Source organism: Erwinia sp. LJJL01, assembly GCF_047300805.2.
GTDB classification, from domain to species: domain Bacteria; phylum Pseudomonadota; class Gammaproteobacteria; order Enterobacterales; family Enterobacteriaceae; genus Erwinia; species Erwinia aphidicola.
Map to the genome: position 1 here is coordinate 2,924,683 of NZ_CP178576.1, position 55,424 is coordinate 2,980,106.

The window sequence follows — 55,424 nt, forward strand, 5'->3', positions numbered from 1 at the left end:
TTTCTGCCCGCATCATCCCGAAGCAATAGTAGAAGAGTTACGCCAGTCCTGTGACTGCCGTAAACCAGAGCCGGGAATGTTGCTCACTGCTCAGCAGGAGCTGAACATTGATATGGCTTCTTCTTATATGGTTGGCGACAAGATTGAAGACATGCTGGCGGCAAAAGCTGCTGGAGTGGGTAAAAAAGTATTAGTGCGTAGCGGTAAGCCCGTCACTGCTGAAGGCGAAGCCGCAGCCGATTGGGTGCTAAATAGCCTGAAAGAGCTGCCGGCACGTATCAAACAGGGCTAAAAAGCAGCGTTTCGCGTGAACTTTCAGCAGGCAGTAAAAAAGTTAAGATTACTGCTTGCGTTCCCGAAGCGCCTGTCTATAATGCGCAACCACTGAGACGGCACAACGGCTTACAGGCCAGCGGCTCAGGAGGTTCAGGAAGTATCTGAACCGCCGGAAAAACTTCTCAAAAAGAAGTTGACTCCGAAGGAGGAAAGCGTAATATACGCCACCTCGCGACAGGAAGCCTCGGCACTGCTCGCAACGCTCTTTAACAATTTATCAGACAATCTGTGTGGGCACTCGCAGGATTGATATCAACGTCTCCGGACGTAAAAAATATCAAGCCTCACGAGTGAACACATAATGAAATTCATTATGACGTTTTACAGATGAGCACCGCTGAACTTGTTTCAGCAAATCGAACTTTTAATTGAAGAGTTTGATCATGGCTCAGATTGAACGCTGGCGGCAGGCCTAACACATGCAAGTCGAACGGTAGCACAGAGAGCTTGCTCTTGGGTGACGAGTGGCGGACGGGTGAGTAATGTCTGGGAAACTGCCCGATGGAGGGGGGTAACTACTGGAAACGGTAGCTAATACCGCATAACGTCTTCGGACCAAAGTGGGGGACCTTCGGGCCTCACACCATCGGATGTGCCCAGATGGGATTAGCTAGTAGGTGGGGTAACGGCTCACCTAGGCGACGATCCCTAGCTGGTCTGAGAGGATGACCAGCCACACTGGAACTGAGACACGGTCCAGACTCCTACGGGAGGCAGCAGTGGGGAATATTGCACAATGGGCGCAAGCCTGATGCAGCCATGCCGCGTGTATGAAGAAGGCCTTCGGGTTGTAAAGTACTTTCAGTGGGGAGGAAGGCGAAGAGGTTAATAACCTTTTCGATTGACGTTACCCGCAGAAGAAGCACCGGCTAACTCCGTGCCAGCAGCCGCGGTAATACGGAGGGTGCAAGCGTTAATCGGAATTACTGGGCGTAAAGCGCACGCAGGCGGTCTGTCAAGTCGGATGTGAAATCCCCGGGCTCAACCTGGGAACTGCATTCGAAACTGGCAGGCTAGAGTCTTGTAGAGGGGGGTAGAATTCCAGGTGTAGCGGTGAAATGCGTAGAGATCTGGAGGAATACCGGTGGCGAAGGCGGCCCCCTGGACAAAGACTGACGCTCAGGTGCGAAAGCGTGGGGAGCAAACAGGATTAGATACCCTGGTAGTCCACGCCGTAAACGATGTCGACTTGGAGGTTGTGCCCTTGAGGCGTGGCTTCCGGAGCTAACGCGTTAAGTCGACCGCCTGGGGAGTACGGCCGCAAGGTTAAAACTCAAATGAATTGACGGGGGCCCGCACAAGCGGTGGAGCATGTGGTTTAATTCGATGCAACGCGAAGAACCTTACCTGGCCTTGACATCCACGGAATTCGGCAGAGATGCCTTAGTGCCTTCGGGAACCGTGAGACAGGTGCTGCATGGCTGTCGTCAGCTCGTGTTGTGAAATGTTGGGTTAAGTCCCGCAACGAGCGCAACCCTTATCCTTTGTTGCCAGCGAGTAATGTCGGGAACTCAAAGGAGACTGCCGGTGATAAACCGGAGGAAGGTGGGGATGACGTCAAGTCATCATGGCCCTTACGGCCAGGGCTACACACGTGCTACAATGGCGCATACAAAGAGAAGCGACCTCGCGAGAGCAAGCGGACCTCATAAAGTGCGTCGTAGTCCGGATCGGAGTCTGCAACTCGACTCCGTGAAGTCGGAATCGCTAGTAATCGTAGATCAGAATGCTACGGTGAATACGTTCCCGGGCCTTGTACACACCGCCCGTCACACCATGGGAGTGGGTTGCAAAAGAAGTAGGTAGCTTAACCTTCGGGAGGGCGCTTACCACTTTGTGATTCATGACTGGGGTGAAGTCGTAACAAGGTAACCGTAGGGGAACCTGCGGTTGGATCACCTCCTTACCTGAAGATACCTTCCCGCGTAGTGCTCACACAGATTGTCTGATGAACGTAACGAGCAAAATGTAGTATCAGAGTCCCCATCGTCTAGAGGCCCAGGACACTGCCCTTTCACGGCTGTAACAGGGGTTCGAATCCCCTTGGGGACGCCATACCGGTAACGAAGTGAAAGTCGTTATCACCGTATCTCAAAACTGACTTTTTGGAGTCACGTTTGAGATATTTGCTCTTTAACAATCCGGAACAAGCTGAAAATTGAAACGACGCGTCGTATTCATTCTCCGTAATAAGAATGAAATCAACGATGCGTTCGAGTCTCTCAAATGCTCACGACAGCAATGTGTTCCTTCGGGACGCTTGTGGGTTGTGAGGTTAAGCGACTAAGCGTACACGGTGGATGCCTAGGCAGTCAGAGGCGATGAAGGGCGTGCTAATCTGCGATAAGCGTCGGTAAGGTGATATGAACCGCAATAACCGACGATACCCGAATGGGGAAACCCAGTGTGATACGTCACACTATCATGTCATGAATACATAGTGGCATGAGGCGAACCGGGGGAACTGAAACATCTAAGTACCCCGAGGAAAAGAAATCAACCGAGATTCCCCCAGTAGCGGCGAGCGAACGGGGAACAGCCCAGAACCTGAATCAGCTTGTGCATTAGTGGAAGCGTCTGGAAAGTCGCAGGGTACAGGGTGATACTCCCGTACACAAAAATGCACTCGCTGTGAGTTCGATGAGTAGGGCGGGACACGTGACATCCTGTCTGAATATGGGGGGACCATCCTCCAAGGCTAAATACTCCTGACTGACCGATAGTGAACCAGTACCGTGAGGGAAAGGCGAAAAGAACCCCGGCGAGGGGAGTGAAACAGAACCTGAAACCGTGTACGTACAAGCAGTGGGAGCACCTTCGTGGTGTGACTGCGTACCTTTTGTATAATGGGTCAGCGACTTATATTCTGTAGCAAGGTTAACCGTATAGGGGAGCCGCAGGGAAACCGAGTCTTAACTGGGCGTTAAGTTGCAGGGTATAGACCCGAAACCCGGTGATCTAGCCATGGGCAGGTTGAAGGTTGGGTAACACTAACTGGAGGACCGAACCGACTAATGTTGAAAAATTAGCGGATGACTTGTGGCTGGGGGTGAAAGGCCAATCAAACCGGGAGATAGCTGGTTCTCCCCGAAAGCTATTTAGGTAGCGCCTCGTGAACTCATCTTCGGGGGTAGAGCACTGTTTCGGCTAGGGGGCCATCCCGGCTTACCAACCCGATGCAAACTGCGAATACCGAAGAATGTTATCACGGGAGACACACGGCGGGTGCTAACGTCCGTCGTGAAGAGGGAAACAACCCAGACCGCCAGCTAAGGTCCCAAAGTCATGGTTAAGTGGGAAACGATGTGGGAAGGCACAGACAGCCAGGATGTTGGCTTAGAAGCAGCCATCATTTAAAGAAAGCGTAATAGCTCACTGGTCGAGTCGGCCTGCGCGGAAGATGTAACGGGGCTAAACCATGCACCGAAGCTGCGGCAGCGGCGCGTAAGCGTTGTTGGGTAGGGGAGCGTTCTGTAAGCCGTTGAAGGTGTGCTGTGAGGCATGCTGGAGGTATCAGAAGTGCGAATGCTGACATAAGTAACGATAAAGCGGGTGAAAAGCCCGCTCGCCGGAAGACCAAGGGTTCCTGTCCAACGTTAATCGGGGCAGGGTGAGTCGACCCCTAAGGCGAGGCCGAAAGGCGTAGTCGATGGGAAACGGGTTAATATTCCCGTACTCGGTGTTACTGCGAAGGGGGGACGGAGAAGGCTATGTTGGCCGGGCGACGGTTGTCCCGGTTTAAGCGTGTAGGCTTGAGTTCCAGGCAAATCCGGAACTCTTTAAGGCTGAGGCGTGACGACGAGGCACTACGGTGCTGAAGTAACAAATGCCCTGCTTCCAGGAAAAGCCTCTAAGCATCAGGTAACATCGAATCGTACCCCAAACCGACACAGGTGGTCAGGTAGAGAATACCAAGGCGCTTGAGAGAACTCGGGTGAAGGAACTAGGCAAAATGGTGCCGTAACTTCGGGAGAAGGCACGCTGTCGGTAGGTGAACCCCCTCGCGGGTGGAGCCGAAGGCAGTCGAAGATACCAGCTGGCTGCAACTGTTTATTAAAAACACAGCACTGTGCAAACACGAAAGTGGACGTATACGGTGTGACGCCTGCCCGGTGCCGGAAGGTTAATTGATGGGGTTATCGCGCTGCGAGAAGCTCTTGATCGAAGCCCCGGTAAACGGCGGCCGTAACTATAACGGTCCTAAGGTAGCGAAATTCCTTGTCGGGTAAGTTCCGACCTGCACGAATGGCGTAATGATGGCCAGGCTGTCTCCACCCGAGACTCAGTGAAATTGAACTCGCTGTGAAGATGCAGTGTACCCGCGGCAAGACGGAAAGACCCCGTGAACCTTTACTACAGCTTGACACTGAACATTGAGCCTTGATGTGTAGGATAGGTGGGAGGCTTTGAAGCGTGGACGCCAGTCTGCGTGGAGCCAACCTTGAAATACCACCCTTTAACGTTTGATGTTCTAACCTGGCGCCGTGATCCGGCGTGGGGACAGTGTCTGGTGGGTAGTTTGACTGGGGCGGTCTCCTCCTAAAGAGTAACGGAGGAGCACGAAGGTTAGCTAATCACGGTCGGACATCGTGAGGTTAGTGCAATGGCATAAGCTAGCTTGACTGCGAGAGTGACGGCTCGAGCAGGTGCGAAAGCAGGTCATAGTGATCCGGTGGTTCTGAATGGAAGGGCCATCGCTCAACGGATAAAAGGTACTCCGGGGATAACAGGCTGATACCGCCCAAGAGTTCATATCGACGGCGGTGTTTGGCACCTCGATGTCGGCTCATCACATCCTGGGGCTGAAGTAGGTCCCAAGGGTACGGCTGTTCGCCGTTTAAAGTGGTACGCGAGCTGGGTTTAGAACGTCGTGAGACAGTTCGGTCCCTATCTGCCGTGGGCGCTGGAGAATTGAGAGGGGTTGCTCCTAGTACGAGAGGACCGGAGTGAACGCACCACTGGTGTTCGGGTTGTCATGCCAATGGCATTGCCCGGTAGCTAAGTGCGGAAAAGATAAGCGCTGAAAGCATCTAAGCGCGAAACTTGCCTCGAGATGAATTCTCCCTGACTCCTTGAGAGTCCTGAAGGGACGTTGAAGACTACGACGTTGATAGGCCGGGTGTGTAAGCGCAGCGATGCGTTGAGCTAACCGGTACTAATGACCCGTGAGGCTTAACCTTACAACGCCAGAAGCGTTCTGGTGTGCGTTATGAGAGACGCAAAAGAGATTTTCAGCCTGTTACCGGAATTAAGTCCGAAGTATTTTGCGCTGAGGCAAGGCGGCAAGCGAAGGAAAGGAGGGAGCATACTGAAGTATGTGACTGACTTTGCGAGCGCGGCCAACGCAGCATCAGCACAAAAGACACAGGACAGAGCACAAAGAATTTGCCTGGCGGCTTTAGCGCGGTGGTCCCACCTGACCCCATGCCGAACTCAGAAGTGAAACGCCGTAGCGCCGATGGTAGTGTGGGGCCTCCCCATGCGAGAGTAGGGAACTGCCAGGCATCAATTTAAGACCCGTTTTCGGGTCGTGACCTTACCCCTGACAAGGTAAGGGCGAAACACCTGAAGTCAGACGCCGTTCTGAATTCAGTACAGAATCGGTGGAGCGGTAGTTCAGTTGGTTAGAATACCTGCCTGTCACGCAGGGGGTCGCGGGTTCGAGCCCCGTCCGTTCCGCCACTAAAACATGAAGCCCTGACTCATACGAGTCAGGGCTTTTTTGTATTTGAGTTCTTATTTGCATTTCCTTACGCACAATCCCGTCTGAATTACCCTCCTCCGATTGAAAGTACGCAGTAAAGTCCCTATAACTGATAGATGGTAAGCTCATTCAGCAGTAATAAGTACAGGCGGTAACGTGCGGAAAAAAACATATGCCATGAGATACGTAGCAGGGCAGCCAGCGGAGCAAATATTTCCGCCAGGGGCAATGCTGCATGTCGGCCAGGCATTGCCGCCCGGTGCCCCGCTAACGACCGAATCCACCCTGAAGGTACTGGTGTGGAATATCTTCAAGCAGCAGCGCGCCGAGTGGCTGTCGGTATTACAAAACTTTGGCAAAGATGCGCATCTGGTTCTACTGCAGGAGGCACAAACGACGCCTGAGCTGGTGCGTTTCGCCACCACCAATTACCTGGCGGCCGACCAGGTTCCCGCTTTTGTTCTGCCCCAGCATCCTTCTGGCGTCATGACGCTGGCTTCAGCTCATCCGGTCTATTGCTGCCCGCTGCGCGAGCGTGAACCGCTGCTGCGCCTCTCCAAGTCAGCGCTGGTCACCGCTTACCCCTTGCCGGGTGGGCAAATGCTGATGGTGGTCAATATACACGCGGTGAACTTCAGTCTGGGTATTGATGTTTACAGTAAGCAGCTAGGGCCGATCGGTGAGCAGATCTTTCACCATCAGGGCCCGGTGATCATGGCCGGCGATTTTAACGCCTGGAGTCGTCAACGCATCAATGCCCTGTATCGTTTTTCACGCGAAATGGGGCTGCGTGAGGTACGTTTCACCGACGATCACCGTCGCAAAGCCTTTGGGCGTCCGCTGGATTTCGTTTTTTATCGCGGAATGGGAGTGGCAGAAGCTTCTGTACTGGTCACCCGCGCCTCAGATCACAACCCACTGCTGGTAGAATTTAACGCTCATCCGCCATCGCTGGCATAACAGGGAAGCTTCTCGTAATGGCAACAAAACATCATGACAACGTTGATAAACAGTTCGGCGAGCAGGCTAATGCCTACCTGACCAGCGCGGTACATGCCAGCGGTCGGGATTTAGTGCGGCTGGCAGAGCGGCTGTTTGGTGCCTCAGACGCGAAAGTACTGGATATGGGCTGCGGAGCAGGGCATGCGAGCTTTGTTGCCGCTCAGCATGTCAAAGAGGTCATTGCCTACGATCTATCGGAAAAGATGCTGGCGGTAGTGCGCGAGAGTGCGGATGAGCGCGGGTATCACCACCTCAGCACGCAGCAGGGCTATGCCGAGAGCCTGCCATTTGCCGATGCCGCGTTTGATATTGTCATCAGCCGCTACTCCGCACACCACTGGCATGATGTTGGCAGTGCGCTGCGGGAGGTGTGTCGTGTGCTCAAACCCGGCGGCAGAGTGATTTTTATGGACGTCAGCGCACCGGGCAATCCGGTGCTCGATATCTGGTTACAGACGGTAGAGGCGCTACGTGATACCTCGCACGTGCGCGATTACAGCCCTGGGGAGTGGCTGACGCTAATGACCGAAGCCGGGCTGGCCGTGCAGGCTCTCTCGCAGGATAAGTTGGAGCTGGAGTTTAGCAGTTGGACAGCGCGTATGCGCACCCCTGAAGTAATGGTGCAGGCGATAAGGGCTTATCAGCAGGCAGCACCTGACGACGTCCAGAACTACTACGCTCTCAGGCCGGATGGCAGTTTCAGCACCGATATCATCTTTATCGAGGCCCTGCGGCCATAAAAAAAGCCCGTTTGGAGACGGGCTTTTTATTGGGTCTGGTATCGGACTAACTGTCAGGTGTCGCACTATTATCCACAAACAGCGTCAGCTTATCGCCGGGCTGGATGTTCTTAGCACTGTTACTGGCGACGCTATTCCAGCGCACCACATCTTTGATGTTTACGCCGTGACGTTTTGCGATACTGGCCAGAGAATCACCCTTACGTACCTGATAGGTGATGCTGTCGCCGTTATCTGCCAGTCTGTTACTGCTGCTTACGCTCAGCGTCTGCCCCGGTTTGATGCTGGCACCGCGCAAATTGTTTGCCCGCTGCAGATCTTTTACCGGAACGCCAAGACGCTTGGCAATGCCGGACAGCGTGTCACCGTTGCGCACCTTATAGGAGCCGGATGAAACGCTGTTGTTCGCAAGTGAAGTCGGCTGCACCGCTGCGATATCACCGGTCGCCAGTGAGTTACGAAGCTTAGCCACGTTGGACTTCGGTACCATAATGTAGTGAGGACCATTAGGGGCCGTTTTTCCACGCGTGTAGCCGGAGTTAAACGTCTTCATCTTGCTTAGCGACATGCCAGCCATTTCGGCTGCCTGCGTCAATTCAATCTGCTGACCCACTTCAACGCGTGCCAGAGCACGAGATTCGTTGGGAGCGGGCAGACGTATGCCATATCGCTTACTGTTCTTGAGCAGTTGCCCCAGAGCCAGCATTTTTGGCACATAGACCGTCGTTTCTTTTGGCAGCGCTAAAGACCAGAAATCCGTAGGTCGTCCACGGGCTTTATTGGCTTTCATCGCTTTCAGCACGCGTCCTTCACCGCTGTTGTAGGCCGCAACCGTCAGTAACCAGTCACCGTCAAACATACCGTTAAGGCGCTGCATCATATCCAGGGCAACTTTGGTCGATGCCACAACATCGCGTCGTCCGTCATACCACTGGGTCTGCTTAAGACCATAATTTTTACCCGTTTGCGGCACAATCTGCCAGATGCCAGCGGCATTCGCAGATGATGTTGCATGAGGGTCAAAAGCGCTCTCCACTATGGGTAGTAGTACCAGTTCCATCGGCATTTTGCGTTGCTTAATTTGCTCGACAATCCAGTACATATACGGCTCTGCCCGTAATGTTACATCGTGGAGATAGCTCTTGTTCTTCAGGTATTTCTGTTTTTGTTCGCGTATCCGGTAATTATCCGGAACCTTCATCTTCAGCTCGTCGCTAATGAAATTCCACAGATCTTTGTCCTGCGCAAGCGATGTTCCATCATCCTGCCAGCGCGGCGACAACATACTATCTGAGTACTGTCCATTTTCACCTTGACCTGCCGAAGACAAACTCTGTGCATGCTGTTCAGGGATGTTAGCATCATGCCTTGATGCCTGGCACCCTACCAGCAAGACCGAGGCGAGTAATATCGCTTTAGCCTTCATGTGTGTGTCATTGGTTCCGCTTAAAAGACGAGCAATAATACGTGGTAGGTCCCCTCAGCACAACCTAAATTATCAAAAACGGTCTTTCTTCTCGCGTAGAGCCGCAAATACCTGCCACTCATGTTGCGGAGTTGTTTCTAATCCAATAGTGCGTTGTAATTCAACATGTTGCGTTCTTAAAAAAAGATTAATTTTTCGCTCAAAACCCAGTTTTGTAGGCAAACTTACCCCATTTTTTGCGCGTAACTCCTTAATTTCTCGATAGTAGCGGCTTATCTCCGCATCTTGCGGGAAAATGGCCTGCGCAAAGGTTAAATTCGATAACGTATATTCATGGGCGCAACAAACCAGAGTGTCAGCTGGCAGCTGATTAAGCTTTTGAAATGACTGAAACATCTGTTCAGCAGTGCCTTCAAACAGTCTCCCGCAGCCGGCGGAAAAGAGTGTGTCTCCGCAGAAAAGGTAAGGGAAGCTGAAATATGAGATATGTCCTAAAGTGTGGCCCGGCGTAGCATAAATGGTGAAGTTACAGCCTAAAACATCGACGCTATCACCCTCGTTGACGATCGCATTTGCCCCTTTATCTCGGGTTTCTTCCGGCCCATAAACCGTCAGGTCGGGGTAATGAGCCAGCAGCTCCGGCACACCGCCAACGTGATCGTGATGATGGTGCGTAAGCAATATCGCCACCGGCTGCCAGCGGTTTTTTGCCAGGGCACGCAGCACCGGAGCGGCCTCGCCAGGGTCGACAATCAGACAGCGGCCTGCCGCGTCGTTTAACGTCCAGATGTAGTTATCCTGAAGGGCTGGAATGCTGGTAAGATTCATATGATCGCTCCCGTATGCTCGCAATGGAAAGAAGATGGTAAAGCATGAAGCCCGCTAAAACACGTCATATTCGCCATGTGCCAGAGTCATGGTCGCAAATCCCCTGCGGTGAGTATTATCGCGATGCGCTGTCGCATCAGCTGCGCCCCAGCCTGGCTAAATTATATGGTTTTCATCTGCTGAAGGTAGGCAGTCTGAGCGCGGAAATCGATACTGAAAGCTGTGCGATTTCGCATCAGGTTAACGTTGGGTTGAGCGGGGATAATCTGCAGGTTCACGCCGACCCACTAAGCCTGCCCTTTGAGTCTAAATCGGTTGATGCCTGCCTGCTGGCCCATACGCTGGCATGGAGCAGCGATCCGCACCGCGTGTTGCGTGAGGTGGACAGGGTGTTGATCGACGACGGCTGGATGATCATCAGCGGCTTCAATATTTTCAGCGCCCTGGGAGTCGGCAAGCTCATCCCCGGCCTGCACCGTAAGGTGCCGTGGAATAGCCGGATGTTCACCCAGATGCGCCTGATGGACTGGCTGAGCCTGCTGAACTATGAGGTGATACACCGCTCGCGCTTCCAGGTACTGCCGTGGAACCGCCAGGGGGGGAAAGTAATTAGCACCCACCTGCCCGCGCTCGGCTGTTTAAACCTGATCGTCGCGCGTAAGCGTACCTTCCCACTGACCATGAACCCGGCGAAAAAGAGTGCCAGCAAGCGCCAGCTGCACGCCGTGGGTGCTACCAGCCAGTACCGGGAAGGGCGCAGAGGCTGAATGGCATAACGGGACGCCTTCTATCCCGTTCATTCCTTTTGCGTTACGCGCCGGCCTGATAACCCACATCATCAAATGTCGGATTGCCGGCAGCCGCGCGCGCCAGCTCATCGCAGCGCTCGTTTTCTACGTGGCCGGCATGCCCCTTAACCCACTTCCAGTGGATCTCGTGCGTGCTGAGCGCGCTGTCCAGCCGTTGCCATAAATCGACATTTTTAACCGGCTTCTTATCGGCAGTCTTCCAGCCGCGCTTCTTCCAGTTGTGGATCCAGCTGGTGATCCCCTGGCGCACATACTGGCTGTCGGTACTCAGCGTGACGTTACACGGCTGAGTCAGTGCTTCCAGCGCCACAATCGCCGCCATCATCTCCATGCGATTATTGGTGGTGAGATGGAAACCCGCACTGAATGTTTTTTCATGCGAGCCGTAGCGCATAATCGCGCCATAACCGCCGGGGCCTGGATTACCGAGGCACGAACCATCGGTGAAAATTTCTACCTGCTTAAGCATCTCTGGTAGACTCTCCGTAGAAAAACGCCAAGTCTGACATAAACGGGTCCTATGAGCACAGTAAATACAACGCGTCAGATCGTACTCGATACCGAAACCACCGGTATGAACATGATCGGCGTCCATTATGAAGGGCACCGCATCATTGAGATTGGTGCGGTAGAGGTGATCAACCGCCGCCTGACCGGCAACAACTTCCACGTTTACCTCAAGCCCGACCGCCTGGTGGACCCGGAAGCGTTCGGCGTTCACGGTATCGCCGACGAGTTTCTGCTGGATAAACCCACCTTCGCTGACATTGCCGACGACTTCCTTGCCTATATAAAGGGGGCGGAGTTAGTCATCCATAACGCCTCGTTCGATATCGGCTTTATGGATTACGAATTCTCCAAGCTGCAGCGCGGCATTCCGAAGACCGAAACCTTCTGCCAGATCACCGACAGCCTGGCGATGGCGCGCAAGATGTTCCCCGGCAAGCGTAACAGCCTTGATGCCATCTGCTCACGCTATGAGATAGACAACAGCAAGCGCGTCCTGCACGGCGCACTGCTTGACTCCGAAATTCTTGCAGAAGTCTTCCTGATCATGACCGGCGGGCAAACCTCGCTGGCCTTCTCGATGGAAGGGGATCGTGAAGAGCAGAGCGACGGTGAAACCATCTACCGCATCGAACGCCCCGCCTCCGGGCTGCGGGTAGTGCGCGCCAGTGAAGCCGAAGTGGCGGCACACGAGGCGCGTCTTGACCTGGTGCAGAAAAAGGGTGGCAGCTGCTTATGGCGCCCTCAGGAAGAGGCTGACGAGGTATAACGCTTTAAATTTGCATAATAAAACCGCGTGATGGTGAAAAACGCAGCAGTTGATATTAATCCACAGAAAAAGCGTTGACGAACATCTGACTGCCCCGTAATATCCGCCTCGTTCCCGACGGGGAACATCGGTGGAGCGGTAGTTCAGTTGGTTAGAATACCTGCCTGTCACGCAGGGGGTCGCGGGTTCGAGCCCCGTCCGTTCCGCCAAACATTCAGAGAAAGGCCGACTCATAAGAGTCGGCCTTTTTCGTTTCTACGCTGCACTACTCTTTCTGCATCGCCACTTTGGCGTTATAGCCTTTCGCCACGGTCGCCGCCAGGTCACCGCGTGCAATCCAGCGATAGCTCCCGGCACCCAGCGCCACACCGATAAACCAGCTAAAGTTCGCCACGGCATGCAGCGAAGGGATAAAGCTAATCACCAGCCCAATCGCCACCGACGGCAGCAGAGCAGCAATCGCTTTCGGGTTAAAGCCGCCCTTGTACCAGTAAATCCCCTTCGGCGTATCATCAAACAGGTCATCAACCGAAATCTGGCTGCGCTTAATCAGGTAGAAATCCGCCAGCAGAATCCCGAACAGCGGCCCGATAAACGCGCCCAGCACGTCCAGCGTATAGTGGATCAGCTCCGGTGACTGGAACAGATTCCACGGCGTCAGCAGTACCGATCCGACTGCCGCAATCATCCCGCCGGTGCGGAAGCTGATTTTCTGCGGAGAACAGTTAGAGAAGTCGAACGCCGGGGAAACGAAGTTCGCCACAATATTAATACCGATGGTCGCGATGATCATCGTCAGCAGCCCAATTGCCACGGCCAGATCGTTACCCACCATGCTGACGGTTTCAATCGGGTCAGTAATCATGCGGCCAAACAGCGACTGCGTGCCGGAGACAATCACCACGGTAACGATCGAAAACAGCAGGAAGTTGAACGGCAGGCCCCAGCGGTTGCCACGGCGGATCTCGCTCAGGCTTTTACCGTAGCGCGAGAAGTCACCAAAATTAAGCAGCGGGCCGGAGAAGTAAGAGACCACAAGCGCAGTGGCGGTGATCATCTGCCAGGCTTGCTCCCCGCCGGTCAGCGATTTACTCGCCAGCGTCAGAGAGATACCGCTGAAACCCGTTTTGTATACAATCCATCCCGCCAGCGCCACCATCACCACGTACACCGCCGGACCGGCGATATCGATGAAGCGCTTGATGGCGTTCATTCCATGCCAGAACACCATCGCCTGCAGGAACCACATAATCCCGAAGCAAATCCAGCCCAGCTGCGACAGGCCCAGCCACGAAGATTGTGTCAGGGTGCTCAGCGCCGGCCAGAACTTAAGGGAGACCAGCATCAGCGCATTCGCCGCCAGGTAGGTCTGAATACCGTACCAGGCAAAAGCGATCAGACCGCGGATCACCGCCGGGATATTAGCGCCAAAGACGCCAAACGCCTGGCGGCAGATCACCGCATAAGGCACGCCAGCCATCTGACTCGGTTTCGCCACCAGATTGGCGCACAGCTGCACAATGCAGATACCGGCCAGCAGGCAAAGCAGAACCTGCCAGCTGGCGAGCCCGAGCGTAAAGAAGCTGGCCGCCACCACATAACCGCCCATGCTGTGTACATCGGACATCCAGAAAGAAAAGATGTTGTACCAGCTCCAGTTCTGGTCTCGCGTCGGCGCCAGATCCTCATTGCACAGCCTTGGGCTGTAGTTGGCATTGGCTTCAGCAGCTGCTGCCTGGGAAGACACTTCACTATTTGGCATGAAACCTGCTCCTCTGAATACAGTTATCAATAAACCGGGTTGCAGGAGACATTGCAGGATCCAGGCCAGATTGTAATTTCGTGTATACAAAAGTTGTGATTCCTGTGTACGCTTCTTGACAGAAATGATGTTGACCGGAGTAGGGGATGAAGAGTGAAAGCGGGCTGAAAACGGCCTCCGACCTGGGTGACAGGGACGAACCCATCTATCAGGCGCTGATGACCGCCATCGTTGAACATCAGTTACCACCGGGGAGCAAATTACCTGAAGAGGCGCTCTCCGAAGTCTTTGGCGTTAGCCGGACCGGCATCCGCAAAGTGCTGCAACGCCTCGCCGCAGTGCAAATGATCACGCTAACGCCCAAACGTGGTGCACAGGTTGCCACGCCAACGGTGGAAGAGGCGCAGGATATCTTCCGCACCCGCAGCCTGATTGAGTGCGCCAATCTGCCTGCCGTGCTGGCGCACTGCCAGGCACCGCATCTGGCAGCGCTGGAAAAGCTCAATCGCCAGGAGCAGCAGGCGCATGAGGATCATGACGGTGCCGCCGCCATCCGCCTCTCTGCCGCCTTCCATATTCAGCTTCAGGCTATCTCCGGCAATCAGGTACTGACCGAAATGGTGACGCGCCTGACTCAACGCTCTTCGCTGGTGGTCGCTGCCTGGGGCGCACCGTGGCAACAGGGCTGCCGTTGTGACGATCACGATCGGCTGGTCGAGCTGCTGCGCGAGAAATCCCTTACCCGCCTGACTGACTCACTACGGCAACATTTCGATCATATTGTCGCCAGTCTGCGCTTTGAACGCAGTGGCGAGACACTGCCGGACTTTGCCCGGCTCTTCGCCGCCACAGGAGCACGATCATGAACAAGCAGGTCATCCAGGTCATCAACCCCAACACCAGCCAGGCGATGACGGAAACTATCGGCGCGGCTGCGCGTGCGGTTGCAGGCGCCAATACTGAGATCCTCGCGGTCTGCCCGACGCAGGGCGTGCCCTCTATCGAAGGTCATTTTGATGAGGCCATTGCGGCGATTGGCGTACTGGAGCAGGTGAAAGCCGGGCGTGAGCAGGGCGTTAGCGGCCATGTTATCGCCTGTTTTGGCGATCCGGGGCTGCTGGCCGCGCGCGAGCTGGCGCAGGGGCCGGTGGTGGGCATTGCCGAGGCGGCGATGCATATGGCTACGCTGGTGGCGACGCGCTTTTCGGTTGTCACCACACTGCCGCGCACGCTGGTCATTGCCCGTCATCTGCTGCAGCAGTACGGTTTTGAGCATCACTGCGCGGCGCTGCACGCTATCGATCTGCCGGTGCTGTCGCTGGAAGATGGTAGCGGTATCGCCCAGGAGAAAGTACGCCAGCGCTGTATACAGGCGAAGCGCGAAGATGGCAGCGGGGCGATTGTGCTGGGCTGCGGCGGCATGGCCGATCTGGCGCAGACGCTGACGCGTGAGCTGGGGATCCCGGTGATCGACGGCGTAACAGCCGCGGTCAAAATGGTCGAGTCGCTGCTGGCGCTAGGGTTAAACACCAGCAAACACGGCGATCTTGATTACCCGATACGAAAAAATCTGTCGGGCCAGTTTGAGCGCCTAAACTAAGGCAATACCTTTCCGCGACCAGGGAGTCAAACCATGAGTGATGTACCGGAAAAGAAAGAATACAGCTTTAATAAAAACTATCCGCGTGACCTGCGCGGTTACGCCGGGAATCCTCCCCATGCCGCCTGGCCTGGCAAGGCGAAGATCGCGGTGCAGTTCGTCCTCAATTATGAAGAGGGCGCGGAAAACAACGTTCTGCACGGTGACGCCGGTTCCGAACAGTTCCTGTCCGATATTATTGGCGCAGCCAGCTATCCTGAGCGCCATATGTCGATGGACTCGCTGTATGAGTACGGTTCGCGTGCCGGTTTCTGGCGCATTCATAACGAGTTCCAGAAGCGCGGTCTGCCGCTGACGGTGTTTGGCGTGGCAATGGCGCTGGCGCGCCACCCGGAGATAGTCGCAGCGATTAAAGCCGCCGATTATGACGTGGTCAGCCACGGCTGGCGCTGGATCCACTATCAGAGCATGGATGCTAAAACCGAACGTCAGCATATGCAGCAGGCGCTGGATACCCTGACCGACCTGTTCGGCAAAACGCCGACCGGCTGGTACACCGGGCGCGACAGCCCGAACACGCGGCGTCTGGTGGTTGAGCAGGGCGGGCTGACCTACGACAGTGACTATTACGGTGACGATCTGCCGTTCTGGACCCAGGTCACCTGCCAGGATGGCACCGTGAAGCCGCATCTGGTGATCCCGTACACGCTGGAGACTAACGATATGCGCTTCGCCACGCCGCAGGGCTTTAATACCGCCGAGCAGTTTTATACTTACCTGCGCGACAGCTTTGACGTGCTGTATGAAGAGGGCGACAGCGCGCCGAAGATGTTGTCGATTGGCATGCACTGCCGCCTGCTGGGGCGCCCCGGCCGCTTCCGCGCCCTGCAGCGCTTCCTCGATCATATCCAGCAGCACGACAGAGTGTGGATCTGCACCCGTCAGCAGATTGCCGAGCACTGGGTGGCAAAACACCCGGCACCGGAAATTTAATCGATTGCGGGCGAGGTTCTCCTCGCCCTTTCAGATCGCATAATTTATAGATTGGCTGAATTACTAATTCAAAAAGTGCGGATATTTGCCGTCGGCGCTTAATTATCTAAATATTGAGCATATAGTTACTGCGGGATGCAGTTTTCATTTTTATATAAGGATGGACTATATGAATCAGAAAGAAGTTAATACCAAAATAGATAAAATCATTACTCCGCTCATTCGCTTTTGGGAGGGGAGTAACGAGCCTTGGATGGTCAAAAGTAATGTGTCGCAGTTCGTTTACAGTAATAAACGACTGCAAGGTTTTCTCGGGCTTCCAAAGGGCTTTAACATGGAAGGTCTTTACGATCGTGAGCTACCCTTGGCGATCCATGAATTTGAACCTGAGTTTCAGGCCCACGATCGTAAAGTAGAAAGTGTCAAGGATCGCGTAACATCTGTAGAAGTGCATCATTTTGACCAGCTAGATTATCTACAACCCTGGTACTCTGAAAAATTCCCCATTTTAGATGAGGATGGGACACCATTAGGCGTCATAGTACACTGTCGCCCGGTTGAATCGATATTCATCACTCGTCTGGCGAAAATTAAAATGCCCACCTCGCTGATGTTTACCCCTCCTGACGAACTATTTACCGATAAAGAGTGGGAGGTTATTTTCTACACCTGTCAGTCGTTTACACCAAAAATGATCGAAGCTGCGATTGGTGTTTCTAATCGCACGGTGGAAGATACTCTGTGTCGTATCTATAAAAAATCTGGCGTGGGTAATAAACGAGGCCTGATTGATTACTGCATTGAGCACGGCTTTAATAATTTTATTCCGCAAAGTATTTTCCAAAGCAGCGGTTCAATTATGCCATTTGAATAACCTTTGACCTCCGAACTCTGCATTCCAAAAGAAAGGATAATTGATATGAATATCAAAGAAAAGGATTCAGCAATAGAGCGAGTTATTAAGCCTTTCATCTCTTTTTGGGGCCGTGAGCCTGCTGCAATCAGTCCTCTCTCCTTGCACCCAAAGCCTCAGCGTCGCGATTTGAAAACCCACAGCGAGCACAATGTTAGCAGGGGGATGAGCTAGGCCTGAGGTAAGCCGGACGTCACGCGGCAGGGATGACGCGTGCCGAGGCGCGCAGGGAGTCTCTTTTGCCGTTCCGGCGTGCTCAGACCGGTTTGCGGACGTTTAGCGAGGGAAATAATTCATGGGGGCACTCATGAGTGTCTCCTCGCCCTTTTAGATCGCATTATTTAGAAATTGGCTGAATTACTAATTCAAAAAGTGCGGATATCTGCTGTCGGCTCTTAATTATCGCGATATTGAGCATATAGTTATTGCGGGATGCAGTTTTTCATTTTTATAGAAGGATGAACTATATGAATCAGAAAGAAGTTAATGCCAAAATCGATAAAATTATTGCTCCACTTATTCGCTTTTGGGAGGGAAGTAAAGAGCCTTGGATAGTAAGAAATAATCAGTCCCAATTTGTTTATACAAATATCCGTTTGCGTAAATTTATAGGCGTGCCGGAAAGTTTCGATATGGAGGGCCGTTATGATGGCGAGCTTCCTTTAGCGATGCATGAGTTTGAACCAGAATTTCAGGCACACGATCGCAAAGTTGAATATGAAAAAGACCGTGTTACTTCTATTGAAGTGCATAAGTTCGATGATTTAGATTATCTTCAACCATGGTACTGCGAAAAACTCCCAATTTTGGATGAAGATGGCACACCTTTAGGCGTCATCGCACACTGTCGCCCAGTTGAGTCTGTTTTCATTACGCGCCTGGCGAAAATAAAAATTCCTACTTCGTTGATGTTCACTCCACCCACTGAACTGTTCACCGACAAAGAGTGGGAGATCATTTTCTACACCTGTCAGTCGTTTACACCAAAAATGATCGAAGCTGCGATTGGTGTTTCCAACCGTACGGTGGAAGATACTCTGTGTCGTATCTATAAAAAATCTGGCGTGGGCAATAAACGAGGCCTGATTGATTACTGCATTGAGCACGGCTTTAATAATTTTATTCCGCAAAGTATTTTCCAAAGCAGCGGTTCAATTATGCCGTTTGAATAACGCTAAGCCTCCGATCTCTGCATTCCAAAAAAAGGTAATTGATATGAATATCAAGGAAAAGGATTCGGCAATAGAGCGAATTATTAAGCCTTTCATCTCTTTTTGGGAAGGAAGTAATGAACCCTGGTGGGTGAAGAACAGTAAGTCTCAGTTTGTTTATGCGAATAAGAGGATGCGAGATTTCATCGGTTTACCAGCAGGGTATGATTTACTGGGCCGTTATGATGGTGAATTACCCGTCCCTGTCAGTGAATTTGAAAAACCTTTTCAGGCTCACGATCGCATGGTTGAGAAAGTCAAAGATAGAGTGACTTCTATAGGCATCCAACGTTTTGATGGTCACGATTACCTGCAAGCCTGGTATACGGAGAAAGTTCCATTAATGGATGAGGTTGGCAATGTTCTGGGGGTAATCCCTCACTGTCGTCCAGTTGAAGCCATATTTATTACTCGTCTGGCAAAGATAAAGGTCCCAACCTCCCTGGTTTTCACCCCACCTACAGAACTGTTCACCGATAAGGAGTGGGAGATTATTTTCTACACCTGTCAGTCATTTACACCGAAAATGATCGAAGCCGCTATTGGCGTTCCCAACCGTACGGTGGAGGATATCTTATGTCGTATTTATAAAAAATCTGGTGTTGGTAATAAACGAGGCCTGATTGATTACTGTATTGAGCACGGCTTTAATAATTTTATTCCGCAAAGTATTTTCCAAAGCAGTGATTCAATTATGCCATTTGAACAATAGCCTTCTCAAAAGGGGGAGCAAATCACGCTTCCCCATCATATCTTTTCTGCATTTTCACCTTCGCCTTGCGGCGCATCTCATAACGCGTGGGCCAGATCACTTCAGGCTTGATACCCAGCGTCAGCGCAATAATTTTCTCTCCTTTTGGCCACGGTCGCGTTAGGGCATTCGCCAGCGTGCCGCCCGCCAGACCGTATGCACGGGACAGCGAGGCAATAGAGTAGCCTTTAAGACGTATAGCGCATTTTATCTCTTCGCGATGCCAGTCTTCATTAAGCGGTTTTGCTCTGGCAGCGAGGCTGGGGCGGGTGGTGGTCATGTGTCTCTCCTTTTCACATCGTTGGAAAGGGAGTTTTATCATCAGCAGGGGGACGTTGCCACCGTGTAAAGTACGGATCGTAAGGGGCCGTGAGCGGCCCCTGAAAAACGCAATTTAGCTCATCAGGCTGACCTGGGCTGCAACAATCCGCCAGCCGCAGGGTAACCTGACCCAGGTCTGCTGCTGGCGACCTATTCGTTCGCTGCCTTCACGGGTAAACTCGGTGCTGCAGACCGCAAAGTCCTCGCCGTAGCTGGTTATTACGGTGTTCTGTAGCTGGCGGTCTAAGCCGGCAGACGGGCGTGATGCGCGGAACTCTCTGATGGCATCAATACCGTACAGATTCTCCCCGGCCCCCAGGCGCACCGTACGCTCGTCATGCCAGAACAGTTCATCCAGTACCGCAACATTGTTGCTGATTAACGCCTCTTCATAGCGGTAAAACGCGGCGGTGACCTCGGCAAGAATGCCCGGGCGATCGATATATTCACTTTTCATGTTATGACTCCATGCTGGCAGGCGCGGCCTGCGCAATGCCCATCTGCTCAAGCACGCGTGCAGCTCGCAGGCAGGCTTCCTCTTTAAAGGGGGCTGCGATCAACTGTAATCCGATTGGCAGCCCCGAGGAAGTGCGCAGTGGTACGGTGGTGACGGGCAGGCCCAGGAATGAGATCGGCTGCGTCAGCATCCCCATGCTGGCGCGCACCGGCAGATCGCTGCCGTTAATGCGCATGGTTTCCTGACCAATCAGCGTAGCGCTGGTCGGCGTGGCCGGGGCGATCAGCACATCGACCTCGGCAAAGCGTGCCAGCACCTGCTGCTGGAAATGACGGCGGAAGCGCTGGGCCTGCACATACCATGCGGAGGGGATCATCGCCCCGGCCAGCAGGCGCTCGCGCGACAGCGGCTCGAAGCGCTCTGGCGAATGGCGCAGTGCGGGCAGGTAGTGATTGCCGCCCTCGGACGCCGTAATAATAAAAGCCGCCGCGCGCGCCAGTTCGGCTTCCGGCAGCACTATCTCATCATTGACGTTGAGCGCTTTCGCCGCCTGAGCCACCGCCAGCCGTGCATCGTCGTCACACCACTGCTGGAAATAGCCGCCCAGCACGCCGCAGCGCAAGCCTTCCATCCCGCGCTCCAGCAGCGGGGCGACTGGCTGCATGGCTTTCTCCGCCTGGAAACTGTCCTGCGCATCACGCCCCTGAAGCGCATCGTAGACCTGCGTCAGGTCGCTGACGCGGCGCGCAAAGGGGCCGATATGGTCGAGGCTGGCAACAAAAGGATGGCTGCCGCTGCGCGACAGGCGGCCAAAGGTCGGTTTCAGGCCGAAGATGCCGCACAGCGAAGCGGGCACGCGAATCGACCCATTGGTATCGGTGCCGAGAGAAAAGTGGACCACTCCGGCAGCGACGGCGGCGGCAGAACCGCCGGAAGAGCCTCCGGCAATGCGCGTCAGATCGTGCGGGTTATGGGTTGCCCCGTAGTGGCTGTTTTCGGTGGTAAAACCATAGGCGTAAGCATCCATATTGAGCATACCGGAAAGCAGGCCACCGCTGGCGGCCAGCTTGTGGACCGCCCAGGCATCCTGACGCGCCGCCGTGCGGTTGCTGAACAGGCTGGCTCCCGCCAGGGTGCTGTGACCGGCCACGTCGAACAGATTTTTCACGGCATAGGGTACGGCAGCCAGCGCGGGCAGCGGCTGGCCTTCACGCTTCAGACGATCGAGGCGGTCAGCCTCCTGTAACATGCGCTCCTGAGTGACGTGGGTCCAGGCGTTCAGCGCGGGATTATGGCGCTCAATATTTGCCAGCGTCTGGCTGGCGATATCGCGCGCGCTCAGCTCACCCGCCGCCAGCGCGCGTTTCAGTTCTGCAATCGATAAGGACGCCAGATTCATGCTTTATATACCCCCGCCACTTCAAGGCGATCGTCGAGCGGGAACGCCATCAGCGGCGCCGCCATCGCGGCAATGCGGCTAAACTGAGTCAGCAGTTCGGCGCGGCGAGTCTCGTCCAGCTCCAGCGCCAGCACCTGCTCCATCTGTGCCACGTAGGCTGCCCAGTCGGGTGTGTCTTGTTTCATGATCTCTCCCCTGTCTCTTTAAATTTTCAACTCGGTTAAAACCCGGCCGCGCTGCCGTTGCTGCGTGGGTCGAAGGCGCCTTCCAGCATGCCGTTGATGTGGCGCACAATCGCTCCGGCATGGCCGACGGCCTCGCTGAAATCCGCTAACATCTCCACCTCATGCCCCAGCTCGCGCAGCGTGGCAACGATCTCTGCGCTGAAGCGCCCCTCCAGCTTTAACGAATCCGATGCCTGGCCCCAGGTCCGGCCCAGCAGCCAGCGCGGAGCACCGATAGCCTGTTGCAGCGCCATCCCCTGAATCACATGGCGGGTAAAAATCGCCGCCTGAGTTTGCGGCTGGCCGTCCCCGCCCATCGAGCCATACACCATGGTGCGGCCATCCGTCAGGCGCGCCGCCGCCGGATTCAGGGTATGGAAAGGCTGTTTGCCCGGTACCAGCGCCAGCAGATGCTCAGGATCGAGGCTGAAAGAGGCACCGCGGTTCTGCCAGGTGATGCCGGTACCCGGGATCACCACGCCGCTACCGAATTCATGGTAGATGCTCTGAATAAAGCTCACCGCCAGCCCGCTGCTGTCCATCACCCCCATCCACACCGTGTCGCCCGGGCCTTTGCCGGTGCCCCACGGCGCGGCGCGATCCACATCGACGCATGCAGCCAGCTGCTGCAATCGAGCGCTGTCGAGCAGCGCCTGCATCTCTTCCCGCATATGCAGCGGGTCGGTGATGTGCTGGTCGCGCAGGCCAAAGGCCAGCTTAGTGGCTTCGACAATGCGGTGAATGGTTTGCGCTTCGTCAGCATCTGCCATTGCCAGATGGTCGGTAATGCCGAGGATCGCCAGCGAAACCAGGCCCTGAGTGGGCGGCGGCATATTGAATACGTCGCCGTACTGATGGCGGATGCGCAGCGCCCTGCGGCGTTTTGCCTGCTGGCGGTTGAGATCTTCCAGCGTTACCGGCATGCCAAGGCGTGACATCTCGCTGGCAATCTGGCGCGCCAGCGGACCGCGATAGAAGCTCTCCAGCCCGGCTTCTGCCAGGTGGATTAAGGTCGCCGCCAGTTCAGGCTGGGTGAAGCGGCTACCGGGGCGGGGCACTTCGCCATCGGGCAGAAAGGTCGCGGCAAAGCCGGGCTGATTAGCCAGCTCGGCATGTTTACTGGCGGTGGCCGCCGCCTGGGATTCCGTCACTGGAATTCCGTCAGCAGCATAGCGGATGGCATCGGCCAGCAGGCGCGGCAGCGGGCGCTGCTGGCCGCCCAGCTCTTTGGATACCGCCAGCGCTTCCTGCCAGCCGCTGACAGTTCCCGCTACGGTAAGTGCCGATTCAGGACCGCGATGCGGGATGGTGGCGTGGCCGTGGTAGAAATCGATTGAGGCCAGCGAACCGGCGGCACCGCTGGCGTCAATGGCGATCGGCTCGCCGTTTGGCGGCAGGATCAACCAAAAACCATCACCGCCCAAACCGTTCATATGCGGGTAGACCACGGCGATAGTGGCAGCCGCAGCAACCATCGCTTCAATGGCATTGCCGCCTTCGCGTAATACACCCAGTGCGCTTTCTGATGCCAGGTGGTGAGGGGTGACCGCCATACCCAGCGGCGCGATATTGCTTTGATTCATTCCATTCTCGTCGTCCAGATTACTGATAGCTTAATATAAGCAATAGCCGTTCCAGTTTGCCGGATGATGGACGCAGGGAATTGAAAAACTGTCGGTCAGCACCGGTTTTAACAATAAATGTTTAGTGCGCCGCGCTACAGACGGGCACGTTATTTGTATATCATCCAGACCGTGAAACAAAAGTTACAGGGCAGAAGCCATGAAGCAGCTTGATGAACGCCTGCGCAGCCATTACGCACAGCTGTCGCCGCAGGAACAGCGTATCGCCGATTTTGCCTTTGACCATTTCGACGATCTGATCAGCTATAACAGCGCGGAGCTGGCGCGCCTGAGTGGGGTCTCGAAGGCTACGGTCAGCCGCCTGTTTAAGCGCTTGGGCTATGAAAAATATAAGGATATGCGCGACGAGCTGCGTACCCTGCGCCAGAGTGGGATGCCGCTGACCGACAACCGCGATGCAGTGCAGGGCAACACGCTGCTGGCGCGCCACTACAAGCAGGAGATGGCCAACCTCACCCAGTGGGTTAACGCTATCGATACCGGGCAGTTGGGAGAGGTGGTGCAGGCGTTGTCCAACAGTAAACGCATTTTTATCATTGGCTTACGTAACGCGTATCCGGTGGCGTTGCACCTGCGACAGCAGCTGCTTCAGGCCCGCGCTCAGGTGCACTTACTGCCGCAGCCGGGCCAGACGCTTGCCGAGGAGCTGGTGGATCTCACGCCCGACGATCTGGTGGTGGTGATGGCTTTCCGCCGCCGTCCGCGCATCATCCGCCCGCTGCTGCAGCAGCTGCAGCAGAGCGGCATCCCAACGCTGGCGCTGTGCGAGCCGCAGGCGCAGGGCGTCATTGCTCTGGCGCGCTGGCAGCTCTGCGCCCCGCTCGACAGCGTTTCGGCGTTTGACAGCTACGCCGCGGCCAACAGCCTGATCAACCTGCTGGCGAATGCGGTGCTGCATGAACTGTTAAGCGATGGCCGCCAGCGCATTCATCAGATCGCCGACCTCTACAGCCAGCTGGATGAACTGGAACAGCGCTAATGGGGCACTGTTTTGGTGCTTTGCATGATTTTGGGGCGCGCCATCGCGCCCCATTTTATTCCCCATCTCCTGCCTCTGCCCACCTGTTAATCCGCCGTGTCTTCCGTGTTTTTGTTGGCTAATTGCAGGCGAATAAACGCTTTTCCCTCTCCGCTTATCGCTTAAGACCAAAAATTTATGCAGTGTGCCGCGCGCTGGCACATTAGTTGCAAATAAATTCTTTAAGAATCTTTCGTTTCATGATGTATTAACCGGGGAAGTGAAGATGAAAAAAGGTTTACTCGCATTACTGGCTGGCGCCGTGCTGTTCACTCAGACCACCGTGGCGCATGCCGACCAGCTGCAGGATATTGAAAAGCGCGGCGTTATTCGTATCGCCGTGCCGCAGGACTTCCCACCGTTTGGTTCGGTCGGTACCGATTTACAGCCGCAGGGCTACGACATTGATATGGCGAAGTATCTGGCGAAGCAGATGAAACTTAAGTTGCAGCTGGTGCCGGTCACCAGCGCTAACCGCGTTCCCTATCTGCAAACGAATAAGGTGGATTTGGTCATCTCCAGCCTTGGTAAAAACCCGGAGCGCGAGAAAGTGATCGACTTCAGCCGCGCCTATGCGCCGTTCTTCCTGGGCGTATTTGGCCCGAAAGATGGCACGTTGAAAGATGCCGCCGAGCTGAGCGGCAAATCCATCGGTGTGACGCGTGGCGCGGTGGAAGATATGGTGCTGACCGGTATTGCGCCGAAAGACGCTGAGGTGAAGCGTTATGAAGATAACAACACCACGCTCTCCGCTTATCTGTCAGGGCAGGTGCAGTACGTGGCGACCGGTAACCTGGTGGTGGCCGCGATTTCCCGCCAGAACGCCGACAAAGCGCCGGTGGCAAAATTTATGCTGAAAGACTCACCGTGCTTTATTGGCATGAAGAAAGAAGAACCGGCCCTGAAGGCCAAAGTTGATGCGCTGATCGAGCAGGCGATTCAGGACAAAACTCTGAACGGCCTCTCTGAACAGTGGTTGAAAGCACCGCTGCCGGCTGACCTCGGCGCGTAAGGGCAGACTGATGATGGGGCAACTGAATTTTCCTGCACTGTGGCCCTACTGGCCGGAACTGATTTCCGGCCTGTGGGTGACTATCCAGCTTACGGTAATGGCAACGGTAGGCGGCGTGACGCTGGGGATCTTTGGCGCTGCGCTGCGCAGCGGCAAACCGACGGTGCTCAACCGCATTTGGGGTGTCTACGTTGAGCTGATCCGCAACACGCCGTTTGTGGTGCAGCTATTTTTTATCGTGTTTGGCTTGCCCAATCTCGGCCTGAAACTGACGGCGGGCGAAGCCGCACTGCTGGCGATGCTGATTAACCTTGGCGCTTACAGTACGGAAATTATCCGCGCCGGCATTCAGGTGACGCCGAAAGGCCAGTGGGAAGCGGGGCGCGTGCTTGGCCTGAGCCGCACGCAGACCTTTATCCGCATCGTGCTGCCGCCGTCGTTGAAACGCATTTATCCGGCGCTGGTTAGTCAGTGCATTATCGTGATGCTCGGTTCGTCGGTGGTGTCGCAGGTCTCTTATGAAGAGCTGACCTTCGCCGCCAACCTGATCCAGTCGCGCACCTTTTTGAGTTTTGAAGTCTACCTGGTGACCACGCTGATGTATCTGGCGCTGTCGATTGCCATGCGTCAGCTGCTGCTGGCAGCGGGACGGAAATGGTTTGGGGAGCAGCCATAAATGAACACCTTTACCGACTGGGACATTCTGCGCAACCTGCTGCTGGCGGCGCGCTGGACTATCGCGCTGTCATTAACCGCCTTTTTCGGCGGCACGCTGGTGGCGCTGCCGCTGGTGCTGGTGCGCCTCGGCGGGCGCGTCTGGCCTAACCGTTTCATCCGTGGCTATATTGAGCTGTTCCAGGGCACGCCGCTGCTGATGCAGCTGTTCCTCGCCTTTTTCGGCGTGGCGCTGTTCGGCATCGATGTGTCGCCGTGGACCGCCGCCTCGCTGGCCCTGACCTTTTACACCAGCGCCTTTTTGGTGGATATCTGGCACGGCAGCATCAAAGCGCTGCCAAAGGGGCAGTGGGAAGCCAGCCGCTGCCTGGGGTTAAGCTTCGGTCAGACGCTGCTGCGCGTGGTGCTGCCGCAGGCGCTGCGCATCGGGCTGGCCCCGACCGTGGGCTTTGCCGTGCAGGTGGTGAAAGGCACCGCGCTGGCTTCGATAATCGGCTTTATCGAACTGACCAAGGCGGGCACCATTCTGAATAACGTCACCTATCAACCGTTTAAAGTCTTCGGGCTGGTAGCGCTGGGCTACTTCCTGATGTGTTATCCGCTGTCGCGCTACAGCCAGTATCTGGAGAAGAAATTCAATGCCGCTCATCACCATTAATCAGGTGCAAAAATATTATGGCGACAACCACGTACTGAAAGGCGTGGATCTCGACATCGAAATGGGTGAAGTGATCTCGATTATCGGCCGCAGCGGCTCGGGGAAAAGTACCCTGCTGCGCTGCGTCAACGGTCTGGAAGGCTATCAGGAAGGCAGCATCAAACTCGGCGGCATGACCATCACCGACCGCGATTCCCAGGCGCGTGACATCAGCCGCTCAATCGGCATGGTGTTCCAGAACTTCAATCTGTTCCCGCATATGACCGCGCTGGAAAACGTGATGCTGGCGCCGCGCCGGGTACTGAAAAAAAGCGAAGCCGAGTGCCGCCTGCTGGCTACCCAGATGCTGGAAAAAGTCGGCCTCGCTGACCGTGTCGATTACTACCCGGCCAACCTTTCCGGCGGCCAGCAGCAGCGCGTGGCGATTGCCCGCGCGCTGGCGATGTCGCCGAAAGTGCTGTTATGTGATGAAATCACCTCGGCGCTCGACCCGGAGCTGGTGGGTGAGGTGCTGAAAGTGCTGGAGCAGCTGGCACAAGAGGGCATGACGCTGATTCTGGTGACGCACGAAATGAACTTTGCCCGTGAAGTGGGTGACCGCGTGGTGTTTATGCACCAGGGGCGCGTCTGGGAGCAGGGCGACAGCAAAACGGTGTTCTCCAACCCGCAAACTAATGAACTTAAACAATTTATCTCCTCGGTGCGCGGTCTTTAGGCTACTTTGTTTGCCATTTTGCACCTGGGCAGTGCTCAGAATCCTCACGTACTACGTGTACGCTCCGGTTCTTGCGCGCTGTCCGTGTGCAAACTGCCTGCACCAGTAACGCCCAAAGCGTTATCTACATATAGGAATCGATGATGGATTTATCTAAATTTAGCCAGATCAACCCGCCGCAGCGCCTGCTGATGGGGCCGGGACCGATTAACGCCGACCCGCGCGTGCTGCGCGCCATGTCCAGCCAGCTGCTGGGCCAGTACGATCCGGCGATGACGCAGTATATGAACGAAGTGATGGCGCTGTACCGTGGCGTGTTCCGCAGCGAAAACCGCTGGACGATGCTGATCGACGGTACCTCGCGCGCCGGGATTGAAGCAATCCTGCTGTCGGCGATCCGCCCTGGCGATAAGGTGCTGGTGCCGGTGTTTGGCCGCTTTGGCCACCTGCTGTGTGAGATCGCCCGCCGCTGCCGTGCGGAAGTGCACACCATTGAAGTGCCGTGGGGCGAAGTGTTCACCCCGGACCAGATTGAAGATGCGATCAAAAAAGTGCAGCCGCGCCTGCTGCTGACGGTCCAGGGCGATACCTCCACCACCATGCTGCAGCCGCTGGAAGAGTTGGGCGCCATCTGTAAAAAATATGGCGTGCTGTTCTACACCGATGCCACCGCCTCGCTGGCCGGTAACGCGCTGGAAACCGATGCCTGGGGGCTGGATGCCGTCTCTGCCGGGATGCAGAAATGCCTTTGCGGGCCGTCCGGCACCTCGCCCATTACCCTTAGCCCGGCGATGGAAGAAGCGATCCGCAAGCGCAAATGCGTGGAAGAGGGGATCCGCACCGACGCCCATCAGGACGGCGTTGACGAGATGATCTACTCCAACTATTTCGATCTCGGCATGATCATGGATTACTGGGGGCCGGAGCGCCTGAACCATCACACCGAAGCCACTTCTGCGCTGTTTGGCGCGCGCGAGTGCGCCCGCCTGATCCTCGAAGAGGGGCTGGATAACGGCATCGCCCGCCACAAGCTGCACGGTGACGCGCTGTTAAAAGGTATTCAGGGCATGGGGCTGGAAACCTTCGGCAACCTGCAGCACAAGATGAATAATGTGCTCGGCGTGATGATCCCGCAGGGCGTCAACGGCGACCAGGTGCGCAAGCTGATGCTGGAAGATTTCGGTATTGAGATCGGCACCTCATTTGGCCCGCTGATTGGCAAAGTGTGGCGCATCGGCACCATGGGCTATAACGCCCGTAAAGACTGCGTGATGCAGACCCTGAGCGCGCTGGAATCGGTGCTGACCCACCTTGGTTTCCGTACTCCCCAGGGCGCTGCCATGCAGGCCGCCTGGGATCACTACAGCGGGAGCCGCTAATGAACGCCTGCCTGATGAATGCCCCGGCGGCAGCGATTGCCGCCGAGCGCGTTATGTCCCGCTGCGATGCGCTGGCTGAAATCAGTGAAACCCCGGAATACCTCACCCGCGTCTATCTGTCGCCGGAGCATCTGCGCGCCAACGCGCTGGTCGGCAAGTGGATGAAGGCAGCGGGCATGCAGGTGTGGCAGGACAGCGTCGGCAATATCTGCGGCCGCTATGAAGGGCAGGAGACGGGCGCTAAAGCGCTGCTGCTCGGCTCACACCTGGATACCGTGCGCAATGCCGGGCGCTACGACGGCATGCTCGGCGTGCTGACGGCGATTGAGACCGTGCAGTATCTGCACGATCGCGGTGAGCGCCTGCCGTTAGCCATTGAGATTATCGGCTTCGCCGACGAAGAGGGCACGCGCTTCGGCATCACCCTGCTCGGCAGCCGTGGCCTGACCGGGACCTGGCCGGAAAGCTGGGTTACGCATCCGGACGGTAACAGCATTACCGTCGGCCAGGCGATGCGCGATATCGGCCTCAATCCCGATCGCATCTGGCAGGCCGCGCGCGACGCGGAAGATTTCGTCGCCTATCTCGAACTGCATATCGAGCAGGGGCCATGTCTTGAGCAAGAGCAGCTGGCGCTGGGGGTGGTGACGGCGATTAACGGCGCACGCCGCCTTAACTGCCGCTTTACCGGCGAAGCCGGGCACGCCGGGACGGTGCCGATGAGCCATCGCAAAGATGCGCTGGCCGCTGCAGCCGAATGGATGGTGTTTATCGAACAGTGCCCGCCGCAGCACAACCCGCAGCTGGTGGCGACGGTCGGCACACTGCAGTGCCATCCGGGGGCGGTGAACGTCATTCCCGGTGAGGTGGCGCTGACGCTTGATGTGCGCGGCCCGGAAGACCAGGCGCTGAGTGAGCTGCTCTCCGAGCTGCTTACCCAGGGTGAAGCCATTGCCCTGCGCCGTGGCCTGAGCTTCAGTGCCGAAGAGTATTACCAGATCCCGGCAACGCGCTGTGATGATGCTTTGCAGGCCGCGTTAACCCAGGCGGTCAACAGCGTGCAGGGGCGCAGCCTGTCACTGCCGAGCGGTGCAGGTCACGATGCCATCGCCATCGCCGAGCGCTGGCCGGTGGGCATGCTCTTTGTGCGCTGCGACCGTGGCATCAGTCATCATCCGGCAGAGTCGGTGACCACGCAAGATGTGGCGCAGGCGGTGCAGGCCTATGTACAGGCGGTGAATGCGCTGGCCTGTAGCCAGTCAGCGTAGGGTCGAGGCGTGCCGCGACCGCCATAACGGAGGCGAATGATGAAGTTAACAGAGTTCAACCAGGCCAGCGCCGCCGCTGCCCGGCACAGTATTGCACACTGCGTGGCGCTGCCAGACTGGTCCGCCGCGCTGGTGAATGGGCGGCCGTACTCGTCGCTTGATGAGCTGCTGGCCGGGGGCGAGCTGCTGGCGCAGGAGTGGGATGGCGCCGCACTCAATCAGGCGCTCTCAGCGCACCCGCGCATCGGCGAGCGTGCGGCAGGCGGCGGGAAAGAAGCCGCGATGTCCGGCAGCGAGCAGAGCCAGGTCAACAGCGCGGATGCCCGGCTGGCAGAGGCATTACGCGCGGGGAATGCGGCCTATGAACAGCGCTTTGGCCGGGTGTTCCTGATCCGTGCCAAAGGGCGCAGCGGTGAGCAGATCCTCGCCGAGCTGCAGCGCCGCCTGAACAACAATGCAGAGCAGGAGGAGCGCGAAGCCCTTGCCCAGCTGAGTGAAATTACCCTTTTACGACTGCAGGAGGCGTTTCAGTGAGCACCATTACCACACATATCCTGGATACCGCGCTGGGCAAACCGGCGGCAGGGGTGACCATCGCCCTTGAACAGCAGGGCAGCGAAGGCTGGCAGCCGCTGGCCAGTGGCGTCACCAATGGTGATGGCCGCCTCAGCGACCTGACTCCGCAGCCGCTGGCGCCGGGCCACTACCGCCTGACGGCAGAGATTGGTGACTATTTTGCCGCCGGCGGGCGTGAAACCCTGTACGTCAATGCGCAGATCAATTTCGTGATTGCCGCCACCGGCAGCCATTACCACTTACCCTTTGTGATCACCCCGTGGTCGTGGTCCACCTACCGCGGTAGTTAAATCCCGGGCGAGGCAAGCCATCGCCCCTACAACGTCTGTCAGGACGTGTTTTTCGTAGGGGGCAGGCATGCCTGACCCGTCTTACAGCAAATACAAAAGGCACTATTATGAGCGTCAGGCCAGAAGATACGCGTTATCCGGCAGGCAAGGCTTTTGCCTGGGGTTTACAACATGTTCTCACCATGTACGGCGGCATTATTGCGCCGCCGCTGATTATCGGCGCCGCTGCCGGGCTGAACGCCGCACAGCTGGGCGTGCTGGTGACGGCTGCACTGTTCGTCAGCGGCTGCGCCACGCTGCTGCAGGCGCTGGGCGTGCCGGGCTTCGGTTCGCGCCTGCCGCTGGTACAGGGGGTCTCCTTTGCCGGTGTGGCGACGATGGTGACGCTGGTGACCGGTGGCGGTGGGCTGCCGGTGGTGTTTGGCGCGGTGATCGCCTCCTCGCTGATCGGCCTGCTCATCGCCCCGCTGTTTGCTCACATCATCCGCTTCTTCCCCCCGGTGGTGACCGGGACCGTCATTACGGCGATCGGCCTGTCGCTGATGCCGGTGGCGGCCCGCTGGGCGATGGGCGGAAATCCGCAGAGCGCAGGCTGGGGTTCGACCAACAATATCGGGCTGGCGGCGGTGACGCTGGTCATGGTGCTGCTGCTTAACCGCGTCGGCAATGCGGCGGTTAAACGGCTGGCGGTGCTGCTGGCCATGGCGGCAGGCACCGGCATTGCGCTGTTTACCGGCCAGGCCGATTTCAGTCGGGTGGCGCAGGGCGACTGGCTGGCGCTGCCGGGAATACTCAGCTTCGGCATGCCGGTGTTTGACCTGGCGGCGATAGTGTCGATGACGCTGATTGTGCTGGTGCTGCTAACGGAAACCACGGCGGGGCTGATCGCCATTGGCGAGATTGTCGGCACGGATGTGGACGGCAAGCGCATCGCTCGCGGCCTGCGTGCCGATATGCTGACCAGCGCGCTGGCACCGCTGTTCAACTCCTTCCCGCAGAGTGCCTTTGCGCAAAATATCGGGCTGGTGGCAATGACCGGGGTGAAAAGTCGCTTTGTCGTTGCGGCGGGCGGGGTGATCCTGGTGCTGCTCGGCTTCTTTCCGCTGCTGGGTAGGGTGGTGGCGGCGATACCGCTGCCGGTGCTGGGTGGGGCAGGCGTGGTGCTGTTTGGTACCGTGGCGGCCAGCGGGATTCGTACGCTGGCGAAGGTGGACTACAAGGACAATATGAACCTGGTGATTGTTGCCACCTCGATTGCCTTTGGCATGATCCCGATTGTGATGCCGTCGTTCTACGACCAGTTCCCCGGCTGGGTACGTACCCTTTTCCATTCAGGCATCAGCGCCGCATGCCTGGTATCGGTCACATTGAACCTGCTGTTTAACCGGGTGGTACTGGAACGACCGGAAAAAACGGTCGTCCCCTATAAAACCTGAACTAGAAACTAAAGCTGTCCGCATCGCGCCATGCCGGGAACGTCTCACGGTATTCGCGCACCTTCTCCAGCGACAGATCGGCATCGAGCCGCGCTGGCTGATGCGGTTCACCGGCAGCGAGTATCTCACCCAGCGGGCTGATAATCCGGCTGTCCCCGCTGTACTGATGACCGTTGCCGTCCGTGCCGACGCGGTTACAGCCGGCAACATACGCCTGATTCTCAATCGCCCGCGCCTGCAACAGCGCCTGCCAGTGCAGCGCGCGCGGTGCCGGCCAGTTAGCGACGTAGAGCGCCAGGTCATAATCGTTCTGATTACGCGAGAAGACCGGGAAGCGCAGGTCGTAACACACCTGTGGCAGAATGCGCCAGCCGCGCCACTCGATAACTTCACGCCGCTCGCCCGCCAGGTAGTGCTGGTGCTCGCCCGCCATGCGGAACAGATGACGCTTGTCGTAGTGATGCACCGTACCGTTTGGCTCGACCAGTAAAAAGCGGTTAACCGCGCCTTTTTCCGTCTGCAGTGCGGCGCTGCCCGCCACCATCGCGTGGGCCGCTTTGGCTTTGGCCTGCAGCCAGCTCACCACCTGCGCTTCCGGCAGCGAGCTTTTCGCCGCCTCCATCGCAAAACCGGTGGTAAACATCTCCGGCAGGATAATCAGGTCACGGCCGTCGATTCCGGCCAGCAGTTCGTCGAAAAAGCGCAGGTTGGCTGCGCCGTCCATCCACTCCAGCGGTTGCTGAAGTACGGTAATTTTCAAAGTTGACACAGGCGCTCCGCAGCAGCATCCAGCGTGGCTTCCTGTTTAGCGAAGCACAGGCGGATCAGTTTATGGGGGAAGGCGTCGGCGCAGAATACCGACAGGGGAATTGCCGCGACGCCCACTTCTTTTGTCAGCCACTGGCAGAATGCCACATCGTCGAGATCGGAGATAGCGCTGTAGTCTGCCAGCAGGAAGTAGGTGCCCTCGCACGGCAGGATCTCAAAGCGGCTGGTCGCCAGCGCCTGCACGAAGCGATCGCGACGCGCGCGGTAGAATGCCGACAGCTCGCGGTAGTGCTGCGGCTCCTGCTCCAGCATATCGGCAATCGCCAGCTGTGCCGGGGTGTTCACCGAAAAGGTCAGATACTGATGCACCTTGCGCACTTCCGCACTTAACGCCGCCGGAGCCACGCAGTAGCCGACTTTCCAGCCGGTCATATGGAAGGTTTTGCCAAATGAGGAGACCGCAATCGCCCGCGCGCGCAGCTGCGGATGCGCCAGCACGCTGGCATGGCCGTGCTGATCAAAACAGATATGCTCGTACACTTCATCGCTCAGCACGTAGATTTCCCGCTGCGCAATAGCCTGCCACAGCGCGGCAAAATCCGCTCGCTGCCAGACGGTGGCCGACGGGTTGTGCGGCGTGTTGAGGATCACCAGCCGGGTTTTATCCGACAGCAGGGCCGTGAACTGCGCCCAGTCAACGCGAAAGCCCGGCGGCTGCAGCGCAATGCGCTTCATTACGCCGCCTGCCAGCGTCACTGCCGGGGCATAACTGTCGTAGCTAGGGTCAAAACAGATCACTTCATCGCCCGGGCGCACCAGCGCGGTGATGGCAGCAAACAGAGCTTCGGTCGCGCCGGAGGTGACGGTAATTTCGCTATTGGCGTCCGGCTGGTAGCCGTACAGCTCGGCGGTTTTTTTCGCAATCGCCTCGCGCAGCGGGGCAACGCCAGTCATTGGCGCATACTGGTTCGCCCCCTGGCTGACGTGGTGGGCCAGGCGCTGCTGCAGATATTGCGGGCCGTCAAAATCGGGGAATCCCTGCGACAGATTAATGGCGTTGTGCTGCTGCGCCAGCGCGCTCATCTGCGTGAATATAGTGGTGCCCAGCGCGGGCAGCTTGCTCTCTGGGGTGAACGACGTCTGGCTCATGGATCTCAACCCTTACAGTGCGGTTTTATGATGTTGGACTCCGAATATAACACGGTGATAGTATTTGGCAATCAAGACGCTTAGACGTCTATAACCATCCTTATCATCTTTCACACTAAGGAAAGAGATGACGCAAAGCTCTCAGTTAGATCAATTAGTTGCTGCCTGTCACTGGATTGGCGCGCGCGGCTGGGCGCCCGCCACCGGGGGCAATATGTCTGTGCGCCAGGATGCGCAGCACTGCCTGCTGAGTGAGTCGGGCAAAGACAAAGGCAGCCTGACGCGTGACGACTTTATCCAGGTAGAGATCGCCACTAATCACGTACCGTCCGGGCGCAAACCCTCGGCGGAAACCGGGCTGCATACCTTAATCTATCGCCTGTTCCCGCAGGCAGGCGCGGTGCTGCATACGCATACGGTGAACTCCACCGTGCTGTCGCGCGTGGAGAAAGGCGCGGCGCTGGCGCTGCAGGGCTACGAGATGCAGAAAACCCTCGCCGGGCAGAGTTCGCACCTCGACTGCGTGCCGATTGCCCTGTTCGACAACGATCAGGATATCGACGGGCTGGCGCAGCGCATTGAGCAGTTCGCCGCCACCACGCCGCTGCGCTACGGCTTCCTGCTGCGCGGCCACGGGCTGACCTGCTGGGGCAAAGACGTGAATGAAGCGCGTCGACATCTTGAAGGGCTGGAGTTTTTGTTCCAGTGTGAATTACAACGCCGCGTACTGGAGAGAACATGATCCGCGCCATCATCACCGATATTGAAGGCACCACCAGCGATATTCGCTTTGTGCACAACGTGTTATTCCCCTTCGCGCGTGAAAACCTGCCCGGCTTTATCGCCGCCAACCAGCATCAGCCAGCCGTGGCGCAGGCGCTTGACGATCTGCGAGCCGAAGTGGATCGGCCGCAGGCCAGCAGCGAAGAGCTGGTGGAGGTGCTGTTCGGTTTTATGGATCAGGATCGTAAATCCACCGCGCTGAAAGCATTGCAGGGCATGATCTGGCGTGCCGGCTATGAGAACGGCAGCTTTACCGGCCATCTGTATGACGATGTATTGCCCGCCTTAAAACGCTGGCAGCAGCAGGGTATCGCGCTGTATGTTTATTCATCCGGATCCGTAGCAGCGCAGAAATTGTTATTTGGCTACAGCGACGCGGGTGATATCACTGGACTGTTCAGCGGCTATTTTGATACCCACGTCGGCGCCAAGCGCGAGGTGCAGTCGTACCGCAATATCGCCAGCCAGATCGGGCTGCCGCCGCAGGAATTGCTGTTTTTATCCGATATTCATCAGGAGCTGGATGCCGCACAGGAAGCGGGCTGGAATACCGTGCAGTTAATACGCGGCGCACATGACAGCGAGAGCCGTCATCGTCAGGTCGCCGGTTTTGATCAGATTAACCAGGAACTGTAAAACTCATGAGCGCACTGACTATTTTTACCGAAACCGAAGCCACCACCCCGGTCTGGCACAGCACCGAGGCGGCAGAGATTGCGCAAAAGCTCAATGCCAAAGAAGTACGCTTTGAGCGCTGGGAAGCCGACCGCGATCTGGGTGAAAACCCGGATGCCGATACGGTGATCGAGGCGTATCAGCACGCGATCGATCGGCTGGTGGCAGAGAAGGGCTATCAGAGCTGGGATGTGATCAGCATGCGCGCGGATAATCCGCAGAAAGAGGTGCTGCGCAGCAAGTTTCTCTCTGAGCACACTCACGGTGAAGATGAAGTGCGTTTTTTTGTCGAGGGCGCGGGGCTGTTCTGCCTGCATCTCGACGGGCATATCTACCAGATCCTGTGCGAGAAGAACGATCTGATCTCGGTTCCCGCAGGCACGCCGCACTGGTTTGATATGGGATCGTCGCCGAACTTTACCGCGATCCGAATTTTTGATAATCAGGAAGGTTGGATCGCGAAGTTCACCGGTGACAATATTGCAGATGCCTATCCGCGCTTACCTTAATACGGGTGGTTGATGCGGGCTGCCCCGTAACTGCTGCGGGCGGACCGAAAAAGAGGGTCCGCCCCTACAAAACCGTAGGGGTCGACCTTTTTTCCGGTCGACCCGAGTTGATGATTTGCAGTATTGCAATGGAGACCTTTTTTCCGGTCGACCCATGCCGTCATTCAACCGCGTGGCTGAAACACGCCCGCTTTCACATCTTCTGGTGTTACCACCCCGGTATCCAGCACCCAACCGCTGATCAATGACGCTGGCGTCACATCAAACGCCGGGTTATACACCTGCGCATTTTCCGGCGCCCACTGCACCTCGCCAAAACTGCCCGCCACGCCGGTCACTTCACTGGCGGCGCGCTGCTCAATAGGAATGGCAGAGCCGTCCGGGCATTCGCGATCCAGCGTGGTGTGCGGTGCGGCGACGTAAAACGGCACGTTGTGATAGTGGGCCAGCACGGCGAGGCTGTAGGTGCCAATCTTGTTCGCTACGTCCCCATTGGCGGCAATGCGGTCCGCGCCAACCCAGATGGCATCAACTCTGTTCTGCGCCATCAGGCTGGCCGCCATGGAATCGCAGATCAGATGATAGGGCACGCCCAGCTCGCCCAGTTCCCACGCCGTCAGGCGGCCACCCTGCAGCAGTGGGCGGGTTTCATCCACCCAGACGCTGCTCACCAGCCCCTGCTGCCAGCCGCGGGCAATCACGCCCAGCGCGGTGCCAACGCCTGCTGTCGCCAGGCCGCCGGTGTTGCAGTGGGTCAGCAGGCGGCTGCCGGGAGTAATCAGCGCACTACCCGCGAGGGCAATGCTGTCACACAGCGCTTTATCCTCTTCCACCAGGCGAAGCGCCTCCGCACTCAGCGCGCTGACAAAATCAGGCTGTGCCAGCGCCAGCTTCATGCGGTCGAGATTGTTCATCAGGTTAACCGCCGTCGGGCGCGCAGCCCGCAGGACCTCCAGTGAGGTTGCCAGCTCGGCCTGCGCCATGCCGTTTTCCGCCAGCAGCGCCAGCAGCAGGCTGGCCGACAGGCCAATCAGCGGCGCACCGCGCACGCGCAGCGCTTTGATATGGCCAACCAGCGTGGCAACGTCCGGCGTTGGGCACCAGATCTTTTGCTGCGGCAGAGCCTGCTGGTCAAGGATCCAGAGCTGATTATCACGAACCTGTAAGCTGGTGGTGCTGAGTGTCTGCATGGTTAAATCCTGGTTGCTTTAATGCGTCATATTGTGCCAACATGCATAACGGATGTATAGACGTCTGAACGGCTTATTACAACGAAACGTGTCTTATTTTGAGGGTCAGGTCAATGTCGCAATATCGTACGTTCACCGCAGCGGATGCCGTGGAATATGCTCGCCAGTTCGGCGGCGTGGATAATCCCAACAGTCTGGTTGATTCGCTGGAAGTGGGCGATGGAAATCTTAATCTGGTATTTAAGATTTTCGATACGAATGGCATCAGCCGCGTCATCGTCAAGCAGGCGCTGCCTTACGTGCGCTGCGTCGGCGAGTCCTGGCCTTTAACCCTTGACCGCGCGCGGCTGGAAGCGGAAGTGCTGATCGAACACGGCAAATTCTGCCCGCTGCACACGGTGAATATTCTGCATTACGATGCCGAGCTGGCGGTGATGGTGATGGAAGATCTCTCCGATCATGCCATCTGGCGCGGCGAGCTGGTCAAAGGCGTGGAGTATCCGCAGGCGGCAGGGCAGCTGGGCGAATACCTCGCGCAGACGCTGTTCCACACTTCCGATTTCTTCCAGCATCCTTACCAGAAAAAAGCTGACGTGGTGCGCTTCACTAACCCGGAGCTGTGCGACATCACAGAAGAGCTGTTCTTCAACGAACCGTATGAAGTGCACGAGCGCAACGCCTATCCGCGCGCGCTGGAGCCGCTGGCACAGGCGCTGCGTGATGATGCCGAGCTGCGCGTGGCGGTGGGTGGGCTGAAGCACCGCTTCTACTGCCATGCCGAAGCGCTGCTGCACGGGGATGTGCACAGTGGTTCGATCTTCGTGGCAGAAGGGCGCCTCAAGGTGATTGATGCCGAGTTCGGCTTCTACGGCCCGATGGGCTTTGATATCGGCAGCGCGCTGGGCAATCTGCTTATCAGCTACTGCGCGGCCCCTGGCCTGCTGGCCCCGCGTGAAGCGGCCGCTGCGCGTGAAAATCGGCTGAAAGACGTGCGTGAAGTGTGGCTGAGCTTTGCCGGGCGCTTCCTGGCGCTGGCGGCGGAGAAGAGCCGTGACCGCGCGCTGGCCGTCCCGGGGTATGCGCAGGCGTTCCTCGATAAAGTGTGGCGTGACACCATTGGCTACTGTGGCACCGAAGTGATCCGCCGTACCGTCGGCATGTCGCAGGTGGCGGATATTAAGCAGATTAGCGATGAAGGGATGCGCGTCGAGTGCGTGCGTCAGGCGATCACGCTGGGCCGTAGCCTGATCCTGCTGGCTGACCACGTGGCGGATATTGATGCGCTGATTGCGCGCATTCGCCAGAACGGGTAATGCAAATAGACGGGGCGACCAGATGGTCGCCCCGTTTAATTACGCCGCTTCAATCTTTCGCTGCGGCTGCTCCTCTTTCACCGGCTGGGTTGCCAGCGCATCGGCAGCAAACTCATCGACGTTAATCGAACGCAGGCGGCTGGCTTCGGCGCGGATCAGCACGTCGGCCTCCTCCTGAGTCACCCATCCTTTCTCTAATCCTTCGGCCGCCAGTGCATCAAGGCGGGTAAAGGAGAGGTGTTTTTTCTGCTGTTTACACAGGCGGTCATGGATAACTTCCGCCGCCATCACATGCTGCAGCGCCTCTTCCAGCTGGCCTGCCGGATTATGCTCGCTCGGCGTCAGATACTGACCGCGACCGAGGCGGCTACGGGTGGCGGAAGGAATTTGCAGAATGCGTGCCAGCTGGTGATCGAGACGGTCCGACGGCGCCCGGCAGTGGCGCCCGGTCGGGAACACCACCACGCGCATCAGTCCGGCCACCAGGCGGTTAGGGAAGTTACGCAGCAGGTCGTCAATCGCCCCTTCTGCCTGATTCAGCGCATCCTGCACGCCCCAGTGCAGCAGCGGCAGATCGGCTTCGTTACGGCCCTCATCCTCATAGCGTTTCAGCGCGGCAGAGGCCAGATAAAGCTGGCTCAGCACATCGCCCAGGCGCGCCGAGATCCGTTCGCGGCGTTTCAGGCTACCGCCCAGCACCGACATCGACACATCCGACAGCAGGGCGAGGTTGGCGCTGATGCGGTTAAGATGCTGATAGTAGCGGCGCGTAGCGTCACGGGTTGGCGTGGCGCTGGTCAGGCCGCCGGTCAGGCCCAGCCAGAAGCTGCGCATTTTGTTGCTGCCGACGTGGCCGATATGGCTGAACAGCGCCTTATCAAAGGCCACCACGTTGTTGCTCTGCGCCGCAGCCATCTCGTCCAGCACGTAAGGATGGCAGCGAATCGCCCCCTGGCCGAAGATAATCATGCTGCGGGTCAGAATGTTGGCGCCTTCCACGGTAATGGCAATCGGTGCGCCCTGATAAGCGCGGGCGAGGAAGTTGCTGTTACCGAGCATAATGCCTTTACCGCCAGCAATATCCATCGCATCGACGATTGCCCGCTGGCCGCGGTGGGTACAGTGATATTTCACGATGGCCGACAGCACCGCCGGTTTTTCGCCGAGCATAATCCCACTGGTGATCAATGAGGCAGCAGCATCCATCACGTAAGCATTACCGGCAATGCGCGCCAGCGGCTCTTCAATCCCTTCCATCTTGCCAATCGGCAGGCGGAACTGACGGCGAATATGGGAGTAAGCCCCAATCGCCATCGCAATGCTTTTCAGGCTGCCGGTGGAGTTCGACGGCAGGGTGATACCGCGCCCGACGGACAGGCACTCAACCAGCATGCGCCAGCCCTGACCCGCCATTGACGGCCCGCCGATAATAAAATCGATGGGGACAAAGATATCCTGACCGCGCGTCGGGCCGTTCTGGAACGGCACGTTAAGCGGGAAGTGGCGCTGGCCAATTTCGACGCCTGGCGTCTGGGTTGGGATCAGCGCACAGGTGATACCCAGTTCAACCGTATCCCCCAGCAGGCGCTCCGGATCCGAGAGTTTAAACGCCAGGCCGAGCACGGTGGCGATAGGCGCGAGGGTGATATAGCGTTTATTCCAGGTCAGGCGCATACCCAGCACCTGTTGACCCTGCCAGTCACCCATGCACACTACGCCAACGTCCGGGATAGCACCGGCATCAGAACCCGCTTCCGGGCTGGTCAGGGCAAAGCAGGGGATCTCCTGACCGCGTGCCAGGCGTGGCAGATAGTGATCTTTCTGCTGTTCGGTGCCGTAGTGCTGCAGCAGCTCGCCTGGGCCAAGGGAGTTTGGCACGCCGACGGTAATCGCCAGGATACCGGAAACCCCGGCCAGCTTTTGCAGCACCCGCGCCTGAGCGTAAGCCGAGAACTCCAGCCCGCCGTACTCTTTCTTGATGATCATCGCGAAGAAGCGGTGCTGCTTCAGGTAAGCCCACAGCTCCGGCGGCAGGTCGGCCATTTCGTGAGTGATCTGGAAATCATTCGCCATGCGGCAGGCTTCTTCCACCGGGCCATCGATAAATGCCTGCTCTTCCGCCGTCAGCTTAGGTTGCGGATAGTTATGCAGTTTTTTCCAGTCCGGCGCGCCGCGGAACAGATCGCCTTCCCACCAGGTGGTCCCGGCGTCGATGGCTTCTTTCTCCGTGCGTGACATTGGCGGCATCACTTTCTGGAAGGTTTTTAGCGTCGGTTTGCTAAACAGCGCACGGCGCATCGGCAGGAGATTGAACGGCAGCAGGATAAGCGCCAGTGGCAGCAGCAGCCACAGGCTCCACAGCCCGGAAAAACCGAGAGCTGCGGTCCATATCAGCAGGATAGCGCTACCTGCCAGCAGGTTGACGCGGTGATAAAATAGCGCGCCGATCAGTACGATCGTCGCCACAATGCTGAGAACCATCATAACGTGTGCTCCGTAAGTAGTAAGAGGTCCGACCTGTTGGTTATATGTTTAGATTATCATCACTGCGGCCGCAATCTGTTTACATAATAATTACAACCTGGCTCACAAAGCGGCGGCACAAAGCGTTAATCCCCCAGGCTGTCGGGGAGATCGCTTCCCGCTTAACGGGCAACTTGATAAACTCCGGCGGTAACTCTTTCCTAAAAAGGACATCCCCTATGTACCAGGACCTCATTCGCGCCGAGCTGAACGAAGCGGCAGACACGCTGAATAAATTTCTAAGCGAAGATGCAAATATCGAGTCGATTCAGCGTGCGGCGGTTTTACTGGCTGACTCATTCAAAGCGGGCGGGAAAGTGCTCTCCTGCGGTAACGGCGGTTCCCACTGTGACGCGATGCACTTCGCCGAAGAGCTGACCGGCCGCTACCGCGAAAACCGTCCGGGCTACCCGGCGATCGCCATTTCAGATGTCAGCCACCTCTCCTGCGTCAGCAACGATTTTGGCTACGATTTTGTCTTCTCGCGCTATGTTGAAGCGGTAGGGCGCGCGGGGGATGTACTGCTGGGGATCTCCACTTCCGGCAACTCGGCCAACATCATCAAAGCGGTTGAAGCGGCGCGTGCGCAGGGGATGAAAGTGATCACCCTGACCGGTAAAGATGGCGGTAAAATGGACGGCGTGGCCGACGTAGAAATCCGCGTACCGCACTTTGGCTATGCCGACCGCATTCAGGAGATCCACATTAAGGTGATTCATATCCTGATGCTGTTGATCGAAAAAGAGATGGTCAAATAATCCTCGTTATCTTTCACGCCGCCAGTGCGTGGGCTGCTCTCGCGAACCCCGGTTACTTACTGATGTAAGCTTCCGGGGATTCACTTGCTTGCCGCCTGCCTGCAGCGCGAAATAGTGAGGGGATTGGGTCTGCTTCTAATTTTCACTGAGGTAATTCTATGTGCGAACTGCTCGGGATGAGCGCCAATGTCCCGACGGACATCTGTTTTAGCTTTACCGGGCTGGTGCAGCGCGGGGGGGAACGGGTCCGCATAAAGATGGCTGGGGCATTACCTTTTATGAAGGAAAGGGCTGCCGCACATTTAAAGATCCACAGCCCAGCTTCCAGTCGCCGATTGCGCGCCTGGTGCAGGAGTACCCGATAAAATCCTGTTCGGTCGTGGCGCATATTCGCCAGGCCAACCGCGGGGAAGTGTCGCTGGAAAACACCCATCCGTTTACCCGTGAGCTGTGGGGCCGCAACTGGACCTATGCCCACAACGGGCAGCTGAAGGGGTATAAAAACCTCGATACCGGCCCCCATCGTCCGATTGGTGAAACCGACAGTGAACTGGCATTCTGCTGGCTACTGCACAAGCTGACCACGCGCTATCCGCGCACGCCAGGCAACTGGCCGGCGGTATTCCGCTATATCGCCGAACTGGCGGGTGAACTGCGTGGGAAGGGGGTATTTAATATGCTGCTGTCGGACGGGCGCTATCTGATGGCGTTCTGCTCGACCAATCTGTTCTGGATCACCCGGCGCGCGCCGTTTGGCAAAGCCAAGCTGCTGGATCAGGATGTGGAGATTGATTTTCAGAAGCAGACCACACCGAACGATGTGGTCACCGTGGTCGCCACCCAGCCGCTAACGGCGAATGAAACCTGGCACAAGATTGCGCCAGGCGAGTGGGCGTTATTTTGCCTGGGTGAGCGCGAGCGCTGAGTCAGGTGCCGTTGTGCCGTTCGACATTGGGCGGCTCAACACATATTTGCCATCGCTGACGCTGACAAACGGCGGCTGCTTCGTCTGCACGAACTGCGCATATCCCGGCTGTAGCTGTTTCCAGAAATTGTAATAGGTTGAGTAGCGGTGGCGCTGCATATTACTTTCCGTCATGCGGAATGGATAGATGCTCACCTCAACACGCGGCTGGCCATTGCGCAGTGCGGCTTCCACATAGTGATAAATCTCATCCATATAGGCATCGGTCATGGCATAGCAGCCAATCGACACGCAGTTGCCGTGGATCATCAGATATTTCCCCTGATAACCCTGCTGACGATCGTACTCGTTCGGGAAACCGACGTTAATTGCCCGGTAGAAGCGGCTATCAGGCTTCAGCTGGGAGAGCCCCACGCTGTAGAAACCTTCCGGGCTTTTGAAGTCACCCTGCACGCGTTTTGGCCCAAGGCCGCCGGAGAAATTACAGATGCGATAACTGTTGAGCAGGCGATATTCGTTGCCGATCTTGCCGTAAAGCTCAAGCGTGCGCTCTTCTTTGAAAATTTGCAGATACACGGGGGTGCCGAGTAATTGTTTCTTTAACTCTTTGCTTACCGGCGCCAGAGGGGTAACCGCATCGGGTACGCTGGCGAAGACAACGGCTGGCAGAAAAATCATCGCAAACAGCAGTGCGATTTTGCCCATTCTGTTTCCCTTGAAAAGTAGGGGTGGAAAGCAACGCCGGAAGGCGTCTGTTAACTGACAATATAGGACGAATCCACTATCGCTGCGTCACATTAGCATTGTCTATTTTTTTAGCAAGATAGTGAAGGATAAAAAGCGGCAATTTAGTGATGACCGACGTTTATGCGCTGCATTGAACTCTGCAAAATTGACTGTATACTTATCCAGTATCGTCGGAGGGGGGTTATGCGTAAAATTATTCACGTGGATATGGACTGCTTTTTCGCCGCAGTGGAAATGCGCGATAATCCGTCCCTGCGCGACATTCCCATCGCCATTGGCGGCAGCGAAAAACAGCGCGGCGTGATCAGCACCGCGAACTACCCGGCACGTAAATATGGCGTACACAGCGCGATGTCCACTGCGATGGCGCTGAAGCTCTGCCCCCACCTGACGGTGATCCCCGGCCGCTATGAAGCTTATAAAGAAGCCAGCGCGCATATTCGCGACATCTTCTCACGTTTTACCCCGCTGATTGAGCCGCTGTCGCTGGATGAAGCCTATCTCGATGTCTCCGACAGTGTGCACTGCCACGGCTCCGCCACCCTGATCGCCCGCCAGATCCGCGACACTATTCAGCAGGAGCTTAATCTCACCGCTTCGGCAGGCGTGGCGCCGGTCAAGTTTCTGGCTAAAATCGCCTCCGATTTAAACAAGCCCAACGGCCAGTTTGTCATCACCCCCGATGAAATGGCGCCGTTCCTGCTGACGCTGCCGCTGGCAAAGATCCCAGGCGTGGGGAAAGTCACCGCGCGCAAGCTGGAGGAGCTGGGGCTGACGACCTGCGGCGACGTGCAAAAAACCGATCTGACGCTGCTTTTGAAGCGCTTCGGTAAGTTCGGGCGCGTACTGTGGGAGCGCTGCAACGGTATTGACGAGCGCGAAGTGGTCACCGAGCGCCAGCGTAAATCCCTCGGCGTGGAGCGCACGCTGTCGCAGGATATCCACGACTGGGAAGACTGCCTGGAGATTATCGACCGCTTATACGACGAGCTGGAAAGGCGCTTGAGCAATATTCGCCCGGATCGGCAGATTGCTCGCCAGGGCGTCAAGCTGAAGTTCAATGATTTCCAGCTGACCACCCAGGAGCACGTCTGGCCGGAACTGAATAAAGCCGATTTGATTGCGATAGCGCGCAAAAGCTGGGATGAACGGCGCGGCGGGCGCGGAGTCAGGCTGGTGGGGCTGCATGTCACCATGCTGGATCCGCAGATTGAGCGGCAGCTGTTGCTGGGGTTGTAAAAAGAAACTCGGGCCGATCGAAAAAAATGGTCGGTCCTGAAAACACGGGCCGATCGAAAAAAATGATCGGCCTTGAAAACACGGGCCGATCGAAAAAAATGATCGGCCCCTACAGTAGGGGCGGACCCTCTTTTTCGGTCCGCCCGATGCGCCGGGTTATTTAACCGGAATCGCCTGCAGTAACGCGGTCAGCAGCTGCCAGTACAGGCCAACGCTCTTAATATGTACCTGCTCATCCGGCGAGTGTGGCCCGGTAATGGTTGGCCCAATCGACACCATATCCATCTGCGGGTACGGCTCTTTAAACAGCCCGCACTCCAGGCCGGCGTGGATCACCTGAATATTCGGCGTTTTATCAAACAGCTTTTCATAGGTTTCACGCACCAGCGCCATCACTGGTGAGGTGGCATCCGGCTGCCAGCCAGGGTAGCTGCCTTTCGCCAGCGTTTTAGCACCGGCCAGTTCGCCGAGCGCAGTTAGCATTTCCACCACGTAATCCTTGCCGCTGTCGATCAGCGAGCGGATCAGGCAGTTGATTTTCGCTTCATTACCGTCAAAGCTCACCACGCCGACGTTCAGCGAGGTTTCCACCACGCCTTTCATCACGTCAGAGTTGCGGATCACCCCGTTCGGCGTGGCGTTCAGCAGGGCAATAAAGGCATCGCGGCTGCTGGCGTTTAACGCCTGCCCGGTGCTGGCAACGTCTTCCGTCACGATGGTGATATTTTTCTCTTTCAGGCTCAGCTCGTTTTGCAGCGTCAGCAGGTAGCCCGCCGCCAGCGATTTCAGCTTGTCGACCTGCTCCGGCGCAACGGCCAGGGTGGCAAAAGCTTCACGCGGGATGGCGTTACGCAGCGTGCCGCCGGTGAAGTCCACCAGCCGCAGGTCGAGATCCTTGGCGTGAGTAAACAGGAAGCGCGCCAGCAATTTGTTGGCATTACCCAAACCGACGTGAATATCACAGCCGGAGTGGCCGCCTTTCAGACCTTTTAGGGTGAGCTTCAGCGTCTGGAAACCTGAAGGGATAGCTTCACGGCTCAGGGGCAGGGTGCTGGTAAAGTCGATACCGCCGGCGCAGCCCATATAGATCTCACCTTCCTCTTCGGAGTCGGTGTTGATCAGAATATCGGCCTGCAGCCAGCCAGCCTTGAGGCCGAATGCACCGGCCATGCCGGTCTCTTCGGTCATGGTTAGCAGCACTTCCAGCGGTCCATGCTGCAGGCTGTTATCGGCCAGCACGGCCAGCGCAGACGCCATGCCGATGCCGTTATCCGCGCCCAGCGTGGTGCCGCGCGCTTTCACCCACTCACCATCGACCCATGGCTGAATCGGATCTTTGGTGAAGTCATGTACCGTGTCGTTATTTTTCTGCGGCACCATGTCAAGGTGCGCCTGCAACGCCACCGGCTGGCGGTTCTCATAACCTGGGGTTGCTGGTTTGCGGATCAGGATGTTGCCAACCTGGTCACGTTCGTTCCACAGACCCTGCTCGCTCGCCCACGACATGATATGGGCAGCCAGCTGCTCTTCATGATAGGAAGGATGCGGAATGGAGCAGATTTTGGCAAAAATATCCCACAGCGGCTGCGGGGATAATTGAGACAATTCAGACACGATAACTCTCCTGTGTCAGCATCACCGACCTGCCGCGCTGGCAGGGGGCATGCAGTGATATCGGTTAGACGATTCCCGCCAGCGGATCCGGCGCGATGGCAAAAGAATATCACCGATTATCGCCTCATGCTTCTTTCGCCCCAGGAAAAAAGGGTCTGGAGGGCCACTGGTGCTGGTTTTTAGCGCCTCAGATCACTATAATTTCGCGCAACCGCTCCCATTGCACAATTTTTAAGCCAGGTTTACTGGTCGGGATTCTTTTATGAGTGAAAAATACGTCGTCACCTGGGACATGCTGCAAATCCATGCCCGTAAACTTGCCCAGCGCCTGCTGCCTGCTGAACAGTGGAAAGGCATTATCGCCGTGAGCCGTGGGGGCCTGGTGCCTGCTGCGCTGCTGGCGCGCGAGCTGTGCATCCGCCATGTGGATACCGTTTGCATCTCCAGTTATGACCACGATAATCAGCGCGAAATGAAAGTGCTGAAGCGTGCCGAAGGCGATGGCGAAGGCTTTATTGTGATTGATGACCTGGTCGACACTGGCGGCACTGCCCAGGCGATCCGCGATATGTACCCGAAAGCGCACTTCGTGACGATTTTCGCCAAGCCTGCCGGTCGTCCACTGGTTGACGACTACATTATCGACATCCCGCAGAACACCTGGATTGAGCAGCCCTGGGACATGGGCGTGGTTTATCTTCCACCGCTGGTTAAAGGCTGATCCCGCCACGCTGGCTCTCTCAGCGCTGCGTGAGATCAAAGTGCGCCCGGTTATGCCGGGCGCATCTGTTTTTACTCTTCGCGTCAATCCCCGGCCTACGGTAGACTAAAACACTACTAGCACGCCGGAGGACCTCCCTGTTATGTCGCCGAAAAATCTCAGCGAAGAACTGTTCAAGCCGCGCTTCAAGCACCCGGAAACTTCATCGCTGGTGCGCCGTCTCGCCCACCATAATCCGCTAAGTATTCACTCCGCGCTGGACGGGGAGAATCATGCTGGCTGGTATCGCATGATTAACCGCCTGCTGTGGAGCTGGCGCGGCATCTCTCCGCAGGAGATTAGCGAAGTGCTGGCGCGCATTGCCGCCAGCAACGTGGAGCATACCGATGACAAACTGCTGGATACGGTGATTGGCTATCGCGGCGGCAACTGGATTTACGAGTGGTCGAAGCAGGGCGCACAGTGGCAGCAGAAAGCCAGCGAGTGCAGCGACGATGCGCAGGCAGGTCAACACTGGCTGCATGCCGCCAACCTCTACAGCGTGGCGGCTTACCCGCATCTTAAAGAGGATGAGCTGGCGGAGCAGGCGCAGCTGCTGGCCAGCCGTGCCTATGAAGAAGCCACCAACCGCTTGTCTGGCGAGCTGAAAGAGCTGGAGTTTGCCATTCCCGGCGGTAGCCCGGTGATCGGCTTCCTGCATATGCCTGCCGATGTGAAAGCGCCGTATCCTACGGTCATCATGTGCGGCAGCCTCGACGCGCTGCAGAGCGACCATTATCGCCTGTTCCATGACTACCTGGCGCCGCGCGGCATTGCGATGCTGACGCTGGATATGCCGTCGGTCGGGTTCTCCGCGAAATGGAAGCTGACGCAGGACTCCAGCTTCCTGCATCAGCAGGTGCTGCGCCAGCTGAATACCGTGCCGTGGGTCGACCATACGCGCGTGGCGGCGTTTGGCTTTCGCTTCGGCGCCAACGTCGCGGTACGGCTGGCGTATCTGGAAAGCCAGCACCTGCGCGCCGTGGCCTGCCTGGGGCCGGTGGTGCATAGCCTGCTGAGCGACACTAACCTACAGGACCGCGTGCCGGAGATGTATATGGATATGCTCGCCAGCCGTCTTGGCATGTCGAGCACCTCGGACAGCGCTCTGCGCACTGAACTGAGCCGCTTCTCGCTAAAAATTCAGGGACTGCTGGGACGCCGCTGCCCGGTGCCCATGCTGTCCGGTTACTGGCCGCACGATCCTTTCAGCCCGGAAGAGGAGTCGCGCTTAATCGTCAGCTCTTCCAGCGCCGGGCGGCTGTTAAAAATCAATCCCACCCCGGCGATGGGCAACTTCGATAAGGCAGTTCGCGATATTTGCGACTGGATATCGGAGCGTTTACGCGCATGAGTTGCCATAATTCATGGTTTTGCGCTACAACTATAGGCCCAATGAAGGAGGTTAAGCGATGACGTTACCGAGTGGACACCCGAGGAGTAAGCTGATTAAGCGCTTTCACTCTTTAGGTCCTTATATCAGAGAAGGAAAATGTGAGGGTGACCGTTTCTTCTTTGACTGTCTGGCAGTTTGCGTCAATGTGAAACCCGCACCCGAGCTGCGTGAGTTCTGGGGCTGGTGGATGGAGCTTGAAGCTCAGTCCGACCATTTTACCTATGAGTATCACTTTGGCCTGTTCGATAAAGAAGGCAACTGGAAGCCATCGACGGTGAAAGGTAAGGATAATAATGCCCGGCTCGAAGAGACGTTGCGTAATTTCCACGAACGTTTGAAAGCCCAGCTGGCAGAGCTGAAGTTAGGGCTGGTTCCGGCGGCAGATTTCGCCGACGAACCGGTGAAGCTCACCGCGTAAAATCTGAAATAAAAGAAAAGGCTGGATAACTCCAGCCTTTTTTATAGACACATAACGAGGGGTAAGGCTCACTGTGGCAGTGGCGTTGTCACAGTGTTGACAGCGTTAGAACTGATACATCACGCCGACAGCAACGATATCGTCGGTGTTGAGACCGAGTTTATTGTCGTCGTTCAGCAGGTTGACTTTGTAATCTACGAAGGTCGACATGTTTTTGTTGAAGTAGTAGGTGGCGCCGATATCAACAAATTTGTACAGGTCAGCATCGCCAATCCCGTTTTCCATATCTTTGCCTTTGGTCTGCACGTAGGCCAGTGACGGGCGCAGGCCGAAATCAAACTGATACTGCGCAACCAATTCAATGTTCTGCAGTTTGTTCACGTAGCCAGAAACTGCCGTGGTGGTGCCGTTCTGCGTGAAGGTGGCGCCGCTGTTAATGGGATTCATGTTACGCGTTTCAGCGTAAGTACCGGCCAGATAAACCCCGTTGTTGTCATATTTCACCCCGGTTGCCCAGGCTTCCGCTTTCTCACCTGCACCGTAAGTTGACTCTTTCTGCGTCTGGATAAGACGGTTAGAAGAAGAGACTGCCCCGTTGACGGTCAGACCTTCAATAATTCTGTACGACAGTGATGCGCCATAGCCGTCGCCGTTAGAGACGTTGGCATTACGGGTAGAGGATGCGTCGTTTTTGCCCTGGTACTGTAAGGCAAACTTCAAACCATCAACCAGACCGAAGAAGTCATTGTTACGGTAGGTCAGCATGCCGTTACCACGGGTCAGCATGTAGGTGTCAGCGCGGGTATAAGCCGTTGCGCCGAACTCTGGCATCATATCGGTGAAGGCTTCAACGTCGTAGATCACGCCGTAGTTACGGCCGTAGTCGATTGAGCCGTAATCCTTCAGTTTCAGACCGGCAAAGCCCAGACGGGTTTTGTTGCCAGACTGTGCGTCAGAACCCCCTTCGGAGTTGCTCAGGCTGAAGTTATATTCCCACTGGCCGTAGCCGGTCAGCTGGTCGTTAATCTGGGTCTGACCTTTGAAGCCGATACGGGTATAAGACTTGTCAGCATTGTTGCTGGCGTTAGTATCCGCATCGCTCATATAACGCATTGCTTTAACTTTGCCGTAGAAATCCAGCTTATTGCCGTCTTTGTTATAGACTTCTGCGGCTTGTGCAGCGGTGGACAGAGCCAGAGCCGCGGTTAAGATTGCCAGTGCGCTTTTCTTCATCATTTTCAATCAATCCCGAAAGAGTAAAATTTTTAAGTGGCCCGAAGGCTCTGCTGAAAGCACGGACTTTTTACCCTTTCTCCATTAAAGATTTATTACAGTTTTCAACATTTCTTGTTAATTGCGAACTTTTGGTCTAGCGAGTGGTCAGGCCTTTTTCGCCGTTTTCCCTTGATGGCTGTTGGCTTCAGCCACCACACCTGCTAAAACGTTTCTCTGTACTCTTTTTTACGAATGGCAGGAATTTAATGAGCAGCAGTCAGACCCTGGTAGTCAAACTGGGGACCAGCGTACTGACCGGCGGATCGCGTCGGCTGAATCGGGCACACATCGTTGAGCTGGTGCGTCAGTGCGCGCAGCAGCACGCGGCGGGCCACCGGATTGTCATTGTTACCTCGGGCGCGATGGCGGCCGGGCGTGAGCATCTTGGCTACCCCGAACTGCCCCCGACCATCGCCTCTAAGCAGCTGCTGGCTGCGGTGGGGCAGAGCCGCCTGATCCAGCTGTGGGAACAGTTGTTCTCAATTTACGGCATCCACATCGGCCAGATGCTGCTGACCCGCGCAGACCTTGAAGATCGCGAGCGGTTTCTCAACGCCCGCGACACCATGCGTGCGCTGCTCGACAACCATATCGTGCCAGTGATTAATGAAAATGACGCCGTTGCTACCGCGGAAATCAAAGTGGGTGATAACGACAATCTGTCGGCGCTGGCGGCGATTCTGGCCGGTGCCGACAAGCTGCTGCTGCTGACCGATCAGCCGGGGCTGTTTACCGCCGATCCGCGTAATAACCCGCAAGCAGAACTGATCAGCAACGTCCACGGCATTGATGATGCGCTGCGTGCACTGGCCGGGGATAGCGTGTCCGGCCTCGGCACCGGTGGCATGGCGACCAAACTGCAGGCCGCCGACGTCGCCTGCCGGGCGGGCATCGACACCATTATCGCCGCCGGTAGCCGCCCCGGCGTGATTGCCGATGTCATCGCCTGCAACCCGGTCGGTACGCGTTTCCACGCCTTTGAAACGCCGCTGGAGAACCGCAAACGCTGGATCTTTGGTGCGCCGCCCGCCGGTGAGCTGGTGGTCGATGACGGCGCGCTGTCGGCGATCCTCGAACGCGGCAGCTCTCTGCTGCCGAAAGGCATCCGCGAAATCAGCGGTAACTTCTCGCGTGGCGAAGTGATCCGTATTCGCAGCCTGCAGGGGCGCGACGTTGCCCACGGCGTATCGCGCTATAACAGCGATGCAATGCGCATGATTGCCGGGCACCACTCCCAGCAGATCGGCGAAATTTTAGGTTATGAATATGGTCCGGTTGCCGTGCACCGCGACGATATGATTGTTTCTTAAGGAACGCGCATGCTTGAACAAATGGGTAAGGCCGCTAAGGCCGCCTCGTACCAGCTGTCGGTGCTCTCCACCGCCGAGAAAAATCAGGTCCTGATGACCATTGCCGATCGCCTGGAAGCGCAGAGTGCGCCTATCCTTGCGGCCAACCAGCTTGACCTTGCCGATGCGCGCAGCCACGGCATGAGTGAAGCGCTGCTCGACCGCCTGATGCTGAACCCGGCGCGGCTGAAGGGGATTGCCGACGACGTTCGTCAGGTGTGCCGCCTGGCCGATCCTGTTGGGGTAGTGATCGACGGCGGCAAGCTCGACAGCGGGCTGCGCATTGAGCGCCGCCGCGTGCCGCTTGGCGTGGTTGGGGTGATCTACGAAGCGCGCCCGAATGTGACCGTGGACGTCGCCACGCTGTGCCTGAAAACCGGTAATGCGGCGATCCTGCGCGGCGGTAAAGAGACATACCGCACCAACGCCGCTACCGTGCGGGTGATCCAGGATGCCCTGCAGCAGCATGGCCTGCCAGCGGGTGCGATTCAGGCGATTGAAAGCCCGGATCGGGAGCTGGTGAATCAGCTGCTGAAGCTGGATCGCTATGTCGATATGCTGATCCCACGCGGCGGGGCAGGGCTGCACAAGCTGTGTCGCGAACAGTCGACCATCCCGGTGATCACCGGTGGGATCGGCGTTTGCCATATCTATGTGGATAAGAGTATTGAGCTGGAAGCCGCGCTGAAGGTGATCGTTAACGCCAAGAAACAGCGCCCGAGCGCCTGTAACTCGGTGGAAACGCTGCTGATTGATGCGCAAATTGCCGACAGCTTCCTGCCTGCGCTGAGCGCGCGCATGGCCGCAGAAGGTATCACCCTGCATGCCGACGCACGCTCTCTGCCGCTGCTCAGCAGCGGCCCGGCGGCGGTCAGCGCCGTGACGGAACAGCAGTATCGCGATGAGTGGCTGGCGCTGGATCTTAACGTCAAGCTGGTGGATGACCTCGACGAGGGCATTGCCCACATTCGCGAGTATGGCACTCAGCATTCGGACGCTATTCTGACGCGCACCATTCAGCATGCTGACCGCTTCGTTAACGAAGTGGACTCCTCAGCGGTATATGTCAACGCCAGCACGCGCTTTACCGACGGTGGGCAGTTTGGCCTGGGCGCGGAAGTGGCGGTCAGCACCCAGAAGCTGCACGCCCGCGGCCCGATGGGGCTGGAAGCGCTAACCACCTACAAGTGGGTGGCCTACGGCGACGATACGATTCGCGGTTAACAGAGAGTAAGGCGGTTTAAATGGTCACGCTCGCGCAGATTATTCCCTTTGCCGCCATTGCCCTCGGCATGGTGTTAACGCCCGGTCCGAATATGATCTATCTGATCTCGCGCTCGCTCTGCCAGGGGCGCAGGGCAGGGTATATTTCACTGTGCGGCGTGGCGCTCGGTTTTATGTTTTATATGGTCTGTGCCGCGCTGGGGATTACCGCGCTGCTGATGGCGGTGCCACTGGCGTATGACGCGCTGCGATTTGCCGGGGCAGCCTATCTGCTGTGGATGGCGTGGCAGGCGATTTTCGGCGGGAGGTCGCCTTTCCAGCTGCGCGACCTGCCGCCGGACAGCCCGCGCAAGCTGTTCAGCATGGGGCTGCTCACCAACCTGCTTAACCCGAAAACCGCGATAATCTATCTGACGCTGCTGCCGCAGTTTATCCACCCCGAACAGGGCCACGTGCTGGCACAGTCGCTGACGCTGGGCATCACGCAGATCGTCACCAGTATGCTGGTCAACGGAACGATCATTTTTGCTGCGGGAACGATTGCCGCCTTCCTCGCGACGCGCCCCGGCTGGCAGAAACTGCAGCGCTGGCTGATGGGCACCGTGCTGGCGGGCCTGGCGGTGAAGATGGTGGTGGATAAGCGCTAAGAAATTAGTGTACGCAGGATATTAACTCCTGCTGTATAGGCCACTTGCAAAACGAGGGTTCGCTGATTATCTTAATCGCTATAAGGTGATGGTGTTCCACCTTTCCCAACCGCCTCGTCCGTAAGGGGCTGATGACGCCTGATAACCCTGACTCTGTTCAACCAGAGGCGGGTGTATCAGGCTATCTGTTTATTTGCCTGCTGGCACCCGCCTCGAAATTCGCTGAGGAACTTATGCTGAAACCTTTACTTGCTGTCATGTTGGGCGGTGCCTTTGGCTGTGCGTTACGCTGGCTGCTGTCGTTGCGTCTCAACGCGCTGTTTCCCAACCTGCCGCCCGGCACGCTGCTGGTCAATCTGGTGGGCGGGCTGATTATCGGCTTAGCGATGGCATGGTTCCTGCGCCATCCGCAGGTCGATCCGACCTGGCGCTTGCTGATTATTACCGGCATGTGCGGCGGCCTGACCACCTTTTCCACATTCTCGCTGGAGGTCGTGACGTTGATGCAGGCCGGCAACTATCTGTGGGCTATTGCTTCGGTGATGATCCACGTGCTGGGTTCACTGCTGATGACCATCGCCGGATTCTGGCTGGTCTCGCTGCTTTTCTGAGGGCTGCTCTTCATCTTTTAACGCCAGCGCGCTGGCGCTGGCCGCATCAAACAGCGAAAAACTCTCAATCTGGTCCAGCATGATCACCTTGCGAAACGCCATTGCCGACTTAGGCTCTGACTCCAGCGTAATGCCATGCTCGGCATACCAGCGGCTGTAGTTATGCTCAATATTGAGATTTAAGGTCTTTCCATCACGATAGCCGCTCAGCATCGGGATCAGCACCACATTGGCGGTTATCTCAGGCTCAAACGACGCCGTGTGGATCATGCCGATATAGATGCGCCGTGATTTCAATGTCACCCATGCCAGCTCGCCTTCCTCCATACACTGAAACAGCAGCCCCTCGACGCCATTGGAGCGCGAGAGCTTCTTATACAATTTTTTGCGGTCAGAGCTGTTAAGGCGTGCGCTGCCGGACCAGTTGGAGCGATAAAAACAGAAGGCGACGGCGAAGGTCAGCATGACCACAACGGGGGCCTGAATGCCTAAAAAGCTCCAGGTCATAAATTCAACTTGCCACTGATGATGCAGGCCATCAGCCAGCTGCGGGATAGCATTGAAAATAGCCGAGACCAGCAGCAGCAGCAGCCAGATAAGCGCGGTGGCGATCACCCCTTGCAGGACGAAAATACAGCCGTACAGAGCAACCAGGAAGTAAACATCCCAGCCAAACGACCGTTTGATTTTGAAGCGGGTGGAAAGGTCGCGGCTGGTATACCAGTAACCGCAGACCATCAGCACCATAAAAATGGCCGTTCCCATTTTATGCCCTCTTCAGTATCGCTACGTGGCGGGCAAAATCGGCGCGCACTTCCGGGCTGGAAATATTGACCATTGCACTGCCATCTTCGTCGATCAGGATGCGCTCACCCTCTTCAATTGATTCGGCGATGTCATTCTGGCTCATCACCTGTAGCAGGTACTCCGGGCTGGAAAACAGGGACGTGATATAACGAAACATGGGCTCTCCTTAACTTATCTGCCAAGCCTGGCAGCAGGCAGCCGATCCCGCTATAGGAGGAAAGCGCATTTATGGGCAAACAGGGGCAATAAGGTGATCAAATCCTGTTTACCCGTTTCGGGGGGAATGGTAATTTCTTACGAATAAACTGAGAGGATAAAAGTA

The 55,424-nt window shown here is 56.8% G+C and carries 53 protein-coding genes, 3 tRNA genes, 3 rRNA genes, 1 pseudogene and 1 riboswitch (1 of these 61 running past the window's edge); of the genes and pseudogenes, 42 read left to right on the forward strand and 18 right to left on the reverse strand.

The window, feature by feature from the left end; all coding sequences use genetic code 11:
* The 8 genes from gmhB to ACLI4M_RS14445 all read left to right on the forward strand — a co-directional run.
* On the forward strand, positions 1-292 hold the 3' portion of the coding sequence (gmhB, locus tag ACLI4M_RS14410; protein WP_048915021.1) for a D-glycero-beta-D-manno-heptose 1,7-bisphosphate 7-phosphatase. It extends 269 nt beyond the left edge of the window; only the last 292 of its 561 coding nucleotides appear in the window; its start codon lies beyond the left edge, outside the window; it ends in the stop codon at positions 290-292.
* Positions 293-701: 409 nt separating this feature from the next.
* A 16S ribosomal RNA gene (locus ACLI4M_RS14415) occupies positions 702-2,242 on the forward strand.
* A gap of 73 nt (positions 2,243-2,315) precedes the next feature.
* Positions 2,316-2,391, forward strand: a tRNA-Glu gene (locus tag ACLI4M_RS14420).
* 218 nt (positions 2,392-2,609) lie between these two features.
* A 23S ribosomal RNA gene (locus ACLI4M_RS14425) occupies positions 2,610-5,516 on the forward strand.
* A gap of 208 nt (positions 5,517-5,724) precedes the next feature.
* Positions 5,725-5,840, forward strand: a 5S ribosomal RNA gene (gene rrf, locus ACLI4M_RS14430).
* The 16S, 23S and 5S rRNA genes sit together here with 2 tRNA genes alongside, the layout of an rRNA operon.
* Before the next feature lie 101 nt (positions 5,841-5,941).
* Positions 5,942-6,018: transfer RNA gene (locus ACLI4M_RS14435), tRNA-Asp, on the forward strand.
* Between the two features lie 178 nt (positions 6,019-6,196).
* Positions 6,197-7,000 (forward strand): endonuclease/exonuclease/phosphatase family protein, encoded by an 804-nt coding sequence (locus ACLI4M_RS14440; protein WP_048917082.1) that lies wholly within the window; start codon positions 6,197-6,199, stop codon positions 6,998-7,000.
* 17 nt (positions 7,001-7,017) lie between these two features.
* On the forward strand, positions 7,018-7,782 hold the full coding sequence (locus ACLI4M_RS14445) for a class I SAM-dependent methyltransferase (protein WP_133624392.1): 765 nt from the start codon (positions 7,018-7,020) through the stop codon (positions 7,780-7,782).
* A gap of 46 nt (positions 7,783-7,828) precedes the next feature.
* Here the strand turns inward: ACLI4M_RS14445 and mltD are convergent, their stop codons facing one another.
* Positions 7,829-9,208 carry a murein transglycosylase D gene (gene mltD / locus ACLI4M_RS14450; protein ID WP_133624390.1) on the reverse strand — a complete coding sequence of 460 codons (1,380 nt, stop codon included), beginning with the start codon at positions 9,206-9,208 and terminating at the stop codon, positions 7,829-7,831.
* 72 nt (positions 9,209-9,280) lie between these two features.
* Complete coding sequence (gene gloB, locus ACLI4M_RS14455) at positions 9,281-10,036, reverse strand: hydroxyacylglutathione hydrolase (protein ID WP_133624388.1); 756 nt, start codon at positions 10,034-10,036, stop codon at positions 9,281-9,283.
* 44 nt (positions 10,037-10,080) lie between these two features.
* Here gloB and ACLI4M_RS14460 point away from each other — a divergent pair, with 44 nt between their 5' ends.
* Entirely contained in the window at positions 10,081-10,803 is a 723-nt protein-coding gene (locus ACLI4M_RS14460) for a class I SAM-dependent methyltransferase (RefSeq protein ID WP_048917078.1), read from the forward strand.
* Positions 10,804-10,846: 43 nt separating this feature from the next.
* On the opposite strand, the gene rnhA is transcribed toward ACLI4M_RS14460, so the two are convergent.
* A complete protein-coding gene (gene rnhA, locus ACLI4M_RS14465) occupies positions 10,847-11,314 on the reverse strand; it encodes a ribonuclease HI (protein ID WP_133624386.1) in 468 nt (155 codons plus the stop codon).
* A gap of 51 nt (positions 11,315-11,365) precedes the next feature.
* Here rnhA and dnaQ point away from each other — a divergent pair, with 51 nt between their 5' ends.
* Together dnaQ and ACLI4M_RS14475 are read left to right on the forward strand one after the other, a co-directional pair.
* Positions 11,366-12,121, forward strand: a complete 756-nt coding sequence (gene dnaQ, locus ACLI4M_RS14470) for a DNA polymerase III subunit epsilon (RefSeq protein ID WP_048917076.1) — start codon at positions 11,366-11,368, stop codon at positions 12,119-12,121.
* A gap of 132 nt (positions 12,122-12,253) precedes the next feature.
* Positions 12,254-12,330, forward strand: a tRNA-Asp gene (locus ACLI4M_RS14475).
* Positions 12,331-12,386: 56 nt separating this feature from the next.
* Here ACLI4M_RS14475 and ACLI4M_RS14480 read toward each other — a convergent pair.
* Positions 12,387-13,883, reverse strand: coding sequence for an NCS1 family nucleobase:cation symporter-1 (locus tag ACLI4M_RS14480; RefSeq protein ID WP_133624384.1), 1,497 nt, complete (start codon positions 13,881-13,883; stop codon positions 12,387-12,389).
* 146 nt (positions 13,884-14,029) lie between these two features.
* Here ACLI4M_RS14480 and ACLI4M_RS14485 point away from each other — a divergent pair, with 146 nt between their 5' ends.
* The 7 genes from ACLI4M_RS14485 (at position 14,030) to ACLI4M_RS14515 (ending at position 19,312) form a co-directional block, all read left to right on the forward strand.
* Entirely contained in the window at positions 14,030-14,749 is a 720-nt protein-coding gene (locus tag ACLI4M_RS14485; protein ID WP_133624382.1) for a GntR family transcriptional regulator, read from the forward strand.
* Positions 14,746-15,483 carry an allantoin racemase gene (hpxA, locus tag ACLI4M_RS14490; protein WP_133624380.1) on the forward strand — a complete coding sequence of 246 codons (738 nt, stop codon included), beginning with the start codon at positions 14,746-14,748 and terminating at the stop codon, positions 15,481-15,483. The genes ACLI4M_RS14485 and hpxA overlap by 4 nt, the downstream gene beginning before the upstream one ends.
* 33 nt (positions 15,484-15,516) lie before the next feature.
* Positions 15,517-16,476 (forward strand): allantoinase PuuE, encoded by a 960-nt coding sequence (puuE, locus tag ACLI4M_RS14495; protein ID WP_048917072.1) that lies wholly within the window; start codon positions 15,517-15,519, stop codon positions 16,474-16,476.
* 169 nt (positions 16,477-16,645) lie between these two features.
* Positions 16,646-17,350: a helix-turn-helix transcriptional regulator gene (locus tag ACLI4M_RS14500; protein WP_133624378.1), complete on the forward strand. Its 705-nt coding sequence runs from the start codon at positions 16,646-16,648 to the stop codon at positions 17,348-17,350.
* A 45-nt stretch (positions 17,351-17,395) separates the two neighbouring features.
* Positions 17,396-17,563 carry a hypothetical protein gene (locus ACLI4M_RS14505; protein ID WP_166643194.1) on the forward strand — a complete coding sequence of 56 codons (168 nt, stop codon included), beginning with the start codon at positions 17,396-17,398 and terminating at the stop codon, positions 17,561-17,563.
* Between the two features lie 293 nt (positions 17,564-17,856).
* Positions 17,857-18,561, forward strand: coding sequence for a helix-turn-helix transcriptional regulator (locus tag ACLI4M_RS14510; RefSeq protein WP_133624376.1), 705 nt, complete (start codon positions 17,857-17,859; stop codon positions 18,559-18,561).
* A gap of 43 nt (positions 18,562-18,604) precedes the next feature.
* A complete protein-coding gene (locus tag ACLI4M_RS14515) occupies positions 18,605-19,312 on the forward strand; it encodes a helix-turn-helix transcriptional regulator (protein WP_133624374.1) in 708 nt (235 codons plus the stop codon).
* Positions 19,313-19,334: 22 nt separating this feature from the next.
* On the opposite strand, the gene ACLI4M_RS14520 is transcribed toward ACLI4M_RS14515, so the two are convergent.
* From ACLI4M_RS14520 to ACLI4M_RS14540, 5 genes are all read right to left on the reverse strand, one after another.
* A complete protein-coding gene (locus ACLI4M_RS14520; RefSeq protein ID WP_133624372.1) occupies positions 19,335-19,631 on the reverse strand; it encodes a helix-turn-helix domain-containing protein in 297 nt (98 codons plus the stop codon).
* A 114-nt stretch (positions 19,632-19,745) separates the two neighbouring features.
* Entirely contained in the window at positions 19,746-20,129 is a 384-nt protein-coding gene (gene hpxZ, locus ACLI4M_RS14525) for an oxalurate catabolism protein HpxZ (protein WP_048917068.1), read from the reverse strand.
* 1 nt (position 20,130) lies between these two features.
* Entirely contained in the window at positions 20,131-21,528 is a 1,398-nt protein-coding gene (locus tag ACLI4M_RS14530; RefSeq protein WP_133624370.1) for an AtzE family amidohydrolase, read from the reverse strand.
* Positions 21,525-21,713, reverse strand: coding sequence for an oxalurate catabolism protein HpxX (gene hpxX, locus ACLI4M_RS14535; RefSeq protein ID WP_048917066.1), 189 nt, complete (start codon positions 21,711-21,713; stop codon positions 21,525-21,527). Before hpxX ends, ACLI4M_RS14530 begins: the two co-directional genes overlap by 4 nt.
* A 35-nt stretch (positions 21,714-21,748) precedes the next feature.
* Positions 21,749-23,335 (reverse strand): gamma-glutamyltransferase family protein, encoded by a 1,587-nt coding sequence (locus tag ACLI4M_RS14540; RefSeq protein ID WP_133624368.1) that lies wholly within the window; start codon positions 23,333-23,335, stop codon positions 21,749-21,751.
* 199 nt (positions 23,336-23,534) lie between these two features.
* Here ACLI4M_RS14540 and hpxU point away from each other — a divergent pair, with 199 nt between their 5' ends.
* The 10 genes from hpxU (at position 23,535) to ACLI4M_RS14590 (ending at position 32,422) form a co-directional block, all read left to right on the forward strand.
* Positions 23,535-24,374 (forward strand): MurR/RpiR family transcriptional regulator HpxU, encoded by an 840-nt coding sequence (gene hpxU, locus ACLI4M_RS14545; RefSeq protein WP_048917064.1) that lies wholly within the window; start codon positions 23,535-23,537, stop codon positions 24,372-24,374.
* Between the two features lie 265 nt (positions 24,375-24,639).
* Positions 24,640-25,425 carry a transporter substrate-binding domain-containing protein gene (locus ACLI4M_RS14550; protein WP_133624366.1) on the forward strand — a complete coding sequence of 262 codons (786 nt, stop codon included), beginning with the start codon at positions 24,640-24,642 and terminating at the stop codon, positions 25,423-25,425.
* Between the two features lie 10 nt (positions 25,426-25,435).
* A complete protein-coding gene (locus tag ACLI4M_RS14555; protein ID WP_133624364.1) occupies positions 25,436-26,101 on the forward strand; it encodes an amino acid ABC transporter permease in 666 nt (221 codons plus the stop codon).
* The gene (locus tag ACLI4M_RS14560) at positions 26,102-26,758 is read left to right on the forward strand and encodes an amino acid ABC transporter permease (protein WP_048917061.1); all 657 of its coding nucleotides are present in this window, start codon (positions 26,102-26,104) and stop codon (positions 26,756-26,758) included.
* Positions 26,739-27,473, forward strand: a complete 735-nt coding sequence (locus ACLI4M_RS14565) for an amino acid ABC transporter ATP-binding protein (RefSeq protein WP_133624362.1) — start codon at positions 26,739-26,741, stop codon at positions 27,471-27,473. The genes ACLI4M_RS14560 and ACLI4M_RS14565 overlap by 20 nt, the downstream gene beginning before the upstream one ends.
* A 143-nt stretch (positions 27,474-27,616) precedes the next feature.
* On the forward strand, positions 27,617-28,852 hold the full coding sequence (locus ACLI4M_RS14570; RefSeq protein WP_133625114.1) for a pyridoxal-phosphate-dependent aminotransferase family protein: 1,236 nt from the start codon (positions 27,617-27,619) through the stop codon (positions 28,850-28,852).
* Positions 28,852-30,120, forward strand: a complete 1,269-nt coding sequence (hpxK, locus tag ACLI4M_RS14575; protein WP_133624360.1) for an allantoate amidohydrolase — start codon at positions 28,852-28,854, stop codon at positions 30,118-30,120. Before ACLI4M_RS14570 ends, hpxK begins: the two co-directional genes overlap by 1 nt.
* A 39-nt stretch (positions 30,121-30,159) precedes the next feature.
* A complete protein-coding gene (gene uraD / locus ACLI4M_RS14580; protein WP_133625113.1) occupies positions 30,160-30,654 on the forward strand; it encodes a 2-oxo-4-hydroxy-4-carboxy-5-ureidoimidazoline decarboxylase in 495 nt (164 codons plus the stop codon).
* A complete protein-coding gene (uraH, locus tag ACLI4M_RS14585; protein WP_048917056.1) occupies positions 30,651-30,986 on the forward strand; it encodes a hydroxyisourate hydrolase in 336 nt (111 codons plus the stop codon). The genes uraD and uraH overlap by 4 nt, the downstream gene beginning before the upstream one ends.
* 107 nt (positions 30,987-31,093) lie before the next feature.
* Entirely contained in the window at positions 31,094-32,422 is a 1,329-nt protein-coding gene (locus ACLI4M_RS14590; RefSeq protein ID WP_133624358.1) for a nucleobase:cation symporter-2 family protein, read from the forward strand.
* Position 32,423: 1 nt separating this feature from the next.
* On the opposite strand, the gene ACLI4M_RS14595 is transcribed toward ACLI4M_RS14590, so the two are convergent.
* On the reverse strand, positions 32,424-33,191 hold the full coding sequence (locus ACLI4M_RS14595) for an amidohydrolase (protein ID WP_133624356.1): 768 nt from the start codon (positions 33,189-33,191) through the stop codon (positions 32,424-32,426).
* On the reverse strand, positions 33,179-34,339 hold the full coding sequence (locus ACLI4M_RS14600) for a pyridoxal phosphate-dependent aminotransferase (protein ID WP_133624354.1): 1,161 nt from the start codon (positions 34,337-34,339) through the stop codon (positions 33,179-33,181). The genes ACLI4M_RS14595 and ACLI4M_RS14600 overlap by 13 nt, the downstream gene beginning before the upstream one ends.
* A 127-nt stretch (positions 34,340-34,466) precedes the next feature.
* Between ACLI4M_RS14600 and ACLI4M_RS14605 the strand changes: the two genes are divergently transcribed.
* From ACLI4M_RS14605 to ACLI4M_RS14615, 3 genes are read left to right on the forward strand one after another with little or no spacing between them, the layout of a single operon-like run.
* Entirely contained in the window at positions 34,467-35,081 is a 615-nt protein-coding gene (locus ACLI4M_RS14605) for a methylthioribulose 1-phosphate dehydratase (RefSeq protein WP_133624352.1), read from the forward strand.
* Positions 35,078-35,758: an acireductone synthase gene (gene mtnC / locus ACLI4M_RS14610; protein WP_133624350.1), complete on the forward strand. Its 681-nt coding sequence runs from the start codon at positions 35,078-35,080 to the stop codon at positions 35,756-35,758. Before ACLI4M_RS14605 ends, mtnC begins: the two co-directional genes overlap by 4 nt.
* A 5-nt stretch (positions 35,759-35,763) precedes the next feature.
* A complete protein-coding gene (locus ACLI4M_RS14615; RefSeq protein WP_133624348.1) occupies positions 35,764-36,306 on the forward strand; it encodes a 1,2-dihydroxy-3-keto-5-methylthiopentene dioxygenase in 543 nt (180 codons plus the stop codon).
* Between the two features lie 164 nt (positions 36,307-36,470).
* Here ACLI4M_RS14615 and mtnA read toward each other — a convergent pair whose 3' ends face one another.
* Positions 36,471-37,496 (reverse strand): S-methyl-5-thioribose-1-phosphate isomerase, encoded by a 1,026-nt coding sequence (mtnA, locus tag ACLI4M_RS14620; protein WP_099753617.1) that lies wholly within the window; start codon positions 37,494-37,496, stop codon positions 36,471-36,473.
* 113 nt (positions 37,497-37,609) lie between these two features.
* Here mtnA and mtnK point away from each other — a divergent pair, with 113 nt between their 5' ends.
* On the forward strand, positions 37,610-38,809 hold the full coding sequence (gene mtnK / locus ACLI4M_RS14625) for an S-methyl-5-thioribose kinase (protein WP_133624347.1): 1,200 nt from the start codon (positions 37,610-37,612) through the stop codon (positions 38,807-38,809).
* A 39-nt stretch (positions 38,810-38,848) separates the two neighbouring features.
* On the opposite strand, the gene fadE is transcribed toward mtnK, so the two are convergent.
* Positions 38,849-41,293: an acyl-CoA dehydrogenase FadE gene (gene fadE / locus ACLI4M_RS14630; RefSeq protein ID WP_133624346.1), complete on the reverse strand. Its 2,445-nt coding sequence runs from the start codon at positions 41,291-41,293 to the stop codon at positions 38,849-38,851.
* A 218-nt stretch (positions 41,294-41,511) separates the two neighbouring features.
* Between fadE and lpcA the strand changes: the two genes are divergently transcribed.
* Complete coding sequence (lpcA, locus tag ACLI4M_RS14635) at positions 41,512-42,090, forward strand: D-sedoheptulose 7-phosphate isomerase (RefSeq protein WP_048917046.1); 579 nt, start codon at positions 41,512-41,514, stop codon at positions 42,088-42,090.
* 158 nt (positions 42,091-42,248) lie between these two features.
* Positions 42,249-43,015, forward strand: a pseudogene (locus tag ACLI4M_RS14640) (class II glutamine amidotransferase).
* Here ACLI4M_RS14640 and dpaA read toward each other — a convergent pair.
* Positions 42,986-43,720: a peptidoglycan meso-diaminopimelic acid protein amidase gene (dpaA, locus tag ACLI4M_RS14645; protein ID WP_048917044.1), complete on the reverse strand. Its 735-nt coding sequence runs from the start codon at positions 43,718-43,720 to the stop codon at positions 42,986-42,988. The pseudogene ACLI4M_RS14640 and the gene dpaA overlap by 30 nt on opposite strands.
* Positions 43,721-43,945: 225 nt before the next feature.
* On the opposite strand from dpaA, the gene dinB reads away from it, so the two are divergent.
* Positions 43,946-45,001, forward strand: coding sequence for a DNA polymerase IV (gene dinB / locus ACLI4M_RS14650; protein WP_133624345.1), 1,056 nt, complete (start codon positions 43,946-43,948; stop codon positions 44,999-45,001).
* Between the two features lie 156 nt (positions 45,002-45,157).
* Here the strand turns inward: dinB and pepD are convergent, their stop codons facing one another.
* The gene (gene pepD, locus ACLI4M_RS14655) at positions 45,158-46,615 is read right to left on the reverse strand and encodes a beta-Ala-His dipeptidase (protein WP_133624344.1); all 1,458 of its coding nucleotides are present in this window, start codon (positions 46,613-46,615) and stop codon (positions 45,158-45,160) included.
* Positions 46,616-46,877: 262 nt separating this feature from the next.
* Between pepD and gpt the strand changes: the two genes are divergently transcribed.
* The 3 genes from gpt (at position 46,878) to crl (ending at position 49,189) form a co-directional block, all read left to right on the forward strand.
* A complete protein-coding gene (gene gpt / locus ACLI4M_RS14660; protein WP_048917041.1) occupies positions 46,878-47,336 on the forward strand; it encodes a xanthine phosphoribosyltransferase in 459 nt (152 codons plus the stop codon).
* A gap of 142 nt (positions 47,337-47,478) precedes the next feature.
* Entirely contained in the window at positions 47,479-48,729 is a 1,251-nt protein-coding gene (gene frsA / locus ACLI4M_RS14665; protein ID WP_099753613.1) for an esterase FrsA, read from the forward strand.
* Positions 48,730-48,787: 58 nt separating this feature from the next.
* Positions 48,788-49,189, forward strand: a complete 402-nt coding sequence (gene crl / locus ACLI4M_RS14670; RefSeq protein WP_048917039.1) for a sigma factor-binding protein Crl — start codon at positions 48,788-48,790, stop codon at positions 49,187-49,189.
* A 105-nt stretch (positions 49,190-49,294) separates the two neighbouring features.
* Here the strand turns inward: crl and ACLI4M_RS14675 are convergent, their stop codons facing one another.
* On the reverse strand, positions 49,295-50,425 hold the full coding sequence (locus ACLI4M_RS14675; RefSeq protein WP_062820975.1) for a porin: 1,131 nt from the start codon (positions 50,423-50,425) through the stop codon (positions 49,295-49,297).
* Positions 50,426-50,670: 245 nt separating this feature from the next.
* On the opposite strand from ACLI4M_RS14675, the gene proB reads away from it, so the two are divergent.
* From proB to crcB, 4 genes are all read left to right on the forward strand, one after another.
* A complete protein-coding gene (gene proB / locus ACLI4M_RS14680) occupies positions 50,671-51,774 on the forward strand; it encodes a glutamate 5-kinase (RefSeq protein WP_133624343.1) in 1,104 nt (367 codons plus the stop codon).
* Between the two features lie 9 nt (positions 51,775-51,783).
* Complete coding sequence (gene proA, locus ACLI4M_RS14685) at positions 51,784-53,037, forward strand: glutamate-5-semialdehyde dehydrogenase (RefSeq protein ID WP_133624342.1); 1,254 nt, start codon at positions 51,784-51,786, stop codon at positions 53,035-53,037.
* A gap of 20 nt (positions 53,038-53,057) precedes the next feature.
* The gene (locus tag ACLI4M_RS14690; protein WP_133624341.1) at positions 53,058-53,684 is read left to right on the forward strand and encodes a LysE family translocator; all 627 of its coding nucleotides are present in this window, start codon (positions 53,058-53,060) and stop codon (positions 53,682-53,684) included.
* Between the two features lie 75 nt (positions 53,685-53,759).
* Positions 53,760-53,832: riboswitch (Fluoride riboswitch) on the forward strand.
* 85 nt (positions 53,833-53,917) lie between these two features.
* Positions 53,918-54,295, forward strand: coding sequence for a fluoride efflux transporter CrcB (gene crcB / locus ACLI4M_RS14695; protein WP_133624340.1), 378 nt, complete (start codon positions 53,918-53,920; stop codon positions 54,293-54,295).
* Here crcB and ACLI4M_RS14700 read toward each other — a convergent pair.
* Both ACLI4M_RS14700 and ACLI4M_RS14705 read right to left on the reverse strand, forming a co-directional pair.
* Positions 54,245-55,060, reverse strand: coding sequence for a hypothetical protein (locus tag ACLI4M_RS14700; RefSeq protein ID WP_133624339.1), 816 nt, complete (start codon positions 55,058-55,060; stop codon positions 54,245-54,247). The genes crcB and ACLI4M_RS14700 overlap by 51 nt on opposite strands.
* 1 nt (position 55,061) lies before the next feature.
* Entirely contained in the window at positions 55,062-55,259 is a 198-nt protein-coding gene (locus tag ACLI4M_RS14705; protein ID WP_133624338.1) for a hypothetical protein, read from the reverse strand.
* Positions 55,260-55,424 lie beyond the last annotated feature (165 nt).

Bases quoted from the DNA above. Each gene is read 5' to 3' on its own strand.
- ACLI4M_RS14445 (WP_133624392.1), top strand. From the start codon at position 7,018: ATGGCAACAAAACATCATGACAACGTTGATAAACAGTTCGGCGAGCAG.
- mltD (WP_133624390.1), bottom strand. From the start codon at position 9,208: ATGAAGGCTAAAGCGATATTACTCGCCTCGGTCTTGCTGGTAGGGTGC.
- gloB (WP_133624388.1), bottom strand. From the start codon at position 10,036: ATGAATCTTACCAGCATTCCAGCCCTTCAGGATAACTACATCTGGACG.
- ACLI4M_RS14460 (WP_048917078.1), top strand. From the start codon at position 10,081: ATGAAGCCCGCTAAAACACGTCATATTCGCCATGTGCCAGAGTCATGG.
- rnhA (WP_133624386.1), bottom strand. From the start codon at position 11,314: ATGCTTAAGCAGGTAGAAATTTTCACCGATGGTTCGTGCCTCGGTAAT.
- dnaQ (WP_048917076.1), top strand. From the start codon at position 11,366: ATGAGCACAGTAAATACAACGCGTCAGATCGTACTCGATACCGAAACC.
- ACLI4M_RS14480 (WP_133624384.1), bottom strand. From the start codon at position 13,883: ATGCCAAATAGTGAAGTGTCTTCCCAGGCAGCAGCTGCTGAAGCCAAT.
- ACLI4M_RS14485 (WP_133624382.1), top strand. From the start codon at position 14,030: ATGAAGAGTGAAAGCGGGCTGAAAACGGCCTCCGACCTGGGTGACAGG.
- hpxA (WP_133624380.1), top strand. From the start codon at position 14,746: ATGAACAAGCAGGTCATCCAGGTCATCAACCCCAACACCAGCCAGGCG.
- puuE (WP_048917072.1), top strand. From the start codon at position 15,517: ATGAGTGATGTACCGGAAAAGAAAGAATACAGCTTTAATAAAAACTAT.
- ACLI4M_RS14500 (WP_133624378.1), top strand. From the start codon at position 16,646: ATGAATCAGAAAGAAGTTAATACCAAAATAGATAAAATCATTACTCCG.
- ACLI4M_RS14505 (WP_166643194.1), top strand. From the start codon at position 17,396: ATGAATATCAAAGAAAAGGATTCAGCAATAGAGCGAGTTATTAAGCCT.
- ACLI4M_RS14510 (WP_133624376.1), top strand. From the start codon at position 17,857: ATGAATCAGAAAGAAGTTAATGCCAAAATCGATAAAATTATTGCTCCA.
- ACLI4M_RS14515 (WP_133624374.1), top strand. From the start codon at position 18,605: ATGAATATCAAGGAAAAGGATTCGGCAATAGAGCGAATTATTAAGCCT.
- ACLI4M_RS14520 (WP_133624372.1), bottom strand. From the start codon at position 19,631: ATGACCACCACCCGCCCCAGCCTCGCTGCCAGAGCAAAACCGCTTAAT.
- hpxZ (WP_048917068.1), bottom strand. From the start codon at position 20,129: ATGAAAAGTGAATATATCGATCGCCCGGGCATTCTTGCCGAGGTCACC.
- ACLI4M_RS14530 (WP_133624370.1), bottom strand. From the start codon at position 21,528: ATGAATCTGGCGTCCTTATCGATTGCAGAACTGAAACGCGCGCTGGCG.
- hpxX (WP_048917066.1), bottom strand. From the start codon at position 21,713: ATGAAACAAGACACACCCGACTGGGCAGCCTACGTGGCACAGATGGAG.
- ACLI4M_RS14540 (WP_133624368.1), bottom strand. From the start codon at position 23,335: ATGAATCAAAGCAATATCGCGCCGCTGGGTATGGCGGTCACCCCTCAC.
- hpxU (WP_048917064.1), top strand. From the start codon at position 23,535: ATGAAGCAGCTTGATGAACGCCTGCGCAGCCATTACGCACAGCTGTCG.
- ACLI4M_RS14550 (WP_133624366.1), top strand. From the start codon at position 24,640: ATGAAAAAAGGTTTACTCGCATTACTGGCTGGCGCCGTGCTGTTCACT.
- ACLI4M_RS14555 (WP_133624364.1), top strand. From the start codon at position 25,436: ATGATGGGGCAACTGAATTTTCCTGCACTGTGGCCCTACTGGCCGGAA.
- ACLI4M_RS14560 (WP_048917061.1), top strand. From the start codon at position 26,102: ATGAACACCTTTACCGACTGGGACATTCTGCGCAACCTGCTGCTGGCG.
- ACLI4M_RS14565 (WP_133624362.1), top strand. From the start codon at position 26,739: ATGCCGCTCATCACCATTAATCAGGTGCAAAAATATTATGGCGACAAC.
- ACLI4M_RS14570 (WP_133625114.1), top strand. From the start codon at position 27,617: ATGGATTTATCTAAATTTAGCCAGATCAACCCGCCGCAGCGCCTGCTG.
- hpxK (WP_133624360.1), top strand. From the start codon at position 28,852: ATGAACGCCTGCCTGATGAATGCCCCGGCGGCAGCGATTGCCGCCGAG.
- uraD (WP_133625113.1), top strand. From the start codon at position 30,160: ATGAAGTTAACAGAGTTCAACCAGGCCAGCGCCGCCGCTGCCCGGCAC.
- ACLI4M_RS14590 (WP_133624358.1), top strand. From the start codon at position 31,094: ATGAGCGTCAGGCCAGAAGATACGCGTTATCCGGCAGGCAAGGCTTTT.
- ACLI4M_RS14600 (WP_133624354.1), bottom strand. From the start codon at position 34,339: ATGAGCCAGACGTCGTTCACCCCAGAGAGCAAGCTGCCCGCGCTGGGC.
- ACLI4M_RS14605 (WP_133624352.1), top strand. From the start codon at position 34,467: ATGACGCAAAGCTCTCAGTTAGATCAATTAGTTGCTGCCTGTCACTGG.
- mtnC (WP_133624350.1), top strand. From the start codon at position 35,078: ATGATCCGCGCCATCATCACCGATATTGAAGGCACCACCAGCGATATT.
- ACLI4M_RS14615 (WP_133624348.1), top strand. From the start codon at position 35,764: ATGAGCGCACTGACTATTTTTACCGAAACCGAAGCCACCACCCCGGTC.
- mtnA (WP_099753617.1), bottom strand. From the start codon at position 37,496: ATGCAGACACTCAGCACCACCAGCTTACAGGTTCGTGATAATCAGCTC.
- mtnK (WP_133624347.1), top strand. From the start codon at position 37,610: ATGTCGCAATATCGTACGTTCACCGCAGCGGATGCCGTGGAATATGCT.
- fadE (WP_133624346.1), bottom strand. From the start codon at position 41,293: ATGATGGTTCTCAGCATTGTGGCGACGATCGTACTGATCGGCGCGCTA.
- lpcA (WP_048917046.1), top strand. From the start codon at position 41,512: ATGTACCAGGACCTCATTCGCGCCGAGCTGAACGAAGCGGCAGACACG.
- dpaA (WP_048917044.1), bottom strand. From the start codon at position 43,720: ATGGGCAAAATCGCACTGCTGTTTGCGATGATTTTTCTGCCAGCCGTT.
- dinB (WP_133624345.1), top strand. From the start codon at position 43,946: ATGCGTAAAATTATTCACGTGGATATGGACTGCTTTTTCGCCGCAGTG.
- gpt (WP_048917041.1), top strand. From the start codon at position 46,878: ATGAGTGAAAAATACGTCGTCACCTGGGACATGCTGCAAATCCATGCC.
- frsA (WP_099753613.1), top strand. From the start codon at position 47,479: ATGTCGCCGAAAAATCTCAGCGAAGAACTGTTCAAGCCGCGCTTCAAG.
- crl (WP_048917039.1), top strand. From the start codon at position 48,788: ATGACGTTACCGAGTGGACACCCGAGGAGTAAGCTGATTAAGCGCTTT.
- ACLI4M_RS14675 (WP_062820975.1), bottom strand. From the start codon at position 50,425: ATGATGAAGAAAAGCGCACTGGCAATCTTAACCGCGGCTCTGGCTCTG.
- proB (WP_133624343.1), top strand. From the start codon at position 50,671: ATGAGCAGCAGTCAGACCCTGGTAGTCAAACTGGGGACCAGCGTACTG.
- proA (WP_133624342.1), top strand. From the start codon at position 51,784: ATGCTTGAACAAATGGGTAAGGCCGCTAAGGCCGCCTCGTACCAGCTG.
- ACLI4M_RS14690 (WP_133624341.1), top strand. From the start codon at position 53,058: ATGGTCACGCTCGCGCAGATTATTCCCTTTGCCGCCATTGCCCTCGGC.
- crcB (WP_133624340.1), top strand. From the start codon at position 53,918: ATGCTGAAACCTTTACTTGCTGTCATGTTGGGCGGTGCCTTTGGCTGT.
- ACLI4M_RS14700 (WP_133624339.1), bottom strand. From the start codon at position 55,060: ATGGGAACGGCCATTTTTATGGTGCTGATGGTCTGCGGTTACTGGTAT.
- ACLI4M_RS14705 (WP_133624338.1), bottom strand. From the start codon at position 55,259: ATGTTTCGTTATATCACGTCCCTGTTTTCCAGCCCGGAGTACCTGCTA.